The 55,829-nt window shown below is 69.5% G+C and carries 48 protein-coding genes and 1 riboswitch (1 of these 49 running past the window's edge); of the genes, 18 read left to right on the forward strand and 30 right to left on the reverse strand.

Annotation, left to right across the window (positions count from 1 at the left end):
* Nucleotides 1-162: 162 nt before the first annotated feature.
* Nucleotides 163-2,913, reverse strand: coding sequence for a DNA polymerase I (gene polA / locus RHOFW104R8_RS02115; RefSeq protein ID WP_068092145.1), 2,751 nt, complete (start codon nt 2,911-2,913; stop codon nt 163-165).
* Between the two features lie 235 nt (nt 2,914-3,148).
* Here polA and RHOFW104R8_RS02120 point away from each other — a divergent pair, with 235 nt between their 5' ends.
* Both RHOFW104R8_RS02120 and RHOFW104R8_RS02125 read left to right on the forward strand, forming a co-directional pair.
* Nucleotides 3,149-3,649 (forward strand): DUF2782 domain-containing protein, encoded by a 501-nt coding sequence (locus RHOFW104R8_RS02120; RefSeq protein ID WP_068092325.1) that lies wholly within the window; start codon nt 3,149-3,151, stop codon nt 3,647-3,649.
* A 63-nt stretch (nt 3,650-3,712) separates the two neighbouring features.
* Nucleotides 3,713-4,144 (forward strand): EamA family transporter, encoded by a 432-nt coding sequence (locus RHOFW104R8_RS02125; protein WP_068092143.1) that lies wholly within the window; start codon nt 3,713-3,715, stop codon nt 4,142-4,144.
* Between the two features lie 6 nt (nt 4,145-4,150).
* On the opposite strand, the gene RHOFW104R8_RS02130 is transcribed toward RHOFW104R8_RS02125, so the two are convergent.
* The 12 genes from RHOFW104R8_RS02130 to cutA form a co-directional block, all read right to left on the reverse strand.
* On the reverse strand, nt 4,151-4,861 hold the full coding sequence (locus tag RHOFW104R8_RS02130; protein WP_068092141.1) for a glutathione S-transferase: 711 nt from the start codon (nt 4,859-4,861) through the stop codon (nt 4,151-4,153).
* 163 nt (nt 4,862-5,024) lie between these two features.
* Nucleotides 5,025-6,635: a bifunctional phosphoribosylaminoimidazolecarboxamide formyltransferase/IMP cyclohydrolase gene (purH, locus tag RHOFW104R8_RS02135; protein ID WP_068092138.1), complete on the reverse strand. Its 1,611-nt coding sequence runs from the start codon at nt 6,633-6,635 to the stop codon at nt 5,025-5,027.
* Between the two features lie 69 nt (nt 6,636-6,704).
* Nucleotides 6,705-7,028, reverse strand: coding sequence for a helix-turn-helix domain-containing protein (locus RHOFW104R8_RS02140; protein WP_153021670.1), 324 nt, complete (start codon nt 7,026-7,028; stop codon nt 6,705-6,707).
* A 145-nt stretch (nt 7,029-7,173) separates the two neighbouring features.
* Nucleotides 7,174-8,034, reverse strand: coding sequence for a zinc-ribbon and DUF3426 domain-containing protein (locus RHOFW104R8_RS02145; RefSeq protein ID WP_068092132.1), 861 nt, complete (start codon nt 8,032-8,034; stop codon nt 7,174-7,176).
* 62 nt (nt 8,035-8,096) lie between these two features.
* Nucleotides 8,097-8,993: a 50S ribosomal protein L11 methyltransferase gene (gene prmA / locus RHOFW104R8_RS02150; protein ID WP_068092129.1), complete on the reverse strand. Its 897-nt coding sequence runs from the start codon at nt 8,991-8,993 to the stop codon at nt 8,097-8,099.
* 100 nt (nt 8,994-9,093) lie between these two features.
* Nucleotides 9,094-10,461: an acetyl-CoA carboxylase biotin carboxylase subunit gene (gene accC, locus RHOFW104R8_RS02155; RefSeq protein WP_068092126.1), complete on the reverse strand. Its 1,368-nt coding sequence runs from the start codon at nt 10,459-10,461 to the stop codon at nt 9,094-9,096.
* A gap of 10 nt (nt 10,462-10,471) precedes the next feature.
* The gene (gene accB / locus RHOFW104R8_RS02160) at nt 10,472-10,945 is read right to left on the reverse strand and encodes an acetyl-CoA carboxylase biotin carboxyl carrier protein (protein WP_068092125.1); all 474 of its coding nucleotides are present in this window, start codon (nt 10,943-10,945) and stop codon (nt 10,472-10,474) included.
* 73 nt (nt 10,946-11,018) lie between these two features.
* Complete coding sequence (gene aroQ, locus RHOFW104R8_RS02165) at nt 11,019-11,471, reverse strand: type II 3-dehydroquinate dehydratase (protein ID WP_068092124.1); 453 nt, start codon at nt 11,469-11,471, stop codon at nt 11,019-11,021.
* A gap of 122 nt (nt 11,472-11,593) precedes the next feature.
* Nucleotides 11,594-12,142, reverse strand: a complete 549-nt coding sequence (locus tag RHOFW104R8_RS02170) for a TlpA disulfide reductase family protein (RefSeq protein WP_068092123.1) — start codon at nt 12,140-12,142, stop codon at nt 11,594-11,596.
* The gene (locus RHOFW104R8_RS02175) at nt 12,142-14,331 is read right to left on the reverse strand and encodes a protein-disulfide reductase DsbD (RefSeq protein WP_068092120.1); all 2,190 of its coding nucleotides are present in this window, start codon (nt 14,329-14,331) and stop codon (nt 12,142-12,144) included. The genes RHOFW104R8_RS02170 and RHOFW104R8_RS02175 overlap by 1 nt, the downstream gene beginning before the upstream one ends.
* 72 nt (nt 14,332-14,403) lie before the next feature.
* Entirely contained in the window at nt 14,404-15,300 is an 897-nt protein-coding gene (locus tag RHOFW104R8_RS02180; RefSeq protein ID WP_068092117.1) for a DMT family transporter, read from the reverse strand.
* Nucleotides 15,301-15,360: 60 nt separating this feature from the next.
* Nucleotides 15,361-15,714: a divalent-cation tolerance protein CutA gene (cutA, locus tag RHOFW104R8_RS02185; protein WP_068092115.1), complete on the reverse strand. Its 354-nt coding sequence runs from the start codon at nt 15,712-15,714 to the stop codon at nt 15,361-15,363.
* Nucleotides 15,715-15,931: 217 nt separating this feature from the next.
* Here cutA and RHOFW104R8_RS02190 point away from each other — a divergent pair, with 217 nt between their 5' ends.
* Nucleotides 15,932-16,225: a co-chaperone GroES gene (locus tag RHOFW104R8_RS02190; RefSeq protein WP_008439339.1), complete on the forward strand. Its 294-nt coding sequence runs from the start codon at nt 15,932-15,934 to the stop codon at nt 16,223-16,225.
* Between the two features lie 110 nt (nt 16,226-16,335).
* Nucleotides 16,336-17,985 (forward strand): chaperonin GroEL, encoded by a 1,650-nt coding sequence (gene groL / locus RHOFW104R8_RS02195; RefSeq protein ID WP_068092113.1) that lies wholly within the window; start codon nt 16,336-16,338, stop codon nt 17,983-17,985.
* 101 nt (nt 17,986-18,086) lie between these two features.
* Here groL and RHOFW104R8_RS02200 read toward each other — a convergent pair whose 3' ends face one another.
* Entirely contained in the window at nt 18,087-18,650 is a 564-nt protein-coding gene (locus RHOFW104R8_RS02200; protein WP_068092108.1) for a hypothetical protein, read from the reverse strand.
* Between the two features lie 113 nt (nt 18,651-18,763).
* Nucleotides 18,764-20,713 (reverse strand): LTA synthase family protein, encoded by a 1,950-nt coding sequence (locus RHOFW104R8_RS02205; RefSeq protein ID WP_082823491.1) that lies wholly within the window; start codon nt 20,711-20,713, stop codon nt 18,764-18,766.
* Between the two features lie 181 nt (nt 20,714-20,894).
* Here RHOFW104R8_RS02205 and glnE point away from each other — a divergent pair, with 181 nt between their 5' ends.
* Both glnE and RHOFW104R8_RS02215 read left to right on the forward strand, forming a co-directional pair.
* A complete protein-coding gene (gene glnE, locus RHOFW104R8_RS02210; protein WP_082823492.1) occupies nt 20,895-23,768 on the forward strand; it encodes a bifunctional [glutamate--ammonia ligase]-adenylyl-L-tyrosine phosphorylase/[glutamate--ammonia-ligase] adenylyltransferase in 2,874 nt (957 codons plus the stop codon).
* A 191-nt stretch (nt 23,769-23,959) separates the two neighbouring features.
* The gene (locus RHOFW104R8_RS02215) at nt 23,960-26,878 is read left to right on the forward strand and encodes a ligand-binding sensor domain-containing diguanylate cyclase (protein ID WP_161487735.1); all 2,919 of its coding nucleotides are present in this window, start codon (nt 23,960-23,962) and stop codon (nt 26,876-26,878) included.
* Here the strand turns inward: RHOFW104R8_RS02215 and RHOFW104R8_RS02220 are convergent.
* On the reverse strand, nt 26,873-27,853 hold the full coding sequence (locus RHOFW104R8_RS02220) for a mitochondrial fission ELM1 family protein (RefSeq protein WP_068092102.1): 981 nt from the start codon (nt 27,851-27,853) through the stop codon (nt 26,873-26,875). The genes RHOFW104R8_RS02215 and RHOFW104R8_RS02220 overlap by 6 nt on opposite strands.
* A 128-nt stretch (nt 27,854-27,981) precedes the next feature.
* On the opposite strand from RHOFW104R8_RS02220, the gene RHOFW104R8_RS02225 reads away from it, so the two are divergent.
* Together RHOFW104R8_RS02225 and RHOFW104R8_RS02230 are read left to right on the forward strand one after the other, a co-directional pair.
* On the forward strand, nt 27,982-28,575 hold the full coding sequence (locus RHOFW104R8_RS02225) for a malonic semialdehyde reductase (protein WP_068092101.1): 594 nt from the start codon (nt 27,982-27,984) through the stop codon (nt 28,573-28,575).
* 49 nt (nt 28,576-28,624) lie between these two features.
* Nucleotides 28,625-29,218, forward strand: a complete 594-nt coding sequence (locus tag RHOFW104R8_RS02230) for a YceI family protein (RefSeq protein WP_068092100.1) — start codon at nt 28,625-28,627, stop codon at nt 29,216-29,218.
* Between the two features lie 65 nt (nt 29,219-29,283).
* Here the strand turns inward: RHOFW104R8_RS02230 and RHOFW104R8_RS02235 are convergent, their stop codons facing one another.
* Entirely contained in the window at nt 29,284-30,492 is a 1,209-nt protein-coding gene (locus tag RHOFW104R8_RS02235) for a Yip1 family protein (RefSeq protein ID WP_068092094.1), read from the reverse strand.
* 202 nt (nt 30,493-30,694) lie between these two features.
* Here RHOFW104R8_RS02235 and RHOFW104R8_RS02240 point away from each other — a divergent pair, with 202 nt between their 5' ends.
* From RHOFW104R8_RS02240 to RHOFW104R8_RS02255, 4 genes are all read left to right on the forward strand, one after another.
* Nucleotides 30,695-30,904, forward strand: a complete 210-nt coding sequence (locus RHOFW104R8_RS02240) for a zinc-finger domain-containing protein (RefSeq protein ID WP_068092092.1) — start codon at nt 30,695-30,697, stop codon at nt 30,902-30,904.
* 79 nt (nt 30,905-30,983) lie between these two features.
* A complete protein-coding gene (locus RHOFW104R8_RS02245) occupies nt 30,984-32,111 on the forward strand; it encodes a glycosyltransferase (protein ID WP_068092087.1) in 1,128 nt (375 codons plus the stop codon).
* Between the two features lie 63 nt (nt 32,112-32,174).
* The gene (locus RHOFW104R8_RS02250; protein ID WP_068092084.1) at nt 32,175-33,479 is read left to right on the forward strand and encodes an O-antigen ligase; all 1,305 of its coding nucleotides are present in this window, start codon (nt 32,175-32,177) and stop codon (nt 33,477-33,479) included.
* Nucleotides 33,469-34,224 (forward strand): glycosyltransferase family 2 protein, encoded by a 756-nt coding sequence (locus tag RHOFW104R8_RS02255; RefSeq protein ID WP_068092081.1) that lies wholly within the window; start codon nt 33,469-33,471, stop codon nt 34,222-34,224. The genes RHOFW104R8_RS02250 and RHOFW104R8_RS02255 overlap by 11 nt, the downstream gene beginning before the upstream one ends.
* 13 nt (nt 34,225-34,237) lie before the next feature.
* Here the strand turns inward: RHOFW104R8_RS02255 and RHOFW104R8_RS02260 are convergent, their stop codons facing one another.
* The 3 genes from RHOFW104R8_RS02260 to lpxL all read right to left on the reverse strand — a co-directional run bounded on the left by RHOFW104R8_RS02260 (nt 34,238) and on the right by lpxL (nt 37,185).
* A complete protein-coding gene (locus RHOFW104R8_RS02260) occupies nt 34,238-35,317 on the reverse strand; it encodes a glycosyltransferase family 4 protein (protein WP_068092078.1) in 1,080 nt (359 codons plus the stop codon).
* Entirely contained in the window at nt 35,314-36,060 is a 747-nt protein-coding gene (locus RHOFW104R8_RS02265) for a polysaccharide deacetylase family protein (RefSeq protein WP_068092075.1), read from the reverse strand. Before RHOFW104R8_RS02265 ends, RHOFW104R8_RS02260 begins: the two co-directional genes overlap by 4 nt.
* 207 nt (nt 36,061-36,267) lie before the next feature.
* Nucleotides 36,268-37,185 (reverse strand): LpxL/LpxP family Kdo(2)-lipid IV(A) lauroyl/palmitoleoyl acyltransferase, encoded by a 918-nt coding sequence (lpxL, locus tag RHOFW104R8_RS02270; protein ID WP_235604242.1) that lies wholly within the window; start codon nt 37,183-37,185, stop codon nt 36,268-36,270.
* A gap of 143 nt (nt 37,186-37,328) precedes the next feature.
* Between lpxL and waaA the strand changes: the two genes are divergently transcribed.
* Nucleotides 37,329-38,594 carry a lipid IV(A) 3-deoxy-D-manno-octulosonic acid transferase gene (waaA, locus tag RHOFW104R8_RS02275; protein ID WP_068092070.1) on the forward strand — a complete coding sequence of 422 codons (1,266 nt, stop codon included), beginning with the start codon at nt 37,329-37,331 and terminating at the stop codon, nt 38,592-38,594.
* A gap of 66 nt (nt 38,595-38,660) precedes the next feature.
* Here the strand turns inward: waaA and RHOFW104R8_RS02280 are convergent, their stop codons facing one another.
* Together RHOFW104R8_RS02280 and RHOFW104R8_RS02285 are read right to left on the reverse strand one after the other, a co-directional pair.
* Nucleotides 38,661-39,962 carry a TolC family outer membrane protein gene (locus RHOFW104R8_RS02280; protein WP_068092068.1) on the reverse strand — a complete coding sequence of 434 codons (1,302 nt, stop codon included), beginning with the start codon at nt 39,960-39,962 and terminating at the stop codon, nt 38,661-38,663.
* A gap of 31 nt (nt 39,963-39,993) precedes the next feature.
* Entirely contained in the window at nt 39,994-40,653 is a 660-nt protein-coding gene (locus RHOFW104R8_RS02285) for a protein-L-isoaspartate O-methyltransferase (protein WP_068092065.1), read from the reverse strand.
* A 262-nt stretch (nt 40,654-40,915) separates the two neighbouring features.
* Between RHOFW104R8_RS02285 and RHOFW104R8_RS02290 the strand changes: the two genes are divergently transcribed.
* From RHOFW104R8_RS02290 to RHOFW104R8_RS02300, 3 genes are all read left to right on the forward strand, one after another.
* On the forward strand, nt 40,916-41,566 hold the full coding sequence (locus RHOFW104R8_RS02290; protein WP_068092062.1) for a TetR/AcrR family transcriptional regulator: 651 nt from the start codon (nt 40,916-40,918) through the stop codon (nt 41,564-41,566).
* A gap of 43 nt (nt 41,567-41,609) precedes the next feature.
* Nucleotides 41,610-41,704, forward strand: a riboswitch (TPP riboswitch).
* 132 nt (nt 41,705-41,836) lie between these two features.
* The gene (thiC, locus tag RHOFW104R8_RS02295) at nt 41,837-43,714 is read left to right on the forward strand and encodes a phosphomethylpyrimidine synthase ThiC (RefSeq protein WP_068092059.1); all 1,878 of its coding nucleotides are present in this window, start codon (nt 41,837-41,839) and stop codon (nt 43,712-43,714) included.
* Nucleotides 43,715-43,823: 109 nt separating this feature from the next.
* Nucleotides 43,824-44,420 (forward strand): bacterioferritin, encoded by a 597-nt coding sequence (locus tag RHOFW104R8_RS02300; protein WP_068092056.1) that lies wholly within the window; start codon nt 43,824-43,826, stop codon nt 44,418-44,420.
* Nucleotides 44,421-44,435: 15 nt separating this feature from the next.
* Here RHOFW104R8_RS02300 and RHOFW104R8_RS02305 read toward each other — a convergent pair whose 3' ends face one another.
* The 7 genes from RHOFW104R8_RS02305 to RHOFW104R8_RS02335 form a co-directional block, all read right to left on the reverse strand.
* Entirely contained in the window at nt 44,436-45,452 is a 1,017-nt protein-coding gene (locus RHOFW104R8_RS02305) for a zinc-binding alcohol dehydrogenase family protein (RefSeq protein WP_068092052.1), read from the reverse strand.
* Nucleotides 45,453-45,761: 309 nt separating this feature from the next.
* On the reverse strand, nt 45,762-46,301 hold the full coding sequence (gene ppa, locus RHOFW104R8_RS02310) for an inorganic diphosphatase (protein WP_068092049.1): 540 nt from the start codon (nt 46,299-46,301) through the stop codon (nt 45,762-45,764).
* Between the two features lie 96 nt (nt 46,302-46,397).
* Nucleotides 46,398-47,252 (reverse strand): 2OG-Fe(II) oxygenase, encoded by an 855-nt coding sequence (locus RHOFW104R8_RS02315; RefSeq protein WP_068092046.1) that lies wholly within the window; start codon nt 47,250-47,252, stop codon nt 46,398-46,400.
* Nucleotides 47,253-47,477: 225 nt separating this feature from the next.
* Nucleotides 47,478-49,616 (reverse strand): prolyl oligopeptidase family protein, encoded by a 2,139-nt coding sequence (locus RHOFW104R8_RS02320; RefSeq protein ID WP_068092043.1) that lies wholly within the window; start codon nt 49,614-49,616, stop codon nt 47,478-47,480.
* Between the two features lie 170 nt (nt 49,617-49,786).
* Nucleotides 49,787-51,814, reverse strand: a complete 2,028-nt coding sequence (locus RHOFW104R8_RS02325; RefSeq protein WP_068092040.1) for a sodium-translocating pyrophosphatase — start codon at nt 51,812-51,814, stop codon at nt 49,787-49,789.
* Nucleotides 51,815-51,984: 170 nt separating this feature from the next.
* On the reverse strand, nt 51,985-52,377 hold the full coding sequence (locus tag RHOFW104R8_RS02330; protein ID WP_068092037.1) for an RcnB family protein: 393 nt from the start codon (nt 52,375-52,377) through the stop codon (nt 51,985-51,987).
* Nucleotides 52,378-52,535: 158 nt separating this feature from the next.
* Entirely contained in the window at nt 52,536-53,813 is a 1,278-nt protein-coding gene (locus RHOFW104R8_RS02335; protein ID WP_068092321.1) for a 6-phosphofructokinase, read from the reverse strand.
* A 189-nt stretch (nt 53,814-54,002) separates the two neighbouring features.
* On the opposite strand from RHOFW104R8_RS02335, the gene RHOFW104R8_RS02340 reads away from it, so the two are divergent.
* Entirely contained in the window at nt 54,003-54,587 is a 585-nt protein-coding gene (locus RHOFW104R8_RS02340) for an adenylate kinase (protein ID WP_068092034.1), read from the forward strand.
* 66 nt (nt 54,588-54,653) lie between these two features.
* Here the strand turns inward: RHOFW104R8_RS02340 and RHOFW104R8_RS02345 are convergent, their stop codons facing one another.
* Complete coding sequence (locus tag RHOFW104R8_RS02345; protein WP_068092030.1) at nt 54,654-54,899, reverse strand: hypothetical protein; 246 nt, start codon at nt 54,897-54,899, stop codon at nt 54,654-54,656.
* 119 nt (nt 54,900-55,018) lie between these two features.
* Here RHOFW104R8_RS02345 and mpl point away from each other — a divergent pair, with 119 nt between their 5' ends.
* Nucleotides 55,019-55,829, forward strand: partial view of a UDP-N-acetylmuramate:L-alanyl-gamma-D-glutamyl-meso-diaminopimelate ligase gene (mpl, locus tag RHOFW104R8_RS02350; RefSeq protein WP_068092027.1) — the 5' portion only. The gene runs 626 nt beyond the window's last position; only the first 811 of its 1,437 coding nucleotides appear in the window; its start codon is at nt 55,019-55,021; its stop codon lies off the right edge, out of view.

Genomic DNA, 55,829 nt, shown 5'->3' on the forward strand with positions numbered 1-55,829 from the left:
GGCCCAGGGAGGTGGGCGCGCCAGGATGCCGTTGCGTGCATCCGATACGTTGGAGTGCGCTTGGCGGGAAAAAGTTGCAGCGCCCCGAAAAAAATTCAGAAACGATTCATTCTCATGAAATATTAACCGCGGTGACCGTGATCCTCGGCCGCGTGGCGACGCTCAATGCGCCTCGTCCCAGTTCGCGCCCACCCCCACGTCGACCAGCAGCGGCACCGTCAATTCCGCCGCGCCGGACATCCGCTCGACCACCGCGGCGCGTACGGCATCGACCGCGTCGGCGCGCACCTCGAATACGAGTTCGTCGTGCACCTGCATCAGCATGTGGGCGTCGTCGCGCTCGCGCAGCCAGGCCGCTACGGCGATCATCGCGCGCTTGATGATGTCCGCCGCGCTGCCCTGCATCGGCGCGTTCACTGCGGCGCGCTCGGCGCCCTGGCGCTGGCCCTGGTTGCGCGCGGTGAGGTTCTCCAGATACAGGCGGCGGCCGAAGATCGTCTCCACGTAGCCGTCGCGATGGGCGCGTTCGCGGGTCGCTTCCATGAACGCGTGCACGCCTGGGTAGCGGGCGAAGTAGCGCGCCATGTAGTCGCCGGCTTCGCCGCGGTCCACGCCGAGCTGGCGCGCCAGGCCGAATGCGCTCATGCCGTACATCAGGCCGAAGTTGATCGCCTTGGCGGCGCGGCGCTGGTTGGCGCTGACTTCCTCGGGCTTCAGGCCGAACACCTCGGCGGCGGTGGCGCGGTGCACGTCGCCGCCCTCGCGGAACGCCTTGAGCAGGCCCTCGTCGCCGGACAGGTGCGCCATGATGCGCAGCTCGATCTGCGAGTAGTCCGCCGCCATCACCCGCCAGCCCGGCGGGGCGATGAAGGCCTGGCGGATGCGCCGGCCTTCCTCGGTGCGCACCGGGATGTTCTGCAGGTTCGGGTCGGACGAGGAGATCCGCCCGGTCGCCACCGAGCCCTGGTGGTAGCTGGTGTGCACGCGGCCGGTGCGCGGGTTGACGATGGCGGACAGCTTGTCGGTGTAGGTGGAGCGCAGCTTGGCCAGGCCGCGGTAGTCGAGGATCAGCCGCGGCAACTCGTGGGCATCGGCGATCGCCTCCAGCGCCTCCTCGTTGGTGGATGGCTGGCCGGTCGGCGTCTTCATCCTCGCCTCGAGGCCCAGTTCGTCGAACAGCACGGCCTGCAATTGCTTCGGCGAATCGAGGTTGAACTCGTGCCCCGCCAGCGCGTACGACTGCTGCTGCAGCTCCAGCATGCGCTTGCCCAGCTGCTGGCTTTGCCGGCGCAACTCGTCGCCGTCGATCAGTACGCCGCGGCGTTCCATTGCGGCCAGCACCGGCACCAGCGGGATCTCGATCTCCTCGTACACGCGCCGCAACGCGGGCACGCTCTCCAGCTTCGGCCACAGCGCGCGGTGCAGGCGCAGGGTGACGTCGGCATCCTCGGCGGCGTAGCGGCAGGCGGTGTCCAGGTCCACCTGCGAGAACGAGATCTGCTTCGCCCCCTTGCCGGCGACCTCCTCGTATTTCACCGTGTCGTAGCCGAGGTACTTCTTCGCCAGCGAATCCATGTCGTGGCGCGTGGCGGTGGCGTTCCACACGTAGGACTCCAGCATCGAGTCGTGCCTGAGTCCCTGCACGGCGATGTCGTAGTGAGACAGGATGTGGATGTCGTACTTCGCGTGCTGGCCCAGCTTGGCCCGCGCCGGATCCTCGAAGACGGGCTTCAGCGCGCGCAGCACGGCGTCGCGCCCGAGCTGCGGCGGTACGCCGGGATAGTCGTGGCCGAGCGGGATGTAGCAGGCCTTGCCGGGCTCCACCGCGAGGCTGAGGCCCACGATATCCGCGCGCATCGCGTCGATGCTGGTGGTTTCGGTGTCGAACGCGATCAGCTCGGCGCGGTGCAGCTTCTCCAGCCAGGCGTCGAACTGCGCCTGCGTGGTGACCAGCTCATATTCGCCGGGGCCGGAAAATTCCGTCTGCGGGAGCGCACCCTGTGCGCGATGGCTCTGATGTTGCTCGGGGCGAAGGGCGTCGTGCACAGGGTGCGCTCCTGCAGGTTCGGCCGCGGCATCCAGCTCCTTCAACGCCGCCTTGAACTCGTATCGCGTATACAGCTCGCGCAGCAGCGCGGTGTCGGCCTCGCGCCGGGTCAGCTCGGTGGGGCCGAATTGCAGCGGCACGTCGGTCTTGATCGTCGCCAGCTCACGCGACAGCGGCAGCTGCGGCAGCGTGGCGCGCAGGTTCTCGCCGATCTTGCCGCCGATCCTGTCGGCGTTGGCGATCACGCCGTCCAGCGTGACGTAGTCGGCCAGCCACTTGGCGGCGGTCTTCGGGCCGCACTTGGGCACGCCGGGGATGTTGTCGATGGCGTCGCCGGTGAGGGCGAGGAAGTCGATGATCTGCTCCGGCTGCACGCCGAATTTCTCCATCACGCCGGCGCGGTCCATCACCGTGTTGCTCATGGTGTTGACCAGGGTGACGTGCGAACCGACCAGCTGGGCCATGTCCTTGTCGCTGGTGGATACCTCCACCTCGATGCCCAGCGCCTGCGCCTGCAGCGCCAGGGTGCCGATCACGTCGTCGGCCTCGACCCCGTCCACGCGCAGGATCGGGAAGCCCAGCGCGCCCACGATCGCCAGCATCGGCTCGACCTGCGTGCGCAGTTCGTCCGGCATCGGCGGGCGGTTCGCCTTGTAGTGCTCGTACAGCGCGTCGCGGAAGGTGGGGCCGGGTGCGTCGCTGACGAAGGCCAGGTAGTCGGGGTTCGCCTTCAGGGTGGCGCGCAGCATGTTGACCACGCCGAACAGCGCGCCGGTGGGCTCGCCGCGGGCGTTGCTCAACGGCGGCAATGCGTGGAACGCGCGGTACAGGTAGGACGAGCCGTCGATCAGGATGAGTTTGGGCATGGGGCGGGCTGACCTGTGCGAAGCAGGCCGCGCCGGGAGCTGCTGGCCGGCGGGACAAGAAAGAATGGGGGGGGGAGTGTATGTCGATATGCGGCCGAATGATGATGCAGGGCAACCCGGCCTGCTGCGTGTGGACAACGCGTGCGGCATTCTCGCATGCACGACGGAAGGCCGCGCTTCACGAATGGCGGCGGTGGCCGCTGCTATGCTCTGCTGCCCCAACGAGGTCGCCGCCATGAAAAACGCCGCCCTGCTGGTTGCCGCCAGCTTCCTGTTCGCCACGCACGCGCTGGCGCAGTCCGCCGCCCCGGCGAACGTGCCGCCGCCACCGGGGCTGAACGACCCGGGCGTGAAGGCGGTGGCGCCGGCGACGCCGGCTTCCGCGCGGACGACGGGCAAATCGCTGAAGCTGAAGCCGCAGTCCCTGCCGTCGATGCGCGACGAGGGCGGCGCGCGGGCGGCGCCCCGCGACCGGTCGCCGCCGCAGGTGCGGATCCGCCAGGAGGGCGACAACAGCATCCAGGAATACAGCCGCAACGGCCGCGTCTACATGGTGGTAGTGACGCCGAAGAACGGCATCCAGCAGACCTACCTGGTCGATCCGCAGGGCCGGCTGGTCGACGAGCACGGCATGAAGCCGGTCGGGCCGGTGATGTACAAGGTGCTGGAATGGGGCAAGAGCCGGCCGCCGGCCACCGAGTCGAGCGCGCCCGCCGCTGAGGACGGCGGCCACTGAACCACCTCGCCGGCGCGGGCGTGCCGGCGGAGCCGAAGCGGTATCCGGACGGAGGGCGACACGATGCAACTGCGTGAAAGCTGGTTGCTGTTTGCGCTGGGTTCGGCGCTGTTCGCCGCGCTGACCGCGCTGTTCGGCAAGCTCGGCGTGGCCGGCATCAATTCCAACCTGGCCACCTTCATCCGCACCGTGGTGATCCTGTTCGTCACCGCCGGCATCCTCAGCCTGCGCCAGGAGTGGGCCAGGCCAAGCGGGCTGCCGCTGCACAGCTGGCTGTTCCTGGTGCTGTCGGGCATCGCCACCGGCCTGTCGTGGCTGTGCTACTACCGCGCGCTGCAACTGGGCCCGGTCAGCAAGGTGGCGCCGATCGACAAGCTCAGCGTGGCGATCGCGATCGTGCTGGCGCTGGTGTTCCTGGGCGAGAAGCCGAGCCTGCCGCTGCTGTTCGGCGGCGGCCTGATCGTGGCCGGCGCGGTGGTGATCGCGCTGGCCTGAGCCGCCCTACGTGGGGTCGTCCAGCTCCGGGTAGTGGCGGAAGATGCCGCTCTCGTTGAACGGCAGCCGCCGCGGCGACGCCAGGTAGGCGGCGAGGCGAGGCCGCTGCGCCACCCGCAGCTTCAGCGCCTGCAGCAGCGGCAGGCCGCTGCCGAGGCGGCGCATCGCGCGCGGAAACGCGTACTCCAGCCCGCTCATCAGCTGGAACAGCGAGAGGTCGACATACGAGTGTTCGTGCAGCGCATGGTGGCCGCCGCCGCGCTCCAGCACCTGCTCGAAGTAGTCCAGGTACCTGGGCAGCCGCGTCCCGCGCAGGTCGGCGGCGCGGCGGCGCGCCTCGCTGCGCTGGTCCTCGTAGTACAGGCTGCTGGCGATCGGGTGGTGGGAGTCGTGCACCTCGGCGACCAGGTCGGCGATGGTCAGCTGCAGCTGGTGCGCGTACAGTCGCCGGCCCTCGCCCTCCGGCACCAGGCCGAGCAGCGGAGCCAGGTATTGCAGGATGTTCGCGGTCTGCGCGATCAGCAGCCGGCCGGCCTTGAGGAACGGCGGCGCGAACGGCAGCGCGCCCTCGTGCACGCCGTCGAGGTAGCGCACGAGGGCGTCGTCGCCCTGCTCGCGGGCCACGTCGACGTAGCTGGCGCCGGCATCCTCCAGCGCCAGCCGCACGAATTCGCCGCGACCCTGGATGCCGGCCCAGTAGTAGAGCTCGTAGCGCATGACCGTTTCCCCGGACTCGCCGCCGATCCTGGCACGCGCGACTTCTACGGGGCGTGTAGGAGCGCACCCTGTCCACAAGGGGCTTCCTTCGGTCGTGCGCGAATGCTCTCCATCACGTAACGAAGAGCCATCGCGCACAGGGTGCGCTCCTACACGTCGGGACTCAATGCCGGAAGTGGCGCATCCCGGTGAACACCATCGCCATGTCGTGCTCGTCGGCGGCGGCGATCACCTCGGCGTCGCGCATCGAGCCGCCGGGCTGGATCACCGCGCTGATGCCTGCGGCGGCGGCGGCGTCGATGCCGTCGCGGAACGGGAAGAACGCGTCGCTCGCCATCACCGAGCCGCGCACCTCGAGTTTCTCGTCGGCCGCCTTGATGCCGGCGATCTTCGCGCTGTAGACGCGGCTCATCTGGCCGGCGCCGATGCCGATGGTCTGGCGGTCGCGGGCGTAGACGATGGCGTTGGACTTGACGAACTTGGCCACCTTCCAGGCGAAGATCAGGTCGTGGATCTGCGCCTCGGTGGGCGCGCGGCGGGTGACCACCTTGAGGTCGGCGGCCGTGATCATGCCGGTGTCGGCGCTCTGGATCAGCAGGCCGGAACCGACGCGCTTGGAACTGTTGCCGGGGTGGGCGCCGAGCAGGTTGCCGTCGGCCGGCAGCGGGATCGCCAGCACGCGCACGTTGCCCTTCTTCGCGAACGCCTTCAGTGCGTCGTCCGCGTAGCCCGGCGCCAGCACCACCTCGACGAACTGGCGCTCGACGATCGCGCGCGCGGTGGCGCCGTCGACCTCGCGGTTGAACGCGATGATGCCGCCGAACGCCGAGGTGGGGTCGGTCTGGAAGGCGAGGTCATACGCCTTGCCGATGCCGTCCAGGCTCACCGCCACGCCGCAGGGGTTGGCGTGCTTGACGATCACGCAGGCCGGCTTGCTGAAGCTGCGCACGCACTCCCACGCCGCGTCGGCGTCGGCGATGTTGTTGAACGACAGTTCCTTGCCCTGCAGCTGGCGGAAGGTGGCCAGCGTGCCCGGCGCCGGATACAGGTCGCGGTAGAACGCCGCCTGCTGGTGCGGGTTCTCGCCGTAGCGCAGGTCCATCAGTTTCACGAAGCGGCCGTTGACCTGGCCGGGGAAGGCGGCATGGCCGGCGATCGCGTCCTGCGTGTCGTTGAGTTCCAGCCCGGACAGGTAGTCGCTGATGGCGCCGTCGTAGCTGGACACGTTGTTGAACGCGGCGACCGCGAGCTTGAAGCGCGTCGCACGGCCGAGGCCGCCGTGCTGCTCGATCTCGGCCAGGGCATCGGCGTATTGCTCCGGCGAAGTCAGCACGCCCACGTCGTTCCAGTTCTTCGCCGCCGAACGCAGCATCGCCGGGCCGCCGATGTCGATGTTCTCGATCGCTTGGCTTAGCGTGCAGCCGGGTTTCGCCACGGTGGCTTCGAACGGGTACAGGTTCAGCACCAGCAGATCGATCGGCGCGATGCCCAGCTCGGCCATCACCTGGTCGTCGGTGCCGCGGCGGCCGAGCAGGCCGCCGTGCACCTTCGGATGCAGCGTCTTCACGCGGCCGTCCATGATCTCGGGGAAGCCGGTGAGGCCGCTGACCTCGGTGACCGCGATGCCGGCCTCGCGCAGCGCCTGCGCGCTGCCGCCGGTGGAGAGCAGCTCGATGCCTTTCGCGGCGAGGCGCCGGCCCAGATCGATCAGGCCGGTCTTGTCGGAGACACTGAGCAGGGCGCGACGGACCGGGACGAGCTGGGGGGCGGACATGGGCGGGGTTCCTTGGCGGGAAAGCCGCTCATTATAGCCACCCCGTGCAGGGGCGGCCGGGTCGAGGGATTACAGCAGGCCGTGCGCGGCCAGCTTCTTGCGCAGGGTGGCGCGGTTGATGCCCAGCGCCGTGGCGGCGCGGCTCTGGTTGCCGTCGTGGAAGGCCAGCACCTCGCGCAGCAGCGGCAATTCGACCTCGCGCAGGACCAGCGCGTGCAGGCCCTCGGCGCATTCGGTGTCGCCGATGTCGGCGAGGTAGCGGCGTACCGTGCGGGTGACGCATTCGCCCAATGCGCTCTGGCCCTGCGAGCTGACGCCTGGCGAACCTGCGTTCTGCGACGAGGTCTGTTTTGCGGCCTCGACAGCAGGCAGTCTTACGGCATTCACGGACATCTTCCCTCACGTGCGAGGCGGCGGCTGCATGGGCCGCTGCGTTATGGTCATGGCTGTCGCGGCAGATCGCGGGGCGTGTCGGGTACCGGCTTGGCGATCTGCGCAGAGGGTCGAGTCTACCCGCGCGTGCCGATAATTTTAAGTGCTATTCGAAACCGAGTTCGAACCCCACCGCCTTGTCGCCGGGGTCCTCCACTTCCAGCAGCAGCACCGCGCTGGCGCCCGGCGCCAGGCCGCGCTGCAGGGTCGCCTCGTCGTCGAGGTACTCGTGCGGCTGCAGCCGGCGCATCGCGATACGCCGGCCCTGCGCGTCGGACAGGGTGATCGTCAGCACCGGATACGGCTGGGTGAACGCGGCGTCGTTGCGCACGCTGGCGCTGATCATCAGCGCGCCGGCAACGCTGGGATGGGCCTGCACGTTGCTGGCCAGCAGGCGCAGCTGCTGCGGCGCGGCGACCAGCGGCAGGCGGCAGCCGAGCAGGGCGCAGCTGCCGCGCAACCAGTTGCCGGTGAGCGGGTTGCGGATCAGCTCGCCGCGCTTGGCCCAGGCCAGCTGGGCGCCGAGCAGCAGCGCCAGCATCAGGCATGCCAGCACCCACGGCCAGCGCCGTTCGGCGGACGCCGCCCCGTGCCGCCGCCGCTCGCGCCGGCCCGGGTGCCCGGACTGGCGGGCTTGCGGTTCGCGCGCAAAGCGGGGGGCGAACACCAACTGCGAAAAATCCTCGATCGCCGCCGCGCCCGCCGCTACCGCATTGTCGCCAGCCACCACCACCACGGGCGGCTCCGAGCGTGGCCGGTAGACCACCAGGTCGAGGCACGGCGGCTCGAACGCGGACTCGTTGACCGGCAACTCGACGAACGGCTCCGGCGGCAACTGCCCGGTCAGCGTGGCGAGGCTGTCGAAGCTGGCGTGGCAGTGTCCGCACACGGCGTGGCCGTGCGCCTTCGCGAGTGTCTGCGCATCCAGCGAAAACACGGACAGGCATTCGGGACATTGGGTGTACATGCGAGCCGCTTCGATCAAACCGCGGCAAGCTTAGCAGGGAGCCGCCGGCAGCCGTTGCCCGCTCAGCGGCGGCGGCCGCTGATGCGCACCCAGTCCTCGCGGGTATCCACGCGCAGTTCGTCGAACCATTCGGCATAGCGCTGCAGCAGCTCGTCCTGCTGGCCGGCGAGGATGCCGGAGATCGCGAACGGCGCGCCGGGCTTTGCCGCCGCGGCGAAGGTGGGCGCCAGTTCGCCGAGCGGCCCGGCGAGGATGTTGGCGATGAATACGTCAGTGGCCTCCGCCTCGACGTCCTCCGGGAGAAACAGCGCGAGCCGGTCGGCCACGCCGTTGCGTTCGGCGTTGTCGCGCGAGGCGGTGAGCGCCTGCGGATCGTTGTCGACGCCGACCGCGCCGGCCGCGCCGAGCTTCAGCGCGGCGATCGCCAGGATGCCGGAACCGCAGCCGTAGTCGGTAACCGTCTTGCCGGCGAGGTCGAGGCCGTCCAGCCATTCCAGGCACAACGCGGTGGTGGGATGGGTGCCGCTGCCGAAGGCGAGGCCGGGATCGAGCCGCACCACGACGAGATCGTCATCGACGGGCGGCTCGATGTTCCACGGGTAGATCCACAGCCGCCGGCCGAACGGCATCGGCTTGAACTGGTCCATCCATGCGCGCTCCCACTCCTGGTCGGCGACCTCGGCGAAGGCCAGCTGGTCGGGTTCGAGCCATGGCAGCAATTCGCCCAGCGCGGCGGCGAGGCCACGCCGGTCGGCGCCTTCGTCGAACAGCGCGTTGAGGGTGATCGTGGGCCACAGTGGCAGCTCGCCCACGCCCGGCTCGAAGATCGCCTGCTCGTCCGGTGTCTCCGCGTCGGCGTCCCGCAGCGTGATCGACAGTGCGCCGAGGTCGTCCAGCGCTTCCTCCGCGCGGGGCTGCTGCTCGATGCGGACGACCAGGGAGAGTTCGAGGAAAGGCATGGACGTATTCGATGGCGGTAGGAGCGCACCCTGTGCGCGAATGCTCTTGGCTCGTGTCGACATCAGAGCATTCGCGCACAGGGTGCGCTCCTGCAGGTGGTCAGGTGCCGGCGGCGGCTTTCTCTTTCTGCTCGGCCATCCGCTTCTCGAGGTAGTGGATGTTCTGGCCGCCGTGCTGGAAACCGGCGTCGGCCATGATCCGCTGCTGCAGCGGGATATTGCACTTGACGCCCTCGATCACCGTCTCGGCCAGCGCCAGGCGCATGCGCGCGATCGCGGTCTCGCGGTCGGGGCCGTGCACGATCAGCTTGCCGATCATCGAGTCGTAGTTCGGCGGGATGCGGTAGCCGTCGTACAGGTGGGTGTCCACGCGCACGCCGGGGCCGCCGGGCGCCTCGAAGCGCTTCACCGTGCCGGGGCTGGGCATGAACGTATCCGGGTCCTCGGCGTTGATGCGGCACTCGATCGCATGGCCGTGGATCACCACGTCTTCCTGCCGGATCGTGAGCTTCTCGCCACCGGCGATCAGCAACTGCTCGCGCACCAGGTCGATGCCGGTGATCCACTCGGTCACCGGGTGCTCGACCTGGATGCGGGTGTTCATCTCGATGAAGTAGAAGCGGCCGTTCTCGTACAGGAACTCGAACGTGCCGGCGCCGCGGTAGCCGATGCGCAGGCAGGCATCGACGCAGACCTTGCCGATCGCCGCGCGCTGCTCGGGCGTGATGCCCGGCGCCGGCGCCTCCTCCACCACCTTCTGGTGGCGGCGCTGCATCGAGCAGTCGCGCTCGCCCAGGTGGATCGCGTTGCCCTGGCCGTCGGCGAGCACCTGGACCTCCACGTGACGCGGGTTCTCCAGGAACTTCTCCATGTAGACCTGATCGTTGCCGAAGGCCGCCTTGGCTTCCTGCTTGGTCATGGTGATGGCGTTGCCCAGGTGCGCCTCGGTGCGCACCACGCGCATGCCGCGGCCGCCGCCGCCGCCGGCGGCCTTGATGATCACCGGGTAACCGATCTCGCGGGCGATCTTGATGTTGGTGTCCACGTCCTCGCCGAGCGGGCCGCCGGAGCCGGGCACGCACGGCACGCCGGCCGCCTTCATCGCGCGGATCGCCTCGACCTTGTCGCCCATCAGGCGGATCACCTCGGCGGTCGGCCCGATGAAGACGAAGCCGGACTGCTCCACCTGCTCGGCGAAGTCGGCGCGCTCGGACAGGAAGCCGTAGCCGGGGTGGATCGCCTGGGCGTCGGTGATTTCCGCCGCCGCGATGATCCGCGGGATGTTGAGGTAGCTGTCGACCGACGGCCCGGGACCGATGCAGATCGACTCGTCGGCGAGGCCGACATGCTTCAGGTTGCGGTCCACGGTGGAGTGCACCGCCACGGTCTTGATGCCCAGACTGTGGCAGGCGCGCAGCACGCGCAGCGCGATTTCGCCGCGGTTGGCGATGACGACCTTCTCGAGCATCCGGGCGGCCTCAGGCAATCACGAACATGGGTTCGTCGAATTCCACCGGCTGGCCGTTCTCGACCAGGATCGCCTGCACGGTGCCGGCCACGTCGGCCTCGATCTGGTTGAACATCTTCATCGCCTCGATGATGCCCAGCGTCTCGCCGGCCTTCACCTGCTGGCCGACCTTCACGAAGGCCGGCGTGCCCGGGCTGGCCGAGGCGTAGAAGGTGCCGACCATCGGCGCCTTCACCACGTGGCCGGCGGGCAGCGCGTTCGCGGCCGGAGCCTCGGCGGCCGCCGCTGCCGAGGTCGCGGCGGCCGGGGCGGGCGCGGCGGCCACCATCACCGGCGCGGCGGCCGGCGCGGCAGCCTGGGCGGGCGCAGCGTTCTTCGGCACGCGCGACAGGCGGACGACCTCCTCGCCCTCCTTGATTTCCAGCTCGGCGAGGTTGGATTCCTCGAGCAGGTCGATCAGTTTCTTTATTTTGCGCAAATCCATCGGATCAGCCTTTGGTCAGTCATGCCGCCCGGGGCGGCTGGATGGTGGATGAGGGGCGCGCGGACGGCGCCGGTCAATTCGCGGCGGACGTCTGCAGGCGCTGCAGCGCCGCGTCCAGCGCCAGCCGGTAGCTGTCGGCGCCGAAACCGCAGATCACGCCGAGCGCGAGGTCGGACAGGTACGAGTGGTGGCGGAACGGTTCGCGGGCGAACACGTTCGACAGGTGCACCTCGATGAACGGGATCGCCACCGCGGCGAACGCGTCGCGCAGGGCGATGCTGGTATGGGTGAGTGCGCCGGCGTTGCACAGGATCATCGCGGTGCGGTCGTCGCGGCCCTGGTGGATGCGGCCGATCAGCTCGTGCTCGGCGTTCGACTGGAACCAGACCAGCTCGTGCCCGGCCGCATGCGCGCGCTCGGCCAGCCGCTGGTTGATGTCGGCCAGCGTGTCGTGGCCGTAGACTTGCGGCTCGCGTACGCCCAGCAGATTGAGATTGGGTCCGTGCAGGACCAGGATTTTCGCCACGAAACCGTCCAGCCAGCATCGGAAACCGGCGCAGTGTGCGCGTAGTCCGGGATATTGTCCAGTTCGCTGCAGATCGACGATGTTTGACGGAGAAGTCCCGGGTTTCCGTGCGTAGGCGTATGTCAGTGCCGATCTTTCGCTGGTGCCAGCCACTGTGCCAGCTGCGTGGCGGATAGCGGGCCCGCCTGTGTAGCCAACAGGCGCCCATCGGCGTCGATCAGCACGCTATAGGGGAGGACCTGGCGCGTATTGCCCAGCAGCAGCGAGGTACTCGGTGGACCCATCCGGCCGATCAAGATCGGGTAATTCACCGGATGTGCGGCCAAAAACGCCCGGATGCGAGCAGGCTCGTCCATCGCAATTCCGACCACGATCGGCGCTTTTTCGCCGAACTTGGCCTGTGCCTCGGCCAGCGCCGGCATCTCCCGCAGGCACGGCGCGCACCAGCTGGCCCAGAAGTTCAGCAGCACGCGGCGCCCGCGGTAGCTGTCCAGCCGGTGCGATGCGCCGTCAAGGTCGGGCAGGCTGAGCGGCGGCAGCGGCTGGCCGAGCAGCGTCGGCGGCGCGTCGGCGGTGGACGCCGGCGGCCGGCTGCGGTGCTGCGCGTAGCCGCCCAGCGCGGCGGCCAGCACCGCCAGGCCGAGGATCAGCCAGTTGCCGCGGCTGAGCATCAGCGTGCGGCTTCCGTCAGCGCCTGTTCGACCAGCGCGGCAGTCAGCACGGTGGACAGCTTCCGGCCCGGGCCGCCGTGCTTCGGGAACACCACGTACAGCGGCACGCCCGGCGAGTGGTAGGCCTGCAGGAACTCACTGATGGTCGGGTTGACGTCGGTCCAGTCGCCCTTCATGTAGACCGCGCCGGTGCGCTGCAGCAGGTCGCGGAAGGCCTGCGTGCCCAGCACGGCGTGTTCGTTCGCCTTGCAGGTGACGCACCAGTCGGCGGTCATGTCGACGAACACCGGCGTGCCGGCCGCGCGCAGCTCGGCGAGTTTCTGCGGGCTGTAGGCGACCACGCCTTCCTCGGCCACGGCCGTGTTCGACGGTGGCGGCACGTGAGCGAGCAGGTACATCGGCACCAGGGTGGCGAGCGCCAGCACCGCCACCATCAACTTGCTGGGCGCCCCGCGCGAGCGGCTGCGCTCGAACCACCACAGCGTCATCGCCAGCAGCACCATCGCCACCAGCACCAGGCCGACCGCGTCGGCGCCGCGCTGGTTCGCCAGCACCCACACCAGCCAGGCGGCGGTGAGGTACATCGGGAAGGCCAGCACCTGCTTCAGCGTTTCCATCCAGCGGCCGGGCTTCGGCAGCAGGCGCGCCAGCGCGGGCACGAAGCCGACCGCCAGGAACGGCAGCGCCAGCCCGACGCCCAGCATCAGGAACACCAGCAGCGCGGACAGCATCGGTGCGGCGAACGCATACGCCAGTGCGCCACCCATGAACGGCGCGGTGCACGGGCTGGCCACCACCACCGCCAGCACGCCGGTGAAGAAGTCGCCGGCCGGGCCGGAGCGCGCGGCGAGGCCGGCGCCGGTATTGCCCAGCGACGCGCCGAACTGCACCACGCCGGACATCGACAGGCCCACCGCCAGCATCACGCAGGCCAGCGCGCCGACCAGCAGCGGCTGCTGCAGCTGCGAGCCCCAGCCGAGCGCGTGGCCGGCCGCGCGCAGCGCGAGGATGCCCAGCCCCAGCGTGGCAAAGCTGCACAGCACGCCGGCGGTGTAGAACAGCGCGTGGCGGCGGGCGGTGGCGCGGTTCTCGCCGCTTTCCAGCACGCTGACCGCCTTGATCGACAGCACCGGCAGCACGCATGGCATCAGGTTCAGCACCAGGCCGCCGCCCAGCGCCAGCAGCAGCGCGGCGACCAGGCTGACCTGCAGCGGACCGCCGGCAAGATCGGCGGGCGGCATTTCCGGTGCCACGGCACCGGATGCCACGGCGCCGCTGCCGAGGTCGATGTCCACCGCGCGGGTCATCAGCGGATAACACAGGCCGCCGTCCTGGCAGCCCTGGAAACTCGCCTGCAGCGCGAGCTGCCTGCGGCCGGCCAGGTCGCCTTCCACCGTCACCGGCAGCTCGACCTGGTCGAAATACACGGTGACATCGCCGTAGTGTTCGTCGCGGTGCGCGGTGCCCGCCGGCCATGCGGGCTTCAGCGTGAGGCCGGCGGCGTCGCCGAGCTTCAGCGTGGTCTGGTCGCGGTACAGGTAGTAGCCCTTCGGCATCGTCCAGCGCAGCAGCAACTGCTGCGGACCCTGCGCCAGCGCCTCGAAGCGGAACGCCTGCTCGGCCGGCAGCGGTGCGCCGGCCGCCGCCGTGCCCGTGCGGCTGCCGAGCTGGCTCAGCGCCGCGCCCAGGGCGTTGCCCGTCGTCGGGGTTGCCGCGACGCCGGCGCTGGCCGGCAGCGGCAGGTCCAGCTTCTCGGTATGCGGCGGGTAGCAGATCTTCGGATCGACCTCGTGGCAGCCCTGGTACTGCACGCTCAGTTGCAGCCGCGTGGTGCCGGCGGCGACGCTGTACGGGATGCTGGCGTCGACGCCGTGGTGGTAGGTCTCCACGTCGCCGAGGTATTCGTCGTGGTGCTTCTCGCCGTCGGGCAGCTGCGCCTCGCCCAGGGTGACGCCGTCGCCGCCCTTGAACTTCATGCGGCCGCGGTAGAGGTAGTAGTCCGGCGCGATGGTCCAGTGCAGCTTCAGCATGCCGGGCGTGGCCGTGTCGGCGCTCAGCTTGTACGCCTCGGTCACCGGCAGCAGGTTGTCCGTGTCCTGCGCCGGCGCGGGCGCGGCGCACAGCAGGCCGAGCAGCAGGAAGGCCAGTGCGGGCAGGCGGGCGGCCAGACGGCCGGTGATCAGACGCATCGCGATTCCAGAGGCGCAGCAGCGAGAAGGCCATTATGGACCATGCCGGCCGCGCCTCCGCTCGTTGCGGCCTTATGCCTTCTCGGCGGCCAGTGCCGGCGCCGTGCGGCGCGTGCGCACCAGCCCGGTGGTGAGTGCCGTGCCCAGCAGGATCACCGCGCAGCCGCCGAGCATGCGGGCGCTCACCGGCTCGTGGAGCAGCAGGGCGCCCCACAGCACGCCGAACGCCGGGATCAGGTAGGGGATCACCATGATCCGCGTCGCGCCGACCCGCGCCAGCACCCAGAAGAACAGCACATAGGCCAGCGCCGTGCACAGCACCGCCAGCCCCGCGGCGGCCAGCCACGCCTGCAGCGGCGGGGCCTGCGCCGGCCACGCCAGCAGCGTCGTCGGCAGCAGCAGGAGCGCGGCGACCATGTGGCTGCCGACCGTCACCACCAGCGGCGTTACGCCGGCCAGGCGCAGGTGGGTGTAGTGCACCGCGTAGCCGTACAGCACGGTGGCGGCGACGCAGGCGAGCAGCGCCATGCCCGCACCCGGCCCCAGCGCGAGGCTGCCCTCGGCCAGCCAGACCACGCCGGCGAAGCCGATCGCCAGTCCGGCACCGCGCCAGGCGTCCAGTCGCTGGCCCAGCCAGAGCCAGCCGATCAGCGCGGCGAACATCGGCGTCATGCCGTCGATGATCGAGGCCAGCCCCGCCGGCAGGCTGCGCGTGGCGAAGGTGAACAGCACGAACGGCAGCGCCGAGTTGGTCAGTCCGACTACGGCGATGGGTTTCCAGTGCGCGCGCCATTCGGCGAGCCGCGCGCGCGAGGCCAGCAGCGGCAGGAAGCACAACGCCGCGCCGATCGCGCGCAAACCGGCCAGCGGCAGGGCACCGAAGGCGCCGGCGCCCATCCGCATGAACAGGAACGAGCCGCCCCACAGGGCGCCCAGCGACAGCAGCACGGCATGGTCGATCTTCTTCATCTCGGGGGAGCGGCAGGGGCGGGGATGTCCAGTGTGCCCAAGTGCCACTGCCAAGGGCTGTCAGCAGTCTTGCGGCGCCTCGCCGGTCGCGGCGCGCACCCAGTCCAGGTAGGCCGCGTGGCCGCGCTCCACCGGCACCGCGACCAGCTCGGGCAGCGCGTAGGGGTGCAGTTCCAGCAGGCGCGCCTTCAGCGCGTCGAAGCGCGTGGCGGTGGTCTTGATCAGCAGCAGGTCCTCGCCCTCGGTGGTCACGCGGCCCTGCCACCGGTAGGTCGAGGCGACCCCGGGCAGGCGATTCACGCAGGCGGCCAGCCGTTCGTCCACCAATGCCCCGGCGATCATCTGCGCGCTGGCCGCGTCGGGGCAGGCGCAATAGCAGAGCAGGACGGTGGCGGGTGCGATGGGCGAGGTCATCGGCCAAGCCTACCCCGGCCGCGGGTCGATTTCGCCGGCGACTCTTGAAAGTCGCGCCCGTTCGCCCAATTAGGTTGCTCATCCCAGGGCACACAGTTCTTGCAGCGGCGTCGCAGACCCGTAGAATTGGCACTCATTCACCCTGAGTGCTAACAAGATCGCCGGCCCGGGTCTTGAAAGCCTTGCCCATCAACAACCTAGTCAGCTGGAGTCATCCATGAGCACACTGCGTCCGTTGCACGACCGCGTCATCGTCAAGCGCCTCGAAGAGGAGCGCGTCTCCGCCGGCGGCATCGTCATCCCCGACAGCGCCACCGAGAAGCCGACCCGCGGCAAGGTCGTCGCCGCCGGCACCGGCCTGATCCTGAGCGACGGCAAGGTGCGCCCGATGTCGCTGAAGGCCGGCGACGTGGTGCTGTTCGGCAAGTACGCCGGCCAGGAAATCAAGATCGACGGCGAAGAGCTGGTCTTCCTGAAGGAAGACGACATCGTGGCGGTGATCGAGGGCTGAGGCCTTCGGCCGAACCCGGTCGAGCGCGTTGAAGCGCGCACGCCGTGCGGTTCGGTGACCCGCTGCAACAAACCCTTACTCAATTTCAAAATTTTTCAAGGAAAAATTTTATGGCCGCTAAAGAAGTCCGTTTCGGCGAAGACGCCCGCGCACGCATCCTCAAGGGCGTGAACACGCTCGCCAATGCCGTCAAGGTCACCCTCGGCCCGAAGGGCCGCAATGTCGTGCTCCAGAAGAGCTTCGGCGCCCCCACGATCACCAAGGACGGCGTATCCGTGGCGAAGGAGATCGAGCTGGCCGACCCCTACGAGAACATGGGCGCGCAGATCGTCAAGGAAGCCGCTTCCAAGACCTCCGACAACGCCGGTGACGGCACCACCACCGCCACCGTGCTGGCGCAGGCGTTCATCCGCGAGGGCCTCAAGGCCGTCGCCGCGGGCATCAACCCGATGGACCTGAAGCGCGGCATCGACAAGGCCGTGGTCGCCGCCGTCGGCGAGCTGAAGAACCTCAGCAAGCCCACCGCCGACGACAAGGCGATCGCCCAGGTCGGCACCATCTCCGCCAACTCCGACGTCGCCATCGGCGACATCATCGCCACCGCGATGAAGAAGGTCGGCAAGGAAGGCGTGATCACCGTCGAGGAAGGCTCGGGCCTGGACAACGAACTGGACGTGGTCGAGGGCATGCAGTTCGACCGCGGCTACCTGTCGCCGTACTTCATCAACAACCAGCAGAGCCAGCAGGTCGAGCTGGACGACCCGTACATCCTGATCCACGACAAGAAGGTCTCCAACGTGCGCGAGCTGCTGCCCGTGCTGGAAGCCGTCGCCAAGGCGGGCAAGCCGCTGCTGATCGTGGCCGAGGAAGTCGAGGGCGAGGCGCTGGCCACGCTGGTGGTCAACACCATCCGCGGCATCGTCAAGGTCGCCGCCGTGAAGGCCCCGGGCTTCGGCGACCGCCGCAAGGCGATCCTCGAGGACATCGCGATCCTCACCAACGGCCAGGTCGTGTCCGAGGAAGTCGGCCTGTCGCTGGAGAAGACCACCATCGCCGATCTGGGCCGCGCCAAGCGCGTGGTGATCACCAAGGAAAACACCACCATCATCGACGGCGCCGGCGACGCGGAGAAGATCCAGTCGCGCATCAAGCAGGTCAAGGCGCAGATCGAGGAGACCTCCTCCGACTACGACCGCGAGAAGCTGCAGGAGCGCGTGGCCAAGCTGGCCGGCGGCGTGGCCGTGATCAAGGTCGGCGCGGCGACGGAAGTCGAGATGAAGGAAAAGAAGGCCCGCGTCGAAGACGCCCTGCACGCCACCCGTGCGGCGGTCGAGGAAGGCGTGGTGCCGGGCGGCGGCGTGGCGCTGATCCGCGCGCTGAAGGCGGTCGAGAACCTCAAGGGCGACAACGAGGACCAGAACCTCGGCATCGCGATCACCCGCCGCGCGCTGGAAGCGCCGCTGCGCGAGATCGTGTTCAACGCCGGCGCCGAGCCGTCCGTCATCGTCAACCAGGTGAAGGAAGGCAAGGGCAACTTCGGCTACAACGCCGCCACCGGCGAGTTCGGCGACATGGTCGCGATGGGCATCCTGGACCCGACCAAGGTCACCCGTTCGGCGCTGCAGTACGCCGCGTCGGTCGCCGGCCTGGCGATCACCACCGAAGCGATGGTGGCCGAGCTGCCGAAGAAGGACGAAGGCCACAGCCACGGCGGCGGCATGGGCGGCGGCATGGGCGGTATGGGCGGCATGGATTTCTAAGCCAGCGTCTACACTACGACCAAAGAAAACCCCGCCTCGGCGGGGTTTTCTTTTTTGCCCTGCCGACCCGGGCGGCATGCCGGGCCGGTGGTGGGGCGGGCTCAGTGCCCGTGGGCGTTGGCGTTCGCATTCCCGCTGGCATTGCCGCTGGCACCGGCGTTGCCGCTGGCGTTGAGGCCCTTCACCGCATCGCCGACCGAGCCGGCGGCACGGTCGGTGGACTGGATCGCCGAGTGGGCGGCGTCGCGCACATCGCCGCCCACGCCCCGGCCCATATCGCCTGCCTTGCCGGCGGTGGCGGCGGTATCGATCCCTTCGCCGGCATCGACATTGGCGTTGGCGCTGGCGTGCGAGTCGCCGGCACCCGCCCCGATCGCGCCGTTGGCATTCGCGTTGGCGTTCGTGTCGGTGTTGTCATTGGCGGTCGACGCGGTCTTGTCGGCGACCTTGTGGACCTTGTGCTTCACGTGGGAACCGGCGCGGTGCAGGGTCTGCTCGGTCTGGGCGGTGGTCTGGCCGGCCGCGTGCATGGCGTCCGGTATGGCCGCGCCCGCGTGGACGCCGGCGCCGACCTGGGCGGCGCCGCCCAGGTTGACCTGGGCGAAGGCGGAGGCGGTGAGAACGCTGGCACCGAGGACGAGGGCGGAAAGCATGGTCTTGCGCATGGGGTTGACCTCCAGTGGGGGGGTGCCGCGAGGCGAGGCGTGCCACGCCTGCTGCGGACGTCACCAACCTAGGTGCTGCTCCCGGACTCCCGTCTGAACGGCCGCCGCGGCCTTCAGTCGGCGGACAGCTCGCTGAACGGCGGCCGAGAGCCGTGTCCACCCGCCGCATCGAGCAGCACCACGCCTGCGGGCAACGGAGCTGCCGGTTCACCGCGGTGGGCGACGCTGGCCGGAGATGGTTCGGGTGGTTGCGGCAGCAGGTGGTCCAGCTTGCCGCGCATGCGCAACTGGCCGATGCTGGCCATCGCCTGGTCGAGCCGGTGTTGGTCGTTGCCTTCGGGCAGCGGCGGGGCACCGGGAGCCTCGGTGAGCGCGGCCAGTCGGGGGCCGACCAGTTCGGTCAGCGCGAAATAGGCATCGTCGTGGATGCCGATGTGCGCCAGCAGCTTGCCGGGCAGCAGCCATGAGGCGGTTTCCACCTGCGCGGGCTGGCCCGGCTGCTTCGGGTCGACCAGCAGCCACACGCCGGCCTGGCTCAGCATGTCGCCGCCGTCGACGAAGCCGGTGGTGTGGTAGCTGTTGCTGAGCGCGGGCAGGTGGTCGCCGTAGAACAGCACCACGCTGGGCCGCCGGCGCTGGGCCAGCAGCTTCACCAGCCGGCCAAGTTCGGCGTCGGCGTGCTTCAGGTGATAGAGATAGGTTTGCAGTTCCCGCTTGTCGCGGCCTTCAATGCCCTCCGGCACCGGGATCGCGTCGCGTTCGGCGACGTGGGCAGGCTCGACGTCGTATGGGCCGTGCGCCTCGATGCTGATGGCGAAGATGAACTGCGGCGGGCCGTCGTCCTTCAGCTGCGTCATGATTTCGTCGGTCATCGCGCTGTCGGCCATGTACTTGCCATCGTCGGGCGCGTCGTGCGGGAACGACGACTGCGACACGAAGCGGTCGAAGCCGATCGCCTTGAACGCGGCGGTGCGGTTCCAGAACGCCGGGTCGTTGCCGTGCAGCGCCAGCGTCGAGTAGCCATGGCGGCTGAGCGTGCGCACCAGCCCCGGCAGCGGCTTGCGGCCCATCTGCAGGTAGGGGAACTGCAGGTTGTCGAAATAGCGCAGCGACAGCCCGGTGAGCACCTCGAACTCGGTGCGGATGGTGCCGCCGCCGAAGGTGGGCACGTGCAGCATGCCGCTGGTGCCGCCGGCGGCGAGCCGGCGCAGGTTCGGCGTGAAGTCGCTGTGCTCGTAGCCGCGCATGATGGCAGGGTCGAAGAACGATTCGCTCTGCACCACCACGATGTCGGGCAGTTCGCCGCCCGCTGCCGGCGCCCGCATGGACTGCAGCAGGGCCGGCGTGGACTGTTCGATCAGTTGCGTGGCCGCGGTGCGGTCCGGCTTGCGCTCGCCCTTGTTGTATTCCAGGTGGAACAGCATCAGCGAGCTGACCAGGCCGGAATGGGTGGCGGTGGAAATCGCCGACCACGGTTCCAGCCACAGCGTATTCGCGTTGTAAACCCGGCTCCACACCGGCCGTCCGGCCAGCATGCTGGCCAGCGCCAGCGCCAGCATGCCGCCGCCGAGCAGGCGCAGGCCGCGCGTGCGCCGCGGGAACAGAGGTGGCTCCAGCCGCCACGCCGCGACGATCAGCGCCACCGCGGCGAGTGCGCCGAGATAGGGCCACGGGCCGTGCGGCAGGTAGCCGGACAGGATGTGCAGGCCGCCCTTGCGCAACTGGCCGACGATGCGGAAATCGTCCGGCAGCAGCGGCGTGCCGAGATTCGCCTTCTTCAGCACATTGGCCGCGTACAGCAGCCCCTGCAGCAGGAACGCCAGGGCGAACGACAGCACCGCGCGTCGGCTGATCGCCAGCAGCACCAAGGCCAGCAGCAGGCCCGGCCAGGCATTGGCCAGCGGATAGCGGGCCTGGTCGAACATGCGCGGCGGACTCACCCCGATGCCGCCATCCAGCAGGCCGGTCAGCAGCACGAAGGCCAGCGCCAGCAACAGCAGCAGCACGACGCGCGGAATGGCGGCGCGCCAGCGTGCAGGCTGGTTGGCGGGGGTCAGGGGCATGGCAGTCCTGCGCTTGCTGTCATGTTGCGGACACTCGAATGTAATCTGGAACAGATGAACCGCGGATGGGCGGGAAAACCCAGGGCCGGGGCCGGCGCAGGTTGATCCAACGCTCCAGCGCGGCGGTGGTGCACTGGCCCGCGGGGCGGCGCCGGTTGCCGCACTGCGGCACAATGTGCGGATGGCCATCCCCGAGTCCCCCGCGCTGCGCGCGCTGATCGACGACCGCTACGCCGACCTGGCCGCCCATTGCCGCACCGCCGGCGTGCCGCTGCACGACGACGCCGGGGTGGCCGAGCGGATCCGCCGCACCCTGATGGCCAGCGACTTCGCCTTCGACGTGTGGTGCCGCCAGCCGCAGCTGCTGGCGCCGGCCGGGCTGGAGCGGCTGCGTTCGGGCCTCGACGCCGGCGCGCGCATCGACGCGCTGAAGCTGCCCGACGACGAGGCCGCCTGCATGGCGGCGTTGCGCCGCTTCCGCCATGCCGAGGCGCTGCGGCTGGTGTTCCGCGACGTCAACGGGCTGGACGAGCTGCCGGAGACCCTGTCCGCCACCAGCGTGCTGTACGAGGCCTTGCTGGAGGCCGCGCTGGGCTGGTCCGAGCGCGCGCTGGCGGCGCGCTACGGCCACGCGCGCGGCCCCGACGGCGCGCTGCAGCGGCTGCTGGTGCTCGGCTTCGGCAAGCTCGGCGGGGCCGAGCTGAACTTCTCCTCCGACATCGACCTGGTGTTGGCCTACCCGCACGGCGGGCAGACCGACGGCGCGCGCCCGCTCGACCACAGCGAGTATTTCGTGCGGCTGGGCCGCCAGCTTGTGCGCCTGCTCAACGAGACCACGGTGGACGGCATCTGCGCCCGCGTCGACCTGCGCCTGCGCCCGTTCGGCAACGCCGGGCGGCTGGCGCTGTCGTTCGCGGCGATGGAGCAGTACTACCAGAGCGAGGGCCGCGACTGGGAGCGCTACGCCTGGATCAAGGCGCGCCCGGTGGCAGGCGACCGCGCCGCCGGCAAGCAGCTGCAGGAACTGCTGCGGCCGTTCGTCTACCGCAAATACCTCGACTACACCGCGTTCGCCGGGCTGCGCGAGATGAAGGCGCTGATCGATGCGGAAGTGGCGCGCAAGGACCTCGCCGACAACCTCAAGCTCGGCCCCGGCGGCATCCGCGAGATCGAGTTCATCGTGCAACTGACCCAGCTGATCCGCGGCGGCCGCGAGCCCTCGCTGCGCGTGCGCGGCCTGCTGCCGGCGCTCACCGCGTGCGAGGCGCGCGGGCACATCGGCGCGGCACGGGCGAAGGCGTTGCGCGAGGCCTACGTGCTGCTGCGCCGGGTCGAGAACCGCGTGCAGATGCTGCGCGATGCCCAGGCCCACGACATCCCCGCCGACGCGCTGAGCCGTGAGCGCATCGCGCGCGGCCTCGACTATCCCGACTGGGACAGTCTGCACGCGGCGCTGGCGGCCCGGCGCGCGGTGGTCGGCGAGGAATTCGCCGCGGTGCTGATGCCGCAGGGCGGCCGCGCCGCCCGCGTGCCGGCCGCCGACAAGCTGCTGTGGCAGCATGCCTGCGACGAATCGCTGGATGCCGCCATGCTGGAGGCCTCCGGTTTCGCGCCCGGCGCCGAGCTGGCGGACGCCTTGCTGAAATTGCCGCAGGCCGCGGCGGTGCGCGCGATGTCGGCGCGCTCGCGCGAGCGGCTCGACCATCTGATGCCGCAGCTGTTCGACGCCGCCCGCGCCACCGTGGCGCCGGTGGCCAGCCTGCTGCGATTGTGCCGGCTGATGCAGGCGGTGGCGCGGCGCTCGTCCTATCTCGCCCTGCTGGAAGAACAGCCGGCGGCGCGGCGGCGGCTGGTGCGGTTGTTCGCCGACAGCGCGTTCCTGGCCGAGCGCGTGATCGCGCAGCCGCTGCTGCTGGACGACGTGCTCGACCCGCGCATCGACCAATTGCCGCTCAAGCGCGCCGACATCACCGCGGAGATCGCCCGCGTGCTGGGCACGCTGGAGGAACGCGAAGCCGAGGCAGAGCTCGAGCGGATCAACGAGTTCAAGGCCTCCACCGCGTTCCGCCTCGGCCTGGCGTTCAACGACGGCCGCGCCGACGCGGTAGCCACCGCGCGCCGGCTGGCGGCGCTGGCCGAGTCGGTGGTCGGTGCGGTGCTGGCGCTGGCCGAGCGCGAGCTGGTCGCCCAGCACGGTCGCCTGCCGGGAACCGGCATGCAGCCGGGCTCCGGATTTTCCGTGCTGGGCTACGGCAGCCTCGGCGGCGAGGAGCTCGGTTTCGCCTCGGACCTCGACCTCGTGTTTGTCTACGACGGCCGGCGCGCGCAGGCCCTGAGCGACGGCGCAAGGCCGATCGAGGGTTCGCGCTGGTACCAGCGGCTGGCCCAGCGGGTGATGAACTGGCTCACCGTGCTGACCCGCGGCGGGCGCCTGTACGAAGTCGACACGCGCCTGCGCCCGGACGGCTCCAAGGGCCTGCTGGTCGGCAGCCTGGACGCCTTCGTGGCCTACCAGCAGAGCCGCGCGTGGACGTGGGAACACCAGGCGCTGCTGCGCGCGCGGCCGGTGGCCGGCGACGCGGCGCTCAACGCCGAGCTGGCCGGGGTGCGCCGCGCGATCCTGGCGGTGCCGCGCGAGCGCGCCACGGTGCTGGCCGAGGTCGGCAGCATGCGGGCGCGCTGGCGCGCCGAGCGCGACCGCTCCGACCAGCACCGGTTCGACCTGAAGCAGGGCCACGGCGGCCTGCTCGACATCGAGTTCGCGCTGCAGGGGCTGGTGCTGGCGCACGCGGCCGGGCAGCCGGCCCTGCTTGGCGTCACCGCGAATGCCGGGCTGATCGAGGCGTGCCGCGTCGCCGGCCTGCTCGACGGCAACCAGGCGGCGATCCTCGCCGTGGCCCATGCCGACCTGCTGCAACGCGCGCTGGCCTGCACGCTCGACCTGCGCCCGCGCATCGCACCGCGCGACGCGCAACTGGAGCAGCTGTGCGCCAGCGTGCGCGAAGTCACCGCCGCGCTCGGTTTCGCCTTCGGCGGACCCGACAACCTGCCGTAGCTCCGCGGGCTCGAACATGGCCCGGCGGCCGGGCTTGTCGGGCACCTTGCCGGCAGGGCAAGATCGGGCCAGCAGAGCGGGCGTTATCGAGGGAATGTCGACGCCGCTGCAGGGGAATCATGGCAAGGGTGTCGTACACGATCCTGTTCACGGCAGCGATCTGCATATTCGGTATGCGGGCGGCCCTGGGCATGGATCCGCAAGTTCCGTTCCATGCCTTTGTGCTCGACCACTGGGGCGTCGAGCAGGGTTTGCCGCAGATCACCGTGCTGGACATCACGGAGGACCGCGCGGGCTTCCTGTGGGTCAACACGCAGGCCGCGGTGGCGCGTTTCGACGGCACGCGTTTCGTCACCTTCGACCGCACCAGTGCCGGCGTCGACACCAGCATGCTGGTGGCGGCATGGGCCGACCCGCAGGGGCAGGTCTGGTTCGGCGGGGCGCATGGACTGCTGCGCGAACGCGATGGTCGCTTCGTCGCGCTGGGCGGCGATGCGGTCAATGCGATCGTCGATGCGGGCGACGGCACCCCGCTGCTGGCCACCGCGAAGGGCCTGGCGCGCGTGCGCAACGACCGGATCGAGGCGGTGCCCGGCTACAGCGGCGCCGTGTTCAGCGTGTTGCGTGACGGCAGCACCTTGTGGATCGGCGGCCTCGGGCGCGTGTGCCGGCTTGACCCCGCGGCCGGTCCGCCCGCCGCCACCTGCGTGGAGCAGGCTGCGGGCTCCCAGCGCGTGGCGATCAACCGCATGGCGGGTACGCGCGGGAGCCTGTGGCTGGGCACCCGCCTGGGCGTGATGCGGCTGGACGGCGATCGCATCGTTCCGTCCGGGCTGGACGCGGGGCTCGATGCCACCGCGATCGAGAGCCTGCTGATCGACCGCGGCGGCACGCTGTGGATCGGCACCGTGCCGGCACTGTACCGGCGCCTGCCGAGCGGCAGCCTGGAGCAGGTCGGCGACGGCGATCTCGTTCGCCATCCATGGGTGCGTGCGCTGTACGAGGATCACGCCGGCAACCTGTGGCTGGGCACCCACATCGAAGGCCTGTACCGGGTGTGGAACGGCTGGACGCGCCGCGTGTCGGGCCGCGACGGGGTGGACGACACGCTGGTCTGGAGCATCGTGCGTGCGCCGCAGGGCGGCATTGTGCTCGGCACCAATTCCGGCGTGCAGGTCTTCGACGGCAAGCGCGTGCATCCGCTGATCCCGGGCAGCGCCCTGCCGAATCCGTCGGCGTACGAGTTGTTCCACGATCATCGGGGCCGGCTGTGGGTCGGTACCCGCGCGGGCATCGCGGTGTTCGAGCATGGCCGCAAGGTCACTCCGCCGGCACTGGCGGCGCTGGACAATTTGCGGATCGACGATATCCGCGAAGTCGCCGACGACGACTTCTGGATCGGCACCTCCGAAGGCCTGTACCGCTGGCGCCAGGGCGGCCTCGTGCGCGCCGATCCGGGTGCGTCGTCGGCCGCGGCGATCATCCGCTCGATCCTGCCGCTGGCGCCCGATCATCTGTATCTCGGCACCGAGGACGGCGTGCGCGAGTGGCATGGCGGCAAGCTGGAGGAACCGGCCTGGGCCCGGCCGCTGCGCGGCCATTTCGTCACCCGTCTGGCCATGCTCGGGCCCGGCCTGCTCGGCGTCGCGACCAGCGATGCCGGCGTCGGCGCGATGGTCGACGGGCAACTGCGCATGACCAGCCAGAAGGACGGCCTGCCCAGCGACAATGCCTGGACCCTGGACGTGATCGGCAGCGATCTCTACGTCGGCTCGATTGCCGGCGCCTGGCGGCTGCCGCTGGCGCAGCTGCCCCGGCCCGGTTCACCGGCACGCCGGGTCGCGCCGCAGCGGATCGCCGGGGAAGAGCGCAGCAGCCGCGTGAACAGCGGGCGTTGCTGCAACGGCGGCGCCGGCGCGCGCAGCCTGGTCGACGGCGACATCATCTGGTACAGCACCACCGATGGCGCGCTCGGTGTGGACGCGCGCGCGCTGGGCACGCCGCCGAAGCCGCCGCCAGCGATGATCGAATCGGTCGAGCGTGCCGGGCGGCAGTTCCTGGGCGACGCTTTCGAACTGCACGAGGGCGCACGCGACCTGGCCATCCACTACACCGCGCCCTACCTGCGTCCGGGGGCGTTGCGTTTCCGCTATCGGCTGGAAGGCTACGACGCCACCTGGCAGGATGCCGGCGAACGGCGCATCGCGTTCTACACGCACCTGCCGCCGGGCAGCTACCGTTTCCGCGTCGCCGCCACGGTATCTGGCGCACCCGGCTACGGTGACGAGGCGAACCTGCCGGTCAGGGTCACGCCGTTCTGGTATGAACGCACTTGGGTACGTTTGGCGGCGGCCCTGCTGCTGTGTCTCATCGTGGCCCTGCTGCTCCGTTGGAGCATGCGTTCGCAACGCCGCCGCAACGCGTGGCTGGAGGCACAGGTCGCGCAGCGCACCGAACAGCTGACGCGCGCCGTCGAACGCCTGCGCGTGACCAACCTGGCGCTGGCCGAGGAAAGCCATACCGACGCGCTGACCTCGCTGCACAATCGCCGCTACCTGCTGAAGCGCCTGCCCGGCGTGCTTGATGGCGACGCCTGCATTGGAGTGCTGCAGATCGACATCGATTATTTCAAGGAGGTCAACGACCGCTACGGCCATGCGGTCGGCGATGCGGTCCTGCGCGAACTGGGCCGCATGCTGACCGCGGCGCGGCGCGACAGCGACATCACTGTGCGCTGGGGCGGCGAGGAGTTCCTGCTGCTGCTGGCGGACGTCGATGCCGCCGGTGCGCTGGGCATTGCCGAACGCCTGCGCCGGGAGATCACCGCGCAGGAATTCCCCGATGGCCGCGGCGGCAGCCTCCGGTTGACCTGCTCGATCGGCTTCAGCATGCATCCGCTGGCTGCGCATGCCGACGACCGCACGTTCGAGGCCGCACTTGAACTGGCCGACCTTGCGCTGTACCGCGCCAAGCAGGACGGCCGCAACATCAGCGTCGGCCTGGTCGCCAGCCTGCCACTGCCGGCGGACGTCCTGTGTGCTCCGTTCGGGCCGCAACTCGACGCGCTGCTCGCCTCGGGCTGCCTGCGCTGGGTGCGCGAGATGTCATGAATCGTGCGGACGGGCGAGGATGCGCTCGCGCAGGGTCGCCGCGATCGCCGCGGTCTCGCGCAACGGCGTGGCAGGCGCCATGCCGGTGTCGGCATCCATGTCGTGCAGCAGGCCGGCCGTGCGCAGGGCCCGATGGAAGCGTTCGAGCCTGGCCGGGAGCGGCCTGGTGACGAGAGTCGACACCGGGCAGCCGACCGCGCAGGCTTCCGAGAGCATGTTCACCGAATCGGGCGTGACCACCAGCCGGTCGGCCCAGCCGAGTACGCCGGGGTAGGGGTTGCGGCCGTCGTCGGGGCCGGCCCAGACCAGGCCGGGGACGTCGCGCAGGGCGGCGCGGAAAACGTCCACCAGCGCAAGCGGGGTGCGGCGCGAACCCAGCACCAGCAGGCTGCCGCCTTCCCGGCGCCGGCGTTCGAGCAGGCGGGCGGCCAGCCGCCGCGCGTAGTCCGCGTCCAGCGCGATGCCCCGCCGCGGGCCACCGAGCAGCACGCCCATGCGCGGCTGCGGCAGCTCGGCGAAACCGGGGCAGGCTTCGCGGCCGTCGGCCAGCCACGCGTCGTCCACCGTGTTCAGCGAACCGAGCGGGCGCAGTACGTTGGGGCCGTCGAGCTGGTCGTGCCGGGGCGCGATCACGGTGTCCCAGTGCGCGGGGTCGAGGCGCGGGTTCAGGATCTGCACGGTGTAGCAGTGGCCGTCCGACAGCCGGCGCAGCAGGCGGGTGAACAGGGCGGCGGCGCGGCCGCAGCCGATCGCCACGGTCGGCCACGGCGGCGCGAACAGGCGGCGCTGGCGCGCGGGCAGGGCGAGCCGGCCGCCCAGCGTCAGCCGCGGCGCCAGCCACGACCACGGCGCGCGCGGCTGCAGCACCAGGTGGCGTAGCGGCAACTGCAGCTGTTCGGCCAGCGCCAGCGCCTGGCGCTGGTTGCCGGCGGCGCTGTCGGTGATCACCCAGCATTCGCCGTGCAGCCTCGACATGGGCATCGCGTCACTGTTTCCCAAATGAGCACTCTATGTTCTGTTGGCGGCTGGACCGTTCGTTGGCTACCACTTATACACTGGCAGAACGGCGTCATCGCAGACGCGCCTTTCCACAGAGGATACCGATGAGCGAGTTGCTTTCCGAGGCCGGTCTGGACCAGTTGTTCCGCCGCGCCCGCACGTTCAACGCGTGGCTGCCGAAAGAGGTGAGCGACGAGCAGCTGCACCAGCTCTATGACCTGGCCAAGTTCGGCCCGACCAGCGCGAACTCCTCGCCGATGCGGGTGGTGTTCGTGAAGTCGCAGGCGGCGAAGGCGAAGCTGGAGCCGTTCCTGTCCGAGGGCAACCGCGCCAAGACCATGGAGGCGCCGGTGACCGCGATCGTCGCCACCGACCACGCGTTCTACGAGCAGTTGCCGAGGCTGTTCCCGCATGCCGACGCGAAGAGCTGGTTCGTCGGCAACCAGCCGCTGATCGATACCACCGCGTTCCGCAACGCCACCCTGCAGGGCGCCTACCTGCTGCTGGCGGCGCGCGCGGTCGGGCTGGACTGCGGCCCGATGTCCGGCTTCGACAACGCCGGCGTGGATGCGGCGTTCTTCGCCGGCACCGCGGTCAGGTCGAACTTCCTGATCAGCATCGGCTACGGCGACGCCAGCCGCAACCTGTTCCCGCGCAGCCCCCGCCTCGCGTTCGGCGAAGCCTGCACGATCGCCTGAAGTCCACGTCCCGTCCCCACTTTTCCCCTATTTTCCAAGGAGCCTTTTCATGCGTGCATTGAAGTATCTCGCTCTCGCCGGCCTGCTCGGCGCCGCCGTATCGGCCCAGGCCGCCCCGGTCACCTACAAGCTCGACCCGGGCCACACGATGGTGCTGTTCAGCTGGAACCATTTCGGCTATTCCAACCCCACCGCCAATTTCGGCCTGGGCGAAGGCACCCTGGTGTTCGACGAGCAGCATCCGGCCAAGTCCAGCGTGGAAGTGACCCTGCCGCTGGCCGATCTCGACACCCACGTGCCGGCGCTGGACGAGCACTTGAAGAAGCCGGATTTCCTCGATGCCGGCCAGTATCCGGTGGTGACCTTCAAGAGCACCGAGGTGCAGCCGCTGGGCGGCGACAAGTTCAAGGTCACCGGCAACCTCACCGTGCACGGCGTGACCCGGCCGGTGGTGTTGGACGCGACGCTGAACAAGGTCGGTCCGCATCCGATGACCAAGGCGCCGTCGATCGGTTTCGATGCCACCGCCAGCATCAAGCGCTCGGATTTCGGCGTCGGCGCCTACGTGCCGAACGTCAGCGACGAGATCGCTATCCGCATCACCACCGAAGCCTCGGTGCCGAAGAAAGCCGCAGCCAAGTAAGGCTTCGTGGCACAAAAAAACCGCGCCGGTGACGGCGCGGTTTTTTGTGCGCGAACGAATCCGGCTCAGTTCGATTTCACGCCGGCGTCCTTCAGCGATTCGAGCTTGGCCAGGTCGATGCTGGCCACCGCCTGTTTCAGCTGGTCGATGCCGTCGACGTTGCCGTTCGCCTTCACTGCGAAGCGTTTGCCGACCACCATGCTGTACTCGCCGTACTTCGATTGCGTGTCCCACGCCTCGTGGATCAGGTTGCCGTCGGCGCTGTAGGTCTTCTCATAGCCGTGCTCGGTCTGCTTCTCCTCCTCCGGCGCCATGGCGCTGGCCAGCGACATGAGGCCCTTGGCGCCGCCGGTGTCGGAGACCTCCAGCGTGATGTGCTGGCCGTTGCCGGCCGCGTAGTCGGCGCTGGCCTGGGAGATCTGCATGCCCATCGCGGTATTGCGCTGGGCGGACAGGCCGGTGCGCTTGAAGCTGCCCAGGCCGTCGGGCAGGAAGGCCTTGATCTGCTCGGGCGCCAGCGCCTCGACGCTGCCGCCGCCGGATTTCTGCGCTGCTTCCGTCTCCTTGCCGGCCTGCTCGGCGCGCTGGCCCATCGCGGCGAGCTTGCCCAGTGCGCTGTTGCCGTCGATGGTGACGCTGTCGCCGTTGCTGCCGGTGACGTGCATGCCGCCCATCGCGGCGCCGGTCATCGCGGCGGTGCCGATCACGCCGACGACGATGGCGCCGACGATCCAGCTCAGCACGATGGCGATGATCACGCTGACCGCGGTGTAGCCGCCGGCCTTGTCCGGCGGGCACTTCATGGTGTGCGGCAGGCCCAGGTACAGCAGGTAGATGGCGTAGACCGCGCCGGCGATCGCGATCAGCCAGCCCAGCCACGGCACGATCACCGCGATGCCGGCGACCCAGCTGGCGGTCCACGAGTAGGCCACGGTCTTCAGCGCCTGGGTCATGTCCTTCTGGCCGCCGAAGGTGGGCGCCAGCGCGTTGATGATCAGCGCCACCACGTAGACGATCACCAGTGCCAGCACGTAGTGCAGCACCATGCCCACGATGCCCATGCCGATCGGCGTGCGCACGGTGATGCCGAACACACCGGCGCCGATCAGGCTGCCCTTGATGAAGTGGGCGATGATCGGCAGGGCGGCGACGATCGCGATGTAGCCGGTGTAGAGGCCGTTCACCGAGGTCGTCTCGGCGGCGACCACGGGCCACTCCGTCTTCGGCGTGGTCAGGATGGCCTTGATTCGCTCGATGATCTTTCCGAAATCCATGGTCAGCTCCCTAAGCTCGTGTCGGTGGGCCCGGCGCAGCGCGGCGGACCGAGGCTGCTGTGCTCGCTTCGTGACGATCGTTGCGGCAGCCGGCGGTGGTTTTCCGCCACGGCTGCATCCCCGCTTTCCCCGTATCTGTCCCCCGACAGAAGGCCGCAGCCTGCTACCATTTGCGGCCTGCTGTCCAGTCCGGAGCCCTCCGATGTTATCCCCGCATTCCCCGACGGCGCCGCTGGTGCCGGCAAATGCCGAAAATCGTTACGAAGTGACGCGCGCGGACCTGCCGCTGTCCTGTCCGATGCCCGGCATGGCGCTGTGGAATTCGCACCCGAAGGTATACTTGCCGATCGTCGATGACGGTGGCGAGTCAGTCTGCGCCTACTGCGGCGCGCGCTACGTGCTGCGCGACTGATTTACCGGCCGGTCCCCAAGCTGCTGGCGGCACTGTTTTTGCATGTCTCCAGGGAATGAAGGCATCCAGCCCCGAACTCATGTCCAGCATCGCCGTGCCTGCCAAGCTGCTGACGGTGGTCCAACTGATCCCTGCGCTGGACTCCGGCGGCGCGGAGCGCTCGGCGCTGGAGATCGCGCGGGCGCTGGTGCAGGCCGGCCACCGTTCGGTGGTGATCTCCGCCGGAGGGCGCTTGGTCGAGCAGCTGCAGGCCGAGGGTAGCGAACATGTCACGCTGGATCTGGGCCGCAAGTCGCTGTTCACGCTGGCGCGGCTCGGCGCGCTGCGGCGGGTGCTGCGCGCGCTGAAGCCGGACATCGTGCATGCCCGTTCGCGGCTGCCGGCCTGGATGGGCTGGTGGGCGCTGAAAGGCATGACGCCGCGGCCGCATTTCGTCACCACCGTGCACGGGCTCAATTCGCCGGGCCGCTACAGCGCGATCCTGCTGCGCGGCGAGCGCGTGGTGGCGGTCTCGCAGACCTTGCGCGACTACGTGCTGAGCCATTACCGCTGGCTGGAGCCGGGACGGGTGCGGGTGATCCCGCGCGGCATCGACCCGCAGGCGTTTCCCTACGGACATCGGCCGGACGAGGCCTGGCGCAAGGCGTTCTTCGCCGAATTCCCCGTGCTCGCCGAAGCGCCGCTGCTGACCTTGCCGGGGCGCGGCACGCGGCTGAAGGGCCATCATGACGCGATCGAGCTGCTGGTCGACCTCAAGCGCCGCGGCATCGAGGCGCGGCTGCTGCTGCTGGGCGTGATCGAGCCCGGGCGCGAGGCCTATGTGGCCGAGCTGCGGGAGCTGATCCAGCTGCGCGGAATGGCCGCGCAGGTGGTGATGACGCCGCCGCGTCGCGACGTGCGCGACATCTACGCGGTCTCGGCGCTGGTGCTGCAGCTGTCGAACCGGCCCGAGTCGTTCGGGCGCACGGTGATCGAGGCGTTGTCGCTGTGCCGGCCGGTGCTTGGCTACGCGCACGGCGGCGTCGGCGAATTGCTGGCCGAACTGTACCCGGCCGGCCGGGTGCCGCCGGGCGACCGCGAGCGGCTGGTGGAGCGGGCCGCCGAACTGCTGCGGGTAGCGCCGCCGATCTCGCCGCTGCAGAGCTACCGCCTGAGCGACATGCAGCAGGCCACGCTGGCCCTGTACGACGAGGTGGCCGCCGGCTGAGGCGGCAGCAGGCGCGCCTCCCGCTCGCCTACAATGCGTGACCGTCTCCGTTCCGGTCCGCGCATGAATGCCTTCGCCACCTCGCTCAAGGACGCGCTGCGTTCCCCGTTGCTGCCGTTCTGGCTGGTGATCGCGCTGCTGCCGTTCGGGCGCAGCTCCGAACTGGGCACCGTGCTGTGCCTGCTCGGCGTGATCATGCTGTTCGTGCGCGATCCGCAGGCACTGCGCGGGCATCCGGGGGCGCGCCTGCTGCTGTGGCTGCTGGCCGCCTATATGGGCGCGGCGCTGCTGTCCGCTGTCGACGCAATCCGGCCGGGCAAGAGCTGGGGCACGGTGGCCGCGTTGCTGCGCTACGTGCCGCTGGGGCTGTACGCCTGCTTTGCGATCCGCCGCGAGCAGAAGCTGCAGACGCTGTACGTGGCGGTGGCGTGGGTGCTGGCGCTGTGGTGCGCCGATGCATGGCTGCAGGCGCTGACCGGCTGGAGCCTGGGCGGGCACGCCGAGGCGGAGCGCGTTTCCGGCATTTTCGGCGCCGACAACCTCAAGCTCGGCCCGACCCTGGCGGTGCTGTCGCCGTTCGCGCTGTGGGCGGCGCGGCGGCGCTGGGGATTGCCGGGCCTGCTGCTCGCCTTCGTGCTGGTGCTCGGGCCGGTGCTGCTGGCCGGCTCGCGCGCGGCGTGGCTGTGCTACGCGCTGGTGGCGCTGGGCTTTGCCTGGCGCGAGGCGAGGTCGCCGCTGCGCTTCGCCGGGTTCTGCGCGGTCGCGGCGGTGTTGCTGGCGCTGGCCGGCGGCGTTGCCTGGAAGGCTTCCGCGCGCTTCCACGACCGCATGGAGCGCACGCTGCTGGTGCTGCATGGCACCGACCAGTCGCTCGACACGGCGCTGAGCGGTCGGCTCGATATCTGGCACGCGAGCCTCGGCATGTTCATGGCGCACCCGGTCAACGGCGTCGGTGTGCGCGGTTTCCGCTACGCCTACCCGCAGTACGCGCCGGCGAACGATCATTTCGTGGTCACCGGCGAGGCCTGCGGCGTGGGCGAAGGCGCCTGCCATGCGCACCAGCTGGTGCTGGAGATCCTCACCGAGACCGGCACGCTCGGCCTCGTGCTGTGGCTGGCCGCGCTGGTGCTGGCCTGGCGTGCGTGGCGCCGGATCGGCGCGGCGGCGCGCGAGCGGGCGTTTCCCGCCACGCTGGCGCTGGGCGTGATGCTGTTCCCGCTGAACACCCACTTGGCGTTCTATTCGGCATGGTGGGGGCTGCTGTTCGCCTGGTTGCTGGGCCTGTGGTGCGCGGCTTTGTATGTGGCCGGCCTCCCTGCCGGACTCTTCGAAGAAGCGCCTCCTCGGGAGAGTCACGATGGAGCGTGAACCGCTGTCGGTGGTGGTGACCACGTTCAACAGTGCCGGCACGCTCGACGCCTGCCTGCGCAGCGTGGCCTGGGCCGACGAGATCGTGGTGCTGGATTCGGGCTCGACCGACGCCACCGCGGCGATCGCCGCGCACCACGGCGCGCGCGTCCACGCCCAGCCGTTCGCCGGCTACAGCGCGCAGAAGCAGGCGGCGATCGACCTGGCCAGCCATCGCTGGGTGCTGCTGCTGGATTCCGACGAGTCGCTGGAGGCGGACGCCGCCGCGCCGCTGCAGCAGGTGCTGCGGGCGCCGGCGCAGGCGGGCTACCAGCTGTGGCGGCGCGAGTGGCAGTTCTGGCGCTGGCAGTCGCGGCGCGGCCGGCTCAACCACTACGTGCGCCTGTTCGACCGGCAGCGCGCGCGGATGAGCGGCCACGAGGTGCACGAGTCGGTGCTGGTGGATGGCCCGGTGGGCGTGCTCGACGTGGTCATCGACCACTACGGCGAGCCCGACATCGCCGGCCGCGTGGCCAAGGCGAACCGCTACTCCAGCCTGCAGCTGGCCGACCTGGCGCCGCGCCGGACGAGCTGGCTGCGGCTGCGCATAGTGGCGTATCCGACCGTGGCGTTCCTGCGCTACTACGTGCTGCGCGGGCACTGGCGCTCCGGCTGGGCCGGTTTCATCGCGGCGCGCATCCACGCGTTCTACGCGTTCCTGAAGTACGCGAAGCTGTACGAGCAGCGGCGCCGGCAGCAGGGCTGAACCGGCGCGCGGATCAGCGGTCGGTGGTCAGGATCCGCACGAACTCGTCGGCGATCACGCCGGTGCTGAAATGGGCCTGCACGAAGGCGTGCGCGGCCACGCCCATCGGCAGGCGCACCGACGGGTCGCACAGGGCGAGGATGGCATCCCGCCATGCGGCGACGTCGCCCGGCGGCAGCAGCAGGCCGCTCACGCCCGCGTCCAGCGTCTCCGGAATCCCGCCGATGTCGCTGCCCAGCACCGGCACGCCGGCGGCCTGCGCCTCGATCGAGACGCGGCCGAAGGTTTCCGTCGCGATCGACGGGAAGGCCAGCATGGACATCACGCTGTAATAGGGATGGACGTCGGGGAGCCAGCCCAGGAAGTGGTGCCGCGCCGCCAGCGGATGGGCGGCGGCGCGGTCGCGCAGCGCCTGCGCATCCGGGCCGTCGCCCAGCCACAGGCAGTGCAGCCGCGGCTGTTCCGCCATGGCCGCGCTGGCGGCCTCGAACAGCGGGAAGATGCCCTTGCCGTTGTGCATGCGGCCGCTGTAGCCGAGCACGATCGCCTCGTCATCCAGGCCGAGCGAACGCAGGATCTCGCCGCGCCGCTGCGGATCGGGCCGGCACAGTTCCATGTTCACCGGGTTGTACAGCACCTGCACCAGCCGGCCCGGGATGCCGCGGTCGAGATAGGCCTGGCGGGCATGGCGGGAGACGGCCAGGAAGCGTTGCGCGAGGCGCGGGACCAGCCAGGCCGACAGGCGCTTCATCGGCGGCGTGCGGTGCCGGAACAGTGCGACCGGCACGCGCAGCAGCCGCCCGGCCAGGATCAGCGGCCAGTACTCCTTGCCGAAATTGCCGACCAGCCAGTCGGGGCCGAGCTGCCGCGCCGCCGCGAACACGGCGGCATAGCCGCGCAGGTCGAACACGTTGCGGAACTTCGCCCGGGTCAGGCGCACACGGGAGGTCGACAGTCCCTGGCAGATCAGGCCGTCCGGGTAGGCCACCACGCCGACGTCGTGTCCGGCCTCGGCCATGGCCTGCACCAGCGCGACGAAATGGCTGGCGGCGCCGGTGTTTTCCGGATTGGTGCCGACGAAGAGCAGTTTCACGCGCGCCGATCCTCGTAGCCGGTGAGGGTCCGCATGGCGAACTGTGGCAGCAGGTGATGGCGCGCGATCTGGATCCGCGGCAGTTGCCACAGGTCCATGCCGGCGCGCGCCCGGCCGCGCCGGGTCGTGGTGGCCGCGGCGTAGCCGGCCTCGCGCGCCACGCCGGCCACGCGGTCGTCGGCGTCGCCGTACGGGTAGCAGAATTGCGTGACGGGTGCGCCGAGGCGGTCTTCCAGCGTTGCCCTGCAGCCGTGGATTTCGTCGTGCAGCTGCGCGTCGCTGCATTGCGTCAGCCGGGGGTGGCTCTGGGTGTGCGCGCCGACCTCCATCCCGCCGCGATGCCACTCGCGCAGCTGCTCCGTCGACATCAACGGCTTGCGCAGGCCCAGCCGCTCGGCGTCCCACTGGTTGTACCGGCCGATGCTGCCGCTGACGACGTAGCAGGTGGCGCTGAAGCCATGACGCTGCAGGATCGGCAGCGCGGCGTCCAGGTTGTCCGCGTAGCCGTCGTCGAGAGTGATGACGACGATGCGGCCGGTACGCTCGCCACGCAGGTAGGGCATCGCGGCGCACATCGACAGGCCGGTATAGCCGAGCCGGCGCAGCAGCCACATCTGCCGCGCGAACGCGGCCGGGCCGACGAACAGGCTGCGGTACACCTTCAGGTCGCGCGGCGCCTGCGCGATGTTGTGATACATGAGGATCGGCAGGGCATGCGTTCCCTGCGACCTGACCTGGCCCATGCCGACTCCTCCGCCGACGGTGTGATGAAGAGACGGCCATGATACGCAACGCCACGCCACGCCGCCCGCGCGGCTTGCCGGGCGGGCGGCGTGAGTTTCCTGCACGAAGCCGGCACCCGGCGCGAGGGCGGTTCGACATGGTCGCGCCCGGTCGCGGAAGCGGCGCCATTTCAGCCGGCCAGGCTTTCGCCCAGCTGTCGGGCTGAGTCAGTAGACCACGGTTGCGCCGGCGGGCCGGGTCTTGAAGCGCTTGTGCACCCACAGGTACTGCTCGGGCGCCTCGCGCACCATCTGCTCGATGCAGACGTTGATGCGGGCGGTATCGGCCAGCACGTCGGTGCCGGGAAAGCCGTCCAGCGGCGCGCCGAGGCGCAGCGCGTAGCCTTCGCCGCCCGGCAGGCGGCGGTGGAAGAACGGGACCACCAGCGCGCCGGACATCCGCGCCAGGTGGTGGGTGGCGGTGATGGTGGCGGCCGGCACGCCGAAGAACGGCACGAACACGCTGTCCTTGCTGCGCATGTCCTGGTCCGGCGCATACCACAGCGTGCCGCCGCCGCGCAGGTATTTCACGGTGCCGCGGATGTCGTCCTTCTCGAACATCGCGTCGGCGTAGTCCAGCCGCGCGCGCAGCACCGCCCACTCGAACACGGCCGAGTCCATCCGCCGGTACATGCCGGCGATGCGGATGCGCTGCGAAACCAGCCGCGCGCACAGCTCCAGGTGCGAGAAGTGCCCGCCCACCAGCAGCACGCCCTTGCCCTGCGCGCGCGCCGCCTCGAGGTGTTCCAGCCCCTCGATGCGGGTGGGGATGGCGGCCATGCGGCGGTCGCTGCCCATCCAGCCCAGCGCGAACTCCACCAGCATCAGGCCGATGTCGCGCAGGTTCGCCTCGACCAGTGCCGCCTGTGCCGCGTCATCGAGTTCGGGGAAGCACAGCGCGATGTTCGCCGCGGCGATATGCCGTCGTTCGGAAGGGATCCGTGGCACCAGTGTGCCGAGCCGGCGCCCCAGCCACATCAGCGCGCGCTGCGGCAGCCGCGCGATCAGCCAGATCGCGGCCACGCCCAGCCAGGCCGGCCAGTGGCGCGGCGCGAGCAGCGAGCGGGTGAAGGTGGGGCGGGGCATGCCGGGCATCGTGCGCATTGTAGTGGACGCGGGAACCGGCAACGGGCAGCGGGGCGACAGCGTGCCGCAGGCCTCGATCGCGGTTCCCGGTTCCCGGTTCCCGGCTCTCGTATACTGCCGCGCTGGACTGACGGGCCGTGACGTTGCGCTATCTCTATACCCTCGCGATGTTCCTGGTGACGCCGCTGCTGGTGCTGCGGCTGCTGGCGCGCGGGGTGCGTTCGCGGCCCTATCACCGGCGCTGGCCGGAGCGCTTCGGCTTCTTCGACCCGCCCGGCTTCAGCGGCAGCCTGTGGGTGCACGCGGTATCGGTGGGCGAGGTGAATGCGGCCGAGCCGCTGATCAAGGCGCTGCGCCGCGATTACCCGAACGCGCCGCTGGTGGTCACCACGGTCACGCCGACCGGCACCGCACGCGTGCACCAGCTGTTCGGCGACAGCGTGTTCCACGTCTATCTGCCGTACGACCTGCCGTATTCGGTGAGCCGCTTCCTGAAGAAGATCCGGCCGCGGCTGGCGCTGATCGTGGAAACCGAGATCTGGCCGAACCTGTACTTCGCCTGCCGCCGGCGCGGCATCCCGCTGATGATCGTCAATGCGCGGCTGTCCGAACGCTCGCTGCGCGGCTATGCGCCGCTGCGCGGGCTGGCGCGCTCGGCGTTGCGCTGCGTGCGGCTGATCGCGGCGCAGTCGCGCACCGACGCCGCGCGCTACCGGCTGCTCGGCGCCGACCCGGAGCAGGTGCTGGTCACCGGCAACATGAAGTTCGACATGCCGATCCCGGACGGCGCGGTGGCCGTGGGCACGGAGATGCGCGAGCACTGGGGCCGGCGGCGACCGGTATGGATGGCGGCCAGCACGCACGAGGGCGAGGAACTGGCGGCGCTGGAGGCGCACCTGCAGGTGCTGAAGCGGCTGCCGGACGCGCTGCTGTTGCTGGCGCCGCGCCATCCGGAACGCTTCAAGCTGGTCGAGAACACGGTGCGCAGCCTGGGTTTCGCGATCGCCACGCGCAGTGGCGAAGGCGTGCCGTCGGTCTCGCACCAGGTGTTCGTGATCGATGCGATGGGACAGCTGATGCCGTTCTTCGCGGCATCCGACGTCGCCTTCGTCGGCGGCAGCCTGGTGCCGATCGGCGGCCACAACGTGCTGGAGCCGGCGGCCCTGTCGGTGCCGGTGCTGGTGGGACCGCACACGTTCAACTTCGAGGAGATCACCCGCAGCCTGATCGAGCACGGCGGCGCCGAGCGCGTGGCGGATGCCGGGCGGCTGGGGTCCAGTGTGCTGACGTTGTTGCGCGACACCGCCAGGCGCGAGCGGATGGGGCAGGCGGCGCAGCAGGTGTTCCAGCGCGAGCGCGGCGCGGTGCAGCGGGTGATGCGGCTGATCGACGCGCTGCTGCAGGAATGATCACGCGCCAGACGGCAAAACGGCCGGGGCGAGCCCGGCCGTCCGGCGCGTGCGCGGCGCGGCGGCTTACTGCAGCAGCGCGTTGATGGCCTCGATGTCCTTCAGGTCGGCGGTGCCGGCGGTCTGCTTCAGCAGCAGCTTGTTCAGGATGAACCGGTGGCGGGCCTGCGAGTAGTTGCTCTCCGAGGAGGTCAGGGTCTGGATCGCCAGCAGCACGTTGGTCATGGTCTGGGTGCCCACCTCGAAGCCCGCGCGGGTCGCCTCGAGCGCCTTGCGGCCGGATTCCACCGAGGCCTTCGCCGATTCCACCTGGGCGATGCCGGCGATCACCGAGCGGTAATAGTTGAGCGTGTCGCGCACGATCTGGCGGCGCTGCGCCTCCATCGCGTCGGTGGCGGCATCGCGCTGGTAGATCGACTGGCGCACGCGCGACTGGGTCGCGCCGCCGGAGAAGATCGGCACGTTGAGGGTCAGCCCGATCGTGGTCGAGGACGGATCGTGGTAGCGCGCCGAAGCATTGGTGTCGGACCAGCCGGCATCCTTGCCGTAGGTGACGCCGGCGGTGATCGTGGGCAGATGGCCGGCGCGCGCGGCGCTGATGTTGTGTTCGGCCGTCTGCACGTTGTTCTTCTGTGCGAGCAGGTTCGGGTTGGTCTGCAGCGCCTGCTTCACCCAGCTGTCCTGGTCGGCCGGCGCCGGCGGCTGCATCGGCAGGTCATCGCGCAGTTTCTTCAGGTCGCCGGTGGGCTTGCCGGTGATCTGGGCAAGCGCCTCGCGGGCGTCGTTCAACGCGTTCTGCGCGACGATGGTCTGCGACTTGGCCGCCTCGTAGTAGGCCTTGGCCTGGTAGACGTCGGTGACCGCCGAGAGGCCGACCTTGAAGCGCTGGTCGGACTGTTCGTACTGCTGCCGGAACGCATCCTCGTTGGCCTTGGCGTAGGTCAGTTCGTCCTCGCTGGTCAGCACGCCGAAGTAGGCGGAGGCGACGCGCACGTACAACTCCTGCGCCGCGGCCTGGTACAGCTCGTTCTGTGCGTCCGACGCCGAGTGCGCGGCCTTGAGGTTGGCGTACTTGCTGAAGTCGAGCACGGTCTGGCTGAGCGTGCCCTTGAGCGAGCGCGAGCGGGCATGGCCGATCAGGTTGCCGCCGTCGGTCTGGTTCAGGCTCAGGCTGGCGTTGACCTGCGGCAGCAGCAGCGCGCGCGCCTGGTCCACCCCTTCGCCGGTAGCCAGCCGGGAGGCATCGGCCTGCGACAGCACCGGGTCGCTGGCGCGCGCCTCGCGGTAGGCATCGAGCAGATCCTCGCCGTGGCTGGGCAGCGAGATGGCGGCCAGGGCCAGTGCAAGGGTAAGCAGCTTCAAGCGCATGGAATGCCTCGTGGGGATGGTTCGGGAGAAGTCAGAACACGAACCGTCGCGGCGGCTCGGCGTGGGTCAGGTAGGGGAGGTCGGTTTCGAACAGGGTTTCTTCGCGGCAGCGGCCGGCGCCCTCGTGGGTCAGCAAGGTGGCCTGCTGCGCCGGCGACTCGCCGCGGATGACCAGCGCGCGGGCACCGGGCTTGAGCCAGGCCAGCCAGCGTGGCGGGATCGCGTATACCGCACCGGTCACCACCAGCGCGTCGAACAGACCGTCGGGTTGCCATTCGTTGACCGCCTCGCCGGTGGCCAGGCTGGCGTTGGCGATGCCCGCATCCTGCAGGCGCCGGGTGGCGGCAGCGGTGAAATCGGCATGGATGTCGACGCTGCTCACCCGGGCCGACAGGCTGGCCAGGCAGGCGGTGAGGAAGCCCGAGCCGGTGCCGATTTCCAGCACGCTGTCGGTGGGCAGCAATTCCAGCGCCTGCAGCACGCGGCCCTCCACCACCGGCTTCATCATCACCTCGCCGTGGCCCAGCGGCAGGCACAGGTCGGCGAAGGCAAGCTGGCGGTGCTCGGCAGCAACGAAATTTTCGCGGCGCACGCGGCCGAGCACGTCCAGCACGCGGCCGTCCAGTACTTCCCACGGGCGCACCTGGTTTTCCACCATGTTCAGCCGCGCCTGCTCGATATTCATCGCCATCTGCTCGTGTCCCGTACGGATCGAAAAAGGTCAAAAAGGATAAGCGCTGGCGCCCGGCCCTACAATGACACCTTCGACGCGGCAAGCCTGCCGGTTGCCGGCGGGCCTACGAAGTGCCGGAAGTCATCGCGATGGGCCGATGCCGTCACCCGGTGCGGGCACGGGCGCGACAGGCATCGGGACATGGGATGGCGCTCTTCTGGAAAATAATTGAACCGATGCGTATAATAAAGCTTGGACATCCGTTTGTGAAGGTGGAGGCATGAGCAGCAGCACGCAAATCAAATCCCAGGGGCCCGGTCGCCCCAAGGACATGGAGAAGCGTGCGGCGATCCTGGCGGCGGCCAAGGCGCTGTTCATCCGCAACGCCTTTGCCGGCACCAGCATGGATGCGATCGCCGCCGATGCAGGCGTGTCCAAGCTCACCGTGTACAGCCACTTCGGCGACAAGGACAACCTGTTCCGCGAAGTGATCCGTTCGCGCATCCAGGACCTGCTGCCGGAGGAGACCTACTCCTTCGATCCGAAGACCGACATCCGTGAAGTGCTGATGCGGGTGGCGCTGACCCATGCCCACCTGGACTGCAACGCCGAGACCGTGGGCACGTTCCGCGCCATCCTCAGCGATTGCCGGCAGGGCAACCCTCGCTACGGCAAGCTGATGTGGGAGGAAGGCGCGACGCGGACGCATGGCCTGATGGAACGCCTGCTGCAGCAGGCGGTTGACGCCGGCCGGCTGGACATCGACGACGTGCCGCGCGCCAGCGTGCAGTTCCTGACCCTGATCAAGGGCAACCTGATGATGCGCCAGATGTTCGGTTGCACCGGCTGCACCGACAACTACGTCGAGGAAATCGAGGCGACGGCACGCGCCGGCGTCGAGACGTTCCTGCGCGCCTACCTGCCGCGTTGAGCGGCGCTCGCCTGCAACCCCTGCTTCGTGCTTGAATGGTGCTGTTCTGAAGCGGGGGTGCCGACCACGGTCGGCTGAGAGAGTCCCTTCGAACCTGATCCGGCTAGTACCGGTGTAGGGAGCTTCGTCGCACGACATCCGCCCTCGTGCGTCCGGCACCGCCGCTTTGTTGCTCATGCGAATTCCTCGCAAGGACCTGCACGTCCTTGCGCGGACCCTCAACAAAGCGCGTCCCCGCAGGGGACGCAGGTGAATGCCGGAGCCATGCCGATGAATGCCCAGCCCTTCGACCTTGCGCGCGCCGCGCAGGAACTTTCCGAGTCCGTCGTGCGGCCGATCCCCGGTTCGCGCAAGATCCACGTGCCGGGCAGCCGGCCCGACCTGCGCGTGCCGCTGCGCGAAATCGGCCAGGCCGACACGCCGGCGATGTTCGGCGTGGAGAAGAATCCGCCGATCACCCTCTACGACACGTCCGGCCCGTATACCGACCCCAACCATCGTGTCGACCTGGTCGCCGGTCTGCCGCCGCTGCGCGCCGCGTGGATCGCCGAACGCGGCGACAGCGAAGTGCTGGGTGGCCGCAGTTCCGAATTCGGCCGCCGCCACGCCGCCGCGCCGGAACTGGCGGCGATCCGCTTCCCGCGGCTGCCCGTGCCGCGCCGCGCCAAGGCCGGCGCCAACGTCACCCAGATGCACTATGCGCGCCGCGGCATCGTGACGCCGGAGATGGAATACATCGCGATCCGCGAGAACCAGCGTGTCGAGGCGCTGGGCGACAGCGCGCTGCGCATGCAGCATCCCGGGCAATCCTTCGGCGCCTCGCTGCCGAGGCTGATCACGCCGGAATTCGTGCGCGACGAGGTGGCGCGCGGCCGCGCCATCATCCCGGCCAACATCAACCACCCGGAAAGCGAGCCGATGATCATCGGCCGCAACTTCCTCACCAAGATCAACGCGAACATCGGCAATAGCGCGGTGACTTCCTCGATCGCCGAGGAGGTCGAGAAGATGGTGTGGTCGATCCGCTGGGGCGGCGACACGGTGATGGATCTCTCCACCGGCAAGCACATCCACGAGACGCGCGAATGGATCCTGCGCAACGCGCCGGTGCCGATCGGCACGGTGCCGATCTACCAGGCGCTGGAGAAGGTCGGCGGCGTGGCCGAGGAACTCAGCTGGGAGCTGTTCCGCGACACGCTGCTTGAGCAGGCCGAGCAAGGAGTCGACTACTTCACCATCCACGCCGGCGTCTTGCTGCGCTTCGTGCCGCTCACCGCCAAGCGCGTCACCGGCATCGTCTCGCGCGGCGGCTCGATCATGGCCAAGTGGTGCCTGGCGCACCACAAGGAGAATTTCCTCTACACGCACTTCGAGGACATCTGCGAGATCATGAAGGCGTACGACGTGTCCTTCAGCCTCGGCGACGGCCTGCGCCCGGGTTGCATCGCGGATGCCAACGACGCCGCGCAGTTCGGCGAGCTGGACACGCTGGGCGAGCTGACGCAACTCGCGTGGAAGCACGACGTGCAGACCATGATCGAAGGCCCCGGCCACGTGCCGATGCAGCTGATCAAGGAGAACATGGACCGCCAGTTGGAGAAGTGCGGCGAGGCGCCGTTCTACACGCTGGGCCCGCTCACCACCGACATCGCGCCGGGCTACGACCACATCACCAGCGCGATCGGCGCGGCGATGATCGGCTGGTTCGGCACCGCGATGCTCTGCTACGTGACGCCGAAGGAACATCTCGGCCTGCCGAACAAGCAGGACGTGCGCGACGGCATCATCGCCTACAAGATCGCCGCGCACGCGGCGGACCTGGCCAAGGGCCATCCCGGCGCGCAGGTGCGCGACAACGCGCTCAGCAAGGCGCGCTTCGAGTTCCGCTGGGACGATCAGTTCAACCTCGGCCTCGATCCGGAGAAGGCGCAGGAGTTCCACGACGAGACGCTGCCGAAGGACGCGCACAAGAGCGCGCACTTCTGCTCGATGTGCGGCCCCAAGTTCTGCTCGATGAAGATCACCCAGGACGTGCGCGACTACGCCGCCGAACATGGCGTGGAGGCGTTCGCGGCGATCGACGAGGGCATGGCGGAGAAGGCGGCCGAGTTCCGCGCGCAGGGCGCCGAGGTCTATCGCCGCACCTGAGCGGGCGCGTGAAGCGGCGTTGCCGGCGAAGCCGGGTGAAGCCTTCTTCACCTGGCTTTTTCGCGTGCCTGCCTAGGCTGGAAAACCATGCCGTCCAGAGGAGCCAGCCATGGCCAAGAGCAAGCCGTTCGTCAGCGACATCGAGAACATCCGCAAACGCGCGCGCAAGGACATCGACAAGGGCGCGATGACGGCGGGCTACAGCGCCGACCGCGCCACCGTGGTCAAGCTGCTCAACCATGCATTGGCGACCGAGATCGTCTGCGTGCTGCGCTACAAGTACCACTACTACATGGCTTCGGGCATCAACTCGCAGGCGATCAAGGGCGAGTTCCTGCAGCACGCGAACGAGGAGCAGGGCCACGCCGACCTGATTGCCGAGCGGATCACCCAGCTCGACGGCAAGCCGAACCTGTCGCCGGAAGGCCTGCTCAGCCGCAGCCATGCCGACTATGCGGAAGGCGACGACCTGGTCGACATGATCAAGGAGGATCTGGTGGCCGAACGCATCGCGATCGACAGCTACCGCGAGATGATCGACTACATCGGCAGCGACGATCCCACCACCCGCCGCATGCTGGAGGGCATCCTGGCGATGGAGGAGGAGCACGCCGAGGACATGAACACGCTGCTGGAACAGCTCGGCAAGAAGGGCGAGCCGGCCAAGCCGTCGCCCGCCAGGAAAGCCGTGGGCAAGCGCGGCTGATCGTGCGGCGGCGCCTCACCAGCCGGCCAGCACCAGCTTGCCGATCGTGCGGCCCGATTCCAGCCGGCGGTGCGCCTCGCGCAGGTTCGCCGCATTGATCGGCGCCAGCGTTTCGGTGCGCGTGCCGCGCAGCTCGCCGGCGTCGATCAGGCCGGCGACCCGTTCGAGGATGCGGCCCTGCTCGGCCATGTCGGCGGTGCGGAAGCGCGGCCGCGCGAACATGAACTCCCAGTGGATGCCGATGCACTTGGCCTTGTACGGGTCGCCGATCTTCAGCGCGCCGGCGGGCTCCACGATCAGGCCGACGTGACCCTGCGGCGCCAGCAGCCGGCCGATCGCCTCCCAGTAGTGGTCGGTGTCGGCGAGGTTGAGCACTGCGTCGACCTGGCCGAAACCCAGCGCCTCCAGTTGCGGCGCCAGCGCGTGGCGATGGTCGACCACGTGGTGCGCGCCCATCGTGCGGCACCAGTCGATGGTCTCGACGCGCGAGGCGGTGGCGATCACCGTGAAGCCCGCGCGCCGCGCCAGCTGGATCGCGATCGAGCCCACCCCGCCGGCGCCGCCGATCACCAGCAGCGACCTGCCTTCGCCGCCGTGTTCGCTGTCGAACGGCATGCGCTGGAACAGCAGCTCCCACGCGGTCACCGCGGTCAGCGGCAACGCCGCCGCCTCGGCCAGGTCCAGCGACCGCGGCGCATGGCCAACCAGGCGTGCGTCGACCAGCTGGAACTGCGCGTTGCTGCCGGGGCGGGTGACGTCGCCGGCGTAATACACGCGATCGCCGGGCCGGAAACCGCCGGCCGAGTCGCCGACCGCATCGACCACGCCGGCGGCATCGTAGCCGAGCACCTTCGGCTGCGCCTCGACCTGCGGCTTGGGCGAGCGGATCTTGGTGTCGACCGGATTCACCGACACCGCCTCCACGCGCACCAGCAGGTCGTGTGCGCCGGGCACCGGCTGCGGCAGTTCGACGTCGAACAGCGACTGCGGGTCGTCGATCGGCAGGTAGCGGGTGAGGGCGACGGCTTTCATGGGGCATCTCCGGCAGCAGGCTGGGAAGGGGCCTGCGCGGACAGCGGAGTGCGCCCGGCGAATGGCCCGTTCCCATGGAACAACAAGGATACGGCGGCGACCCGCCCGCCGCCGAGATCCGGCCCGCGGCACCGAGGTGCCGGTGGCCCGGCACACGCAGCGGGTGGAGGGCGCGGGCATAGTCTGGACATGTCCGACGCCCCGCGCCTGGCCCGGGCGCGGTTGTCCGAAACGGACAAACCCCGCCGAAGCGGGGTTGGTGCAGTGCTGCAACCAGGTGCCGCGCGCGGGGCCCGCGCCGCGGCGGGCTCAGCCGCTGATGGCGTCCTGGTAGCGTTGGAAGCCGGCCAGGATCTCGGCCTTAGCCTCCTCGGCGCCGACCCAGCCCTCCACCTTCACCCACTTGCCCTTCTCCAGGTCCTTGTAGTGCTCGAAGAAGTGGCCGATGCGCTCCAGCCAGTGCGGCGAGACGCCCTTCATGTCGTTGATGTGCGCGTAGCCGGGGAACACCTTGGGTGAGGGGATCACCACCAGCTTCTCGTCGCTGCCGGCCTCATCGGTCATCTTCAGCATGCCAACCGGATGGCAGCGGATCACCGAGCCGACGGCCAGCGGCAGCGGCAGGATCACCACCGCGTCCAGCGGGTCGCCGTCGCCGCCCAACGTGCGCGGCACGTAGCCGTAGTTGCACGGGTAGCGCATCGGGGTGGACAGGATGCGGTCCACGAAGATCGCGCCGCTTTCCTTCTCCACCTCGTACTTGACCGGCTCGGCATCCTTGGGGATTTCGATGATGACGTTGATTTCTTCCGGCACGTTGCGGCCGGCGGAGACGAGGTGCAGACCCATGGACTGTCCTTGGCGATGAAGGGGGAAAAGAAGGCTGGCAAGGATACGCCAAACGCTGCTGCGATGCAGCAGCGAGGGGATCGGCGGCGCCGGCGGTCAGGCTTTCCCGGGCTTCTTGTAGGGCCGCTCGCGCAGCCATTTGGTGGCAATCCACTTCTCGCCTTGAAGCACTGGCAGGCCGGCGTGCAGCGAGCTGCGGTCGCCGCCTTCATAGGCGAAATAGACGGCCGTACCACGCCGTGCGGTGACGGTGAGGCCGAGCCCGGGGAACGCCGTGCCGCCGCCCTGCGTGGGCGTGTTCAGGTACATCACCACGCTGGCGATGCGCTGCCCGCCGACGGCGGTGATCGCCTCGTAGCCGGGCTGTTCCGGGTCGAACCAGTCGAAGTGCGGCTCGTATTCCTGGCCCGGCAGGTAGTGCAGGATCTGCAGCCCTTCGCCGTGGCTCGCCGGCACGCCGAGCAGGGCGGCCAGGCGCTTCTCGATGCGGCCGACCAGCGGCACTTCGTTCGGGGCGAAGAACATGCCCTCGCTGGTGCGCCGCCGGTCCACCTGGTGGCGGCCCTCGCTGTCGACGGTGAGCGCGCGCTGCAGCCGTGGTCGCGCCAGTTCGATCAGTTCGTCGCATTCCTGCCCGCTGAGGAGATTCTCCAGCACCCGCAACGCTGGCGCATTGACGCTGAGCGAGACGCCGACGCTGTGCCCGTCGATGCAGACTTCGGGCGCCTCGGGGTGTTTCGTGCGCAGCCCCTGTGTGGACCCCCTGGTGGCGCTGGCGTGCAGTGCCGCCAGCGGCAGCTTCAGCACCTCGGCGACGATGCTGCGGCTCTGCCGCGGGTCGTAGCCGTTCTCCCGCATCAGCCGCAGCACGTCCGGCACACCATGCCCGGCTCGGGTCGTGGTGAGGATCCATTCGCGCAGTTCGGGGCTGATCGTGGTGCGTGGGTGCATGGCGATGGAGGATGGGTGACGGATCATGAAAGCTTACTTTAGAGCCTGTTCAAAGCCCCAGGATGCCCCGCAACCCTTCGGGCTGGGTCTGTTTTCCGCATGCCCGCAAACAGCTCCCTGCGCGGGGTATCCGGGGACTTTGAACAGGCTCTCAGACCACCCCTCCATACGACGCGAGCCGGCATGCACCGGCTCGCGAGTGCCGCGTGGAAGCGACGGATCGTCCTACTTCAACTGGTCCCACAGGAAGTCGTAGGCCATCGCGTGCATGTGGGCAGACTGCTGGTTGTCCGCGCCGGCGCCGTGGCCGCCTTCGAGGTTCTCGTAAAACCACACGTTCTTGTGGCCTTGCGCCTGCATCCGCGCGGCCATCTTGCGTGCCTGCACCGGACCTACGCGGTCGTCGCTGGTGGCGGTGTAGAACAGCACCGGTGGGTAGTGCGCGTCCTTCATCACGTTCTGGTACGGCGAGAAGGTCTTGATGAAGTTCCAGTCGGCGCTGTCCGGATTGCCGTATTCGGCCATCCACGAGGCGCCGGCGGACAGGTGGATGTAGCGCTTCATGTCCAGCAGCGGCACTTCGCAGGCGATCGCGCCGAACAGCTGCGGGTACATCGTGAGCATGTTGCCCATCAGCAGGCCGCCGTTGCTGCCGCCCTCGGCGCCGAGGTGCTTCGCCGAGGTGACGCCGCGCCGGACCAGGTCCTCGGCTACCGCGGCGAAGTCCTCGTAGGCACGCGGGCGGTTCGCCTTCAGCGCGGCCTGGTGCCACTGCGGGCCGTATTCGCCGCCGCCGCGGATGTTGGCGATCACGTAGACGCCGCCGCGATCGAGCCAGGCGCGGCCGACGCTGCCGCTGTACTGCGGCGGCAGCGAGACTTCGAAGCCGCCGTAGCCATACAGCAAGGTGCGGTTGGAGCCATCGAGCCTGATGCCCTTCGGGGCGATCTCGAAGTACGGCACGCGGGTGCCGTCCTTCGACTTCACGAAATGCTGGCTGACCGCGAACTTCGCGGCATCGAAGAACGCCGGCGCCTGCTTGACCGTCCCGGCCGCCGCGCTGCCCAGCACGCCGCGCTGCAGCGACGAGGGGGCGAGGAAGCCGGTGACGTCGAGCCAGTATTCGTCGCCGTGGTCGGGATCGGTGTCGACCACGCGGATCGTGCTCATCGCCGGCGCGCCCGGCATCGCCTCGCGCTTCCAGCTGCCATCGGGCGTGGCCATCTGCGGCGGGGTCAGCACTTCCAGCCGGCTCTTGACGTCGTCCATCAGGTTGAGGATCAGGTGGCCCTTCGTCCAGGCGTACGAGTCCAGCGAGGTATGCGCGTCCGGTGCGAACAGCACGGCGAACCGGCGCTTGCCGGCCATGAAATCATCGAACTTCGCCGCCAGCAGCGCGCCGGCCGGATAGCGGTCGCCGCCGACCGTCCACGGCGAGCGCGTCTGCACCAGCAGCCATTCGCGATGGGCGTCGGCGTTCGCATCGGTCGGCACCTCGACGCGCCTCAGCTGGTTGCCGATGCGCTGGTACAGCTCGCTGTGGAAGAAGTCCTTGGCGACGGAGACGAAGTCGCGCTCGTAGCCCGGTGTGCGGTCGTGCGACGCGCCGACCGCGAGGTCGGTCGGCTTGCCCTCGTACACGGTGGCTGCCGCTGCCAACGGCGTGCCGCGCTTCCATTCCTTGGCGATGCGCGGGTAGCTCGACTCGGTCATCGAGCCGGGGCCGAAGTCGGTGCCGACATAGATGGCGTTTTCGTCGATCCAGCCCACCTGGCTCTTCGCCACCGGCAGCTCGAAACCGCCTTTCACGAACGCCTTGTGCGGGATGCTGAACTCGCGCACGGCCACCGCGTCGCCGCCGTCCGGCGACAGCGAGACCAGGCAGTGCTCGAACGCCGGCTTCAGGCACTGCACGCCTTTGAACACCCAGCGCTTGTCCTCGGCCTTGTTCAGCGCGTCGATGTCCAGCAGCAGCTCCCACGCCGGCTCGGCCTTGCGGTACTCGGCCAGCGTGGTGCGCCGCCAGATGCCGCGCGGGTGCGCCTTGTCGCGCCAGAAGTTGTACAGGTGGCCGCCCATGCGGTTGACGTAGGGAATGCGCGCCTCCGAATCGAGCACCTCGAGGATGCCGTCGCGGGTGCGCGCGAACTCGGCGTTGTCGACGAACTGTTTCGCGGTCGCCGCGTTCTGCTGCTTCACCCAGTCCAGCGCGCGCGCGCTGCGGATGTCCTCCAGCCACAGGAACGGGTCGTCGCCGGCCGGCGCGGCCTCGGGCGTGGAACGGGGTGTCGTGTCGCGGGCGTGGGTGTCGTTCATGCCCGCCAGTGTGACGCCGAGTGCCAGCATCAGCCAGACCGATTTCATCGTGTGTTCCCCTGTGCGCGAGTGGACGTGATGGATGGGGCGGGCACGGCCCGCCGTCCGCCGAGCGTAACGCTGCGGGCGCGGGGTCGCCCGTGGCTAAAGTCAGGCGCGCGGGCCGGAAACGAAGATCCCGCCACGCGGGCGGGATCTTCGTGAGCACGGACGCGGGCTTACAGCAGCGGAACCAGCAGCAGTGCCACGATGTTGATGATCTTGATCAGCGGGTTCACCGCGGGGCCGGCGGTGTCCTTGTACGGGTCGCCCACGGTGTCGCCGGTGACCGCAGCCTTGTGCGCCTCGGAACCCTTGCCGCCGTGGTGGCCGTCCTCGATGTATTTCTTCGCGTTGTCCCAGGCGCCGCCGCCGGTGGTCATCGAGATCGCCACGAACAGGCCGGTGACGATGGTGCCGATCAGCACGCCGCCGAGCGCCTTCGGCCCCAGCAGCAGGCCGACCACGATCGGCACGGCAACCGGCAGCAGCGACGGCGCGATCATCTCGCGGATCGCCGAGCGGGTCAGCATGTCCACCGCGCGCGAATACTCCGGCTTGGCGGTGCCCTGCATGATGCCGGGGATGTCGCGGAACTGCCGGCGCACTTCCTCCACCACCGCGCCGGCGGCGCGGCCCACGGCTTCCATCGCCATCGCGCCGAACAGGTAGGGGACCAGGCCGCCGATCAGCAGGCCGATGATCACCATGTGGTCGGACAGGTCGAAGGTGAACACCTCGCCCGGGTGCGCGGCCTGCAGGTTGTGCGTGTAGTCGGCGAACAGCACCAGCGCGGCCAGTGCGGCCGAGCCGATCGCATAGCCCTTGGTCACCGCCTTGGTGGTGTTGCCCACCGCGTCGAGCGGGTCGGTGACGCCGCGCACTTCCGGCGGCAGGTCGGCCATCTCGGCGATGCCGCCGGCGTTGTCGGTGATCGGGCCGTAGGCGTCCAGCGCCACGATCATGCCGGCCATCGACAGCATCGCGGTGGCGGCGATCGCGATGCCGTACAGGCCACCGAGACCATAGGCGCCCCAGATCGCCGCGCAGATCACCACCACCGGCATCGCGGTGGATTTCATCGACACGCCCAGGCCGGCGATGATGTTGGTGCCGTGGCCGGTGGTGGACGCCGCGGCGATGTGCTGCACCGGGCTGTACTGCGTGCCGGTGTAGAACTCGGTGATCCACACGATCGCGCCGGTCAGCGCCAGGCCGATCAGCGAGCACACCCACAGGTTCATCGCGCCGTGGCCGAAGCCGGGCATCAGCTGCATGGTGATCGGAAGGAACGCGGCGCCGGCGAGCACCGCCGAGACGAACACGCCCTTGTACAGCGCGCCCATGATCGAGCCGTCTTCCTTCGCCTTGACGAACAGCGTGCCGACGATCGAGGCGATGATCGACACGCCGCCCAGCAGCAGCGGGTACAGCACCGCGTTGGGGCCCACCTCGCCGACCATCAGCCCGCCCAGCAGCATGGTGGCGATCACCGTCACCGCGTAGGTCTCGAACAGGTCGGCCGCCATGCCGGCGCAGTCGCCCACGTTGTCGCCCACGTTGTCGGCGATCACCGCCGGGTTGCGCGGGTCGTCCTCGGGGATGCCAGCCTCGACCTTGCCGACCAGGTCGGCGCCGACGTCGGCGCCCTTGGTGAAGATGCCGCCGCCCAGGCGCGCGAAGATCGAGATCAGCGAGCTGCCGAACGCCAGGCCGACCAGCGCGTGCAGCGCTGTCTCGCCGCCGATGCCGATGCGCTCGAGTATCAGCCAGTAGCCGGCCACACCGAGCAGGGCCAGCCCCACCACCAGCATGCCGGTGATCGCGCCGCCGCGGAACGCCACGTCCATCGCCGCGCGCAGGCCGCGCCGTGCCGCCTCCGCGGTACGCACGTTGGCGCGCACCGATACGTTCATGCCGATGTAGCCGGCCGCGCCGGACAGGACCGCGCCGATCAGGAAGCCGACTGCGGTCGCCCAGGTGAGGAAGAAGCCGATCAGCAGCAACAGCACCACGCCGACCAGGCCGATGGTGGTGTATTGGCGATTGAGGTAGGCGCGTGCGCCTTCCTGGATGGCCGCGGCAATTTCCTGCATCCGCTCGTTGCCCGGCGACTGCGCCAGAATCCAGCGCGCGGAGAACGCGCCATACAGAATCGCCACCACCGCACATGCAACGACGATCCACCAGCCATACTGCTGCAGCATCGGAGCCTCCCCATGGGTTGTATGTGGCCGTCCGGAACGGGCGGTCCCCTCCCCGGGAGTATAGGCAGACGTGGCGGCGCAAGCCGTTGTGCGGCGCAGCGCCGCGGCCCACAACGGAAAAAGGGCCATGCACGCATGCATGGCCCCGGCCGGTTCATGCCGCGGCGGACTCAGCGCAGCGCGACGTCCAGGATGATGCCGGTGGCGATCGCGACCAGCAGGTAGTCGTTGTTGGCGCGCACCCAGTGGTAGCCGCGCGGCGGCGGGCGCAGGCGGTAATGGCCGTAGTCGTGCACCACGTAGGTCGGGCCGTAGTAGTGATGGCCGCGTTGCCAGCGAGGATGGTGGCCAAGGCGCGGATACTCGTTGCCATGGCCGTAACGGCGGTCGTCGTAGCGGCGATCGTATCGGCGGTGGTCGCCGTGGCGGCCGTCATGACGATGGTCGGCGTAGCCATGGCCCTGGCCGCGGCGGCCGCGATCGTGATCGCCCTGGTCGGCCAGCGCGAGGCTGCCGGTGGCGAGCAGGGCAAGTGCAATGAGCAGGCGGCTGAAGAGTTTCATCTCAGGGCTCCTCCGTGGGTGTCGTGGCCGCAACGGCGCGGCGATCGACCCGGGCAGGAGGGATCGTAAGAACATGCGGCTGAACGCAAGCCGATGCGGCCACCCCGGTTTTCAGGCGGCGCTCGGCACGGTGAAACGCGTCACGCCATCGCTGCGGTTCAGCGCCGGAATGGGGCCAGACACTTCGCCACGGCCGCGTTTTTCAGCCGCACGTAGCGCGGCAGGCCGTCCTTGCCGTAGGGCAGCGGCGCCTCGCCGCGGATCAGCGGCGCCAGGTAGCGGCGTGTCGCCGCGGTGATGCCGAAGCCGTCGCGGCTGATGAAGCCCTTCGGCATCTTCTTCTCGCGGTTGGCGATCTTCGCCAGCGGGGCCGGTTCGATCTTCCAGCGGTACGGCGCATCGGCGGTGCGCACGATCACCGGCATCACGGCGTTCATCCCGGCCAGCGCGTAGTCGACCGCGGCGCGGCCCACCGCCCAGGCCTGCTCGGCATCGACCTGCGAGGCGGCATGCCGCGCCGAGCGCTGCAGGTAGTCGGGCAGCGCCCAGTGGTACTTGTAGCCGAGCTTTTCCTTCACCAGCGCCGCCAGCACCGGCGCCACGCCGCCGAGTTGGGCGTGCCCGAACGCATCGCGTGTGCCGGCTTCGGCGAGGAACTGGCCGGCCGCATTGCGCACGCCTTCGGAGGCGACCACGGTGCACCAGCCCACTCGCTCGACGGTGGCTTTCACTTTCGCCAGGAACGCCGCCTCGTCGAACGCGTTCTCGGGGAACAGGATGATGTGCGGTGGCGCGTCCGCGCCTTCACCGGCCAGGCCGGCGGCCGCGGCGATCCAGCCGGCATGGCGGCCCATCACCTCGAGGATGAACACCTTGGTCGAGGTCTCGGCCATCGAAGCCACGTCGAGGCTGGCCTCCAGGGTGGAGATCGCGGTGTATTTCGCCACCGAGCCGAAGCCGGGGCAGCAGTCGGTGACGGCGAGGTCGTTGTCCACCGTCTTCGGCACGCCGATGCAGCGGATGTCGTAGCCAAGCGCCTTGCCCAGCTGCGAGATCTTCAGCGCGGTGTCGGCCGAGTCGTTGCCGCCGTTGTAGAGGAACCAGCGGATGTCGTGGGCGCGGAACACCTCGATCAGCCGCTCGTACTCGGCGCGGTTCTCCTCCAGCGACTTCAGCTTGTAGCGGCACGAGCCGAACGCGCCGCCGGGGGTGTGGCGAAGCGCGGCAATCGCGGCGGCCGGTTCCTTCGAGGTGTCGATCAGCTCCTCGCGCAGCGCGCCGAGGATGCCGTTGCGCGCGGCGTACACCTTCACGCCCTTGCCGCGGGCGGCCTCGATCACGCCGGCGGCGGTGGCGTTGATCACCGCGGTGACGCCGCCGGACTGGGCGTACAGCAGGTTGCCGGTGAGGGCGGGCGAACGGCGGCTCGGGCTCATGGGATCCTCCATCGGGCAGGGGAAGCGTGGCGGCGATGTCGATAAATCTTTTCTGCAACAAGCACTTGGTTGGGTGCGACGAAGGTCTCTGTTTGACGACATCCGGTGCAGCGGCTAATTTGACGTACAACTCTGTGCATCGGGCGGGTTGCTGCAGCGTGCGGCGGCCCGTCGAACTTGTGGAGCATTATGCGACTCGTCCTACTTGGTGCGCCCGGCTCGGGCAAAGGTACGCAGGCGACCCGGCTGAAGACGGCGCTGGGTGTTCCACACATCTCGACCGGCGACATGCTGCGCGCCGCGGTGGCCGCCGGCACCGCGATGGGGCTCAAGGCCAAGGCGGTGATGGACGCCGGCCAGCTGGTTTCCGACGACATCCTGCTCGGCATGCTGGAAGAGCGCCTCGCCCAGGCCGACGCGAAGGCCGGCTTCATCCTCGACGGCTACCCGCGCAACCTGGCCCAGGCCGACGCGCTCGACCACCTGCTGGCCAGGCTCGGCCAACCGCTGGATGCGGTGGTGAAGCTGGAGGTGCCGAACGAGGTGATCATCGGCCGCTGCGAGATCCGCTACGCCGCCGAGCATCGCAAGGACGACGACCCGGCCGTGGTGCGCGACCGCCTCAAGGTTTATGCCGAACAGACCGCGCCCGTGGCGGATTTCTACGCCAGGCGCGGCAAGTTGCAGGTGGTGGACGGCGTGGGCGGGCTGGACGAGGTCACCGCGCGGGTGAAGCGCGCGCTCAAGGCCGAGTCGGCCGCCGCGAACGGCTGAGCCCCCGGTCTTGCCCGCCAGCGCGTCGGCTTACCGGGAGCGGCGGAGGGCTGCGGTCGCGGCGGTTCATCCGCAGTCGAGCATCGGATCGGCGACGGCGCCTGCCGCCACGGCGAGTATCAGGGCGCCCAGGCCAAGCAGAAGCAGCAGGCCCAGCCAGAACGAGAACGGCTGCTCCGAACGATCGACCAGCTTTCCGCGTACCGTGTATTGGCCATGGCGCACGACGAACGCGACGTACAGGATCAGCGCGGCGCCGATGGCGCCGAGCAGCATGCGCACGCCGTGCATGCGCGAGACGCAGTCGTCCATGGTCAAGGTTGTTCCCCCGGGCGGCATGCCGACGTGGATGCGCCGATGATCGCCATGCTACAGGCGACATGCGCACGACGCCCCGTGACCCATTCCCCATCGCGACGGAACCCATCCACGTGAAGCTCCACATCCTCGGCATCTGCGGCACCTTCATGGGCGGCGTGGCCGCGCTGGCGCGCGAGCTGGGGCTGGCGGTGGAGGGTTCCGACGCCAACGTCTATCCGCCGATGAGCACCCAGCTCGAGGCGCTCGGCATCGCCCTGATGAGCGGCTACACCGCCGGGCACCTGCAACCGGCGCCCGACCTGGTGGTGGTGGGCAACGCGATGACGCGCGGCAATCCGGCCGTCGAGTACATGCTCGATGCGCGCCTGCGCTACACCTCCGGCCCGCAGTGGCTGGGCGAGGCGGTGCTGGCCGGGCGCGACGTGCTGGCGGTGGCCGGTACCCACGGCAAGACCACCACCACCAGCCTGCTGGCGCACCTGCTGGAAAGCGCCGGCATGGCACCCGGCTTCCTGATCGGCGGCGTGCCGGGAAATTTCGGCGTCTCCGCCAGGTTGGGGGGGAAGAAACGGGGTCAGAGTCAGTTTTCCGTACGGCACGGTGAAAACCAGGCAGCGCAGAAAACTGACTCTGACCCCGTTTCTGCGCCATTCGTTATTGAAGCGGACGAGTACGACACCGCGTTCTTCGACAAGCGCTCGAAGTTCGTGCACTACCGTCCGCGCATCGCGATCCTCAACAACCTCGAATACGACCACGCGGACATCTTTCCCGACGTGGCCGCGATCCAGCGCCAGTTCCACCACCTGGTGCGCACCGTGCCGGGCAACGGCCGGCTGATCGTCAACGCGCACGACCAGCGGCTCGCCGAGGTGCTGGCGATGGGCTGTTGGACGCCGGTGGAAACCTTCGGCATCGGCC

It is taken from the genome of Rhodanobacter sp. FW104-R8, from assembly GCF_001617365.1.
In the GTDB taxonomy this organism is placed as follows: domain Bacteria; phylum Pseudomonadota; class Gammaproteobacteria; order Xanthomonadales; family Rhodanobacteraceae; genus Rhodanobacter.

What these genes read in the sequence shown, in the direction of transcription:
- polA (WP_068092145.1), bottom strand. Translation starts at nt 2,913, where the DNA reads ATGCCCAAACTCATCCTGATCGACGGCTCGTCCTACCTGTACCGCGCG.
- RHOFW104R8_RS02120 (WP_068092325.1), top strand. Translation starts at nt 3,149, where the DNA reads ATGAAAAACGCCGCCCTGCTGGTTGCCGCCAGCTTCCTGTTCGCCACG.
- RHOFW104R8_RS02125 (WP_068092143.1), top strand. Translation starts at nt 3,713, where the DNA reads ATGCAACTGCGTGAAAGCTGGTTGCTGTTTGCGCTGGGTTCGGCGCTG.
- RHOFW104R8_RS02130 (WP_068092141.1), bottom strand. Translation starts at nt 4,861, where the DNA reads ATGCGCTACGAGCTCTACTACTGGGCCGGCATCCAGGGTCGCGGCGAA.
- purH (WP_068092138.1), bottom strand. Translation starts at nt 6,635, where the DNA reads ATGTCCGCCCCCCAGCTCGTCCCGGTCCGTCGCGCCCTGCTCAGTGTC.
- RHOFW104R8_RS02140 (WP_153021670.1), bottom strand. Translation starts at nt 7,028, where the DNA reads ATGTCCGTGAATGCCGTAAGACTGCCTGCTGTCGAGGCCGCAAAACAG.
- RHOFW104R8_RS02145 (WP_068092132.1), bottom strand. Translation starts at nt 8,034, where the DNA reads ATGTACACCCAATGTCCCGAATGCCTGTCCGTGTTTTCGCTGGATGCG.
- prmA (WP_068092129.1), bottom strand. Translation starts at nt 8,993, where the DNA reads ATGCCTTTCCTCGAACTCTCCCTGGTCGTCCGCATCGAGCAGCAGCCC.
- accC (WP_068092126.1), bottom strand. Translation starts at nt 10,461, where the DNA reads ATGCTCGAGAAGGTCGTCATCGCCAACCGCGGCGAAATCGCGCTGCGC.
- accB (WP_068092125.1), bottom strand. Translation starts at nt 10,945, where the DNA reads ATGGATTTGCGCAAAATAAAGAAACTGATCGACCTGCTCGAGGAATCC.
- RHOFW104R8_RS02170 (WP_068092123.1), bottom strand. Translation starts at nt 12,142, where the DNA reads ATGCTCAGCCGCGGCAACTGGCTGATCCTCGGCCTGGCGGTGCTGGCC.
- RHOFW104R8_RS02175 (WP_068092120.1), bottom strand. Translation starts at nt 14,331, where the DNA reads ATGCGTCTGATCACCGGCCGTCTGGCCGCCCGCCTGCCCGCACTGGCC.
- RHOFW104R8_RS02180 (WP_068092117.1), bottom strand. Translation starts at nt 15,300, where the DNA reads ATGAAGAAGATCGACCATGCCGTGCTGCTGTCGCTGGGCGCCCTGTGG.
- cutA (WP_068092115.1), bottom strand. Translation starts at nt 15,714, where the DNA reads ATGACCTCGCCCATCGCACCCGCCACCGTCCTGCTCTGCTATTGCGCC.
- RHOFW104R8_RS02190 (WP_008439339.1), top strand. Translation starts at nt 15,932, where the DNA reads ATGAGCACACTGCGTCCGTTGCACGACCGCGTCATCGTCAAGCGCCTC.
- groL (WP_068092113.1), top strand. Translation starts at nt 16,336, where the DNA reads ATGGCCGCTAAAGAAGTCCGTTTCGGCGAAGACGCCCGCGCACGCATC.
- RHOFW104R8_RS02200 (WP_068092108.1), bottom strand. Translation starts at nt 18,650, where the DNA reads ATGCGCAAGACCATGCTTTCCGCCCTCGTCCTCGGTGCCAGCGTTCTC.
- RHOFW104R8_RS02205 (WP_082823491.1), bottom strand. Translation starts at nt 20,713, where the DNA reads ATGCCCCTGACCCCCGCCAACCAGCCTGCACGCTGGCGCGCCGCCATT.
- glnE (WP_082823492.1), top strand. Translation starts at nt 20,895, where the DNA reads ATGGCCATCCCCGAGTCCCCCGCGCTGCGCGCGCTGATCGACGACCGC.
- RHOFW104R8_RS02215 (WP_161487735.1), top strand. Translation starts at nt 23,960, where the DNA reads ATGGATCCGCAAGTTCCGTTCCATGCCTTTGTGCTCGACCACTGGGGC.
- RHOFW104R8_RS02220 (WP_068092102.1), bottom strand. Translation starts at nt 27,853, where the DNA reads ATGTCGAGGCTGCACGGCGAATGCTGGGTGATCACCGACAGCGCCGCC.
- RHOFW104R8_RS02225 (WP_068092101.1), top strand. Translation starts at nt 27,982, where the DNA reads ATGAGCGAGTTGCTTTCCGAGGCCGGTCTGGACCAGTTGTTCCGCCGC.
- RHOFW104R8_RS02230 (WP_068092100.1), top strand. Translation starts at nt 28,625, where the DNA reads ATGCGTGCATTGAAGTATCTCGCTCTCGCCGGCCTGCTCGGCGCCGCC.
- RHOFW104R8_RS02235 (WP_068092094.1), bottom strand. Translation starts at nt 30,492, where the DNA reads ATGGATTTCGGAAAGATCATCGAGCGAATCAAGGCCATCCTGACCACG.
- RHOFW104R8_RS02240 (WP_068092092.1), top strand. Translation starts at nt 30,695, where the DNA reads ATGTTATCCCCGCATTCCCCGACGGCGCCGCTGGTGCCGGCAAATGCC.
- RHOFW104R8_RS02245 (WP_068092087.1), top strand. Translation starts at nt 30,984, where the DNA reads ATGTCCAGCATCGCCGTGCCTGCCAAGCTGCTGACGGTGGTCCAACTG.
- RHOFW104R8_RS02250 (WP_068092084.1), top strand. Translation starts at nt 32,175, where the DNA reads ATGAATGCCTTCGCCACCTCGCTCAAGGACGCGCTGCGTTCCCCGTTG.
- RHOFW104R8_RS02255 (WP_068092081.1), top strand. Translation starts at nt 33,469, where the DNA reads ATGGAGCGTGAACCGCTGTCGGTGGTGGTGACCACGTTCAACAGTGCC.
- RHOFW104R8_RS02265 (WP_068092075.1), bottom strand. Translation starts at nt 36,060, where the DNA reads ATGGGCCAGGTCAGGTCGCAGGGAACGCATGCCCTGCCGATCCTCATG.
- lpxL (WP_235604242.1), bottom strand. Translation starts at nt 37,185, where the DNA reads ATGCCCCGCCCCACCTTCACCCGCTCGCTGCTCGCGCCGCGCCACTGG.
- RHOFW104R8_RS02280 (WP_068092068.1), bottom strand. Translation starts at nt 39,962, where the DNA reads ATGCGCTTGAAGCTGCTTACCCTTGCACTGGCCCTGGCCGCCATCTCG.
- RHOFW104R8_RS02285 (WP_068092065.1), bottom strand. Translation starts at nt 40,653, where the DNA reads ATGGCGATGAATATCGAGCAGGCGCGGCTGAACATGGTGGAAAACCAG.
- RHOFW104R8_RS02290 (WP_068092062.1), top strand. Translation starts at nt 40,916, where the DNA reads ATGAGCAGCAGCACGCAAATCAAATCCCAGGGGCCCGGTCGCCCCAAG.
- thiC (WP_068092059.1), top strand. Translation starts at nt 41,837, where the DNA reads ATGAATGCCCAGCCCTTCGACCTTGCGCGCGCCGCGCAGGAACTTTCC.
- RHOFW104R8_RS02300 (WP_068092056.1), top strand. Translation starts at nt 43,824, where the DNA reads ATGGCCAAGAGCAAGCCGTTCGTCAGCGACATCGAGAACATCCGCAAA.
- RHOFW104R8_RS02305 (WP_068092052.1), bottom strand. Translation starts at nt 45,452, where the DNA reads ATGAAAGCCGTCGCCCTCACCCGCTACCTGCCGATCGACGACCCGCAG.
- ppa (WP_068092049.1), bottom strand. Translation starts at nt 46,301, where the DNA reads ATGGGTCTGCACCTCGTCTCCGCCGGCCGCAACGTGCCGGAAGAAATC.
- RHOFW104R8_RS02315 (WP_068092046.1), bottom strand. Translation starts at nt 47,252, where the DNA reads ATGCACCCACGCACCACGATCAGCCCCGAACTGCGCGAATGGATCCTC.
- RHOFW104R8_RS02320 (WP_068092043.1), bottom strand. Translation starts at nt 49,616, where the DNA reads ATGAAATCGGTCTGGCTGATGCTGGCACTCGGCGTCACACTGGCGGGC.
- RHOFW104R8_RS02325 (WP_068092040.1), bottom strand. Translation starts at nt 51,814, where the DNA reads ATGCTGCAGCAGTATGGCTGGTGGATCGTCGTTGCATGTGCGGTGGTG.
- RHOFW104R8_RS02330 (WP_068092037.1), bottom strand. Translation starts at nt 52,377, where the DNA reads ATGAAACTCTTCAGCCGCCTGCTCATTGCACTTGCCCTGCTCGCCACC.
- RHOFW104R8_RS02335 (WP_068092321.1), bottom strand. Translation starts at nt 53,813, where the DNA reads ATGAGCCCGAGCCGCCGTTCGCCCGCCCTCACCGGCAACCTGCTGTAC.
- RHOFW104R8_RS02340 (WP_068092034.1), top strand. Translation starts at nt 54,003, where the DNA reads ATGCGACTCGTCCTACTTGGTGCGCCCGGCTCGGGCAAAGGTACGCAG.
- RHOFW104R8_RS02345 (WP_068092030.1), bottom strand. Translation starts at nt 54,899, where the DNA reads ATGGACGACTGCGTCTCGCGCATGCACGGCGTGCGCATGCTGCTCGGC.